The following is a 56,795-nucleotide window of genomic DNA, read 5'->3' as shown; positions in this document are numbered from 1 at the left end:
ATGCCAGCACCAGCCGCTGGCCGGGAAACGCGCCGCGCGCCGCAGCCAGCGTCGCCGCCATTTCGACCGGGTGGTGGCCGTAGTCGTCGATGACGCTGAAGCGGCCGCCGTCGCGGCTGGGCAGCTCGCCGTAGCGCTGGAAGCGCCGGCCCACGCCCTTGAAGTTGAGCAGCGCGCGCAGCAGCGCGGCGTCGTCGATCTCGAGCTCCATCGCCACGGCCACGGCCGCCAGCGCATTGAGCACGTTGTGCTCGCCCGGCAGGCTCAGCACCACGTCCAGGTCGGGGTAGGTGCCGTTGCCCGGCTGGCCTTCGCGGCGCACGGTGAAATGCATCTCGCCGCCGCGCGCCTGCACGTTGACGGCACGCACCTGGGCGTCTTCGCTGAAGCCGTAGGTGGTCATGGGGCGCGCGACGCTGGTCAGGATGTCGCGCACCGCGGGGCTGTCGACGCACAGCACGGCCCGGCCGTAGAACGGCATGCGGTGCAGGAAATCGACAAACGCGCTCTTGAGCTTGCCGAAGTCATGGCCGTAGGTTTCCATGTGGTCGGCATCGATGTTCGTGACCACGGCCATGACTGGCAGCAGGTTCAGGAACGAGGCGTCCGACTCGTCGGCTTCGACGACGATGTAGTCGCCCTGGCCCAGTTGGGCATTCGCGCCCGCGCTGTTGAGCTTGCCGCCGATGACGAAGGTCGGGTCCAGCCCGGCCTCGGCCAGCACGCAGGTCACCAGGCTGGTGGTCGTGGTCTTGCCGTGTGCGCCCGCGATCGCGATGCCCTGCTTGAAGCGCATCAGCTCGGCGAGCATCAGCGCGCGCGGCACGACGGGAATCTTCTTCGCGCGCGCGGCCAGCACTTCGGGGTTGTCGGCCTGGACGGCCGTGGACGTCACGACGACGTCCGCGCCCTCGATGTGCTTGGCAGCATGGCCTACGCAGGTGGTGATGCCCAGGCCCTTGAGGCGCTGCAGGCTGGGGCTGTCGACCAGGTCGGAGCCCGAAATACGGTAGCCGAGGTTGTTCAGCACTTCGGCGATACCGCTCATGCCCGAGCCGCCGAGACCAACGAAATGGATGTGGTGGATGGCGTGTTTCATGCGGCCAACTCCTCGCACGCGCGCACCACCGCGGTGGTCGCCTCAATCTTTTGCATGTTCTTCGCTTGTTCTGCGCGCTCCAAAAGCGTGGAGCGCTGCATATTTTGTAGCATATTGGACAACATTTCCGCGCCCAGTTCTCCCTGGGGCAGCAACCATCCACCGCCGGCGTCAACTATGAAGCGGGCATTGGTGGTCTGGTGGTCGTCCACGGCCGACGGAAACGGCACATAGACCGCGGCCGCGCCCACGGCGGCGATCTCGGTCACGGTGCTCGCGCCCGCGCGGCAGACGATCAGATCGGCGTCGGCAAAGGCCTGCGCGGTGTCGTCGATGAAGGGGGTGAGCGTGGCTTCGACGCCCGCGGCCGCGTAGTTCGCGCGCAGCGCCTCGATCTGCGTGGCGCCGCTCTGGTGCAGCACCTGCGGGCGCTGGTCGGCGGGAATCAGGGCCAGCGCCTGCGGCACGACCTCGTTGAGCACGCGCGCGCCCAGGCTGCCGCCGACAATCAGCAGGCGCAGCGGGCCGCTGCGGCCCGCGAAGCGCGCGGCCGGCAGCGGCTGCTGCGTGAACGCCGGGCGCAGCGGATTGCCGACCCACTGGCCCTTGGCGAAGACCTTGGGAAACGCCGTGAAGACGCGGTCGGCGACGCCGGCGAGCACGCGGTTGGCCATGCCCGCGACCGAATTCTGTTCATGCAGCACCAGCGGCTTGCCGGCCAGCACGGCCATCATTCCGCCGGGAAAGCTGATGTAGCCACCCAGGCCGACAACCACGTCGGGCTTGACGCGGCGCACCACGGCCAGCGCCTGCCAGAATGCCTTGAGCAGGCGCAAGGGCAGCAGCGCCAGCGTGACCAGCCCCTTGCCGCGCACGCCCGAGAAAGCGATGGTCTCCAGCGTGAAGCCCTGGGCCGGCACCAGGCGCGACTCCATGCTGTCCGGCGCGCCCAGCCAGTGCACCTGCCAGCCGCGCTCGCGCAGCGCCTGGGCCACGGCCAGGCCGGGGAAAATGTGGCCGCCGGTGCCGCCGGCCATGATCAATGCGGTCCTGCTCATGGATGTCCTCCGCGCATGAGTTCCTTGTTTTCGTAATCCACGCGCAACACCACGGCCAGCGCCACCAGATTCATCAGGATGGCCGAGCCGCCGAAACTCATGAACGGCAGCGTCAGCCCCTTGGTCGGCAGCGCCCCGAGGTTCACCCCCATGTTGATGAAGGCCTGAAAGCCTATCCAGACGGCCACGCCCTGCGCGACCAGGCCGGAAAACACCCGGTCCAGCGCCACCGCGCGCCGGCCGATGTGCATGATGCGGCGCGTGATCCAGAGGAACATGATGATCAGCGTGAGCACGCCGATCAGGCCGAACTCCTCGCCGATCACGGCCAGCAGAAAGTCGGTATGCGCTTCGGGCAGCCAGTGCAGCTTCTCCACGCTGCGCCCCAGGCCCACGCCGAAGATTTCGCCGCGGCCGATCGCGATCAGCGCGTGCGACAGCTGGTAGCCCTTGCCCAGCGCGTGTTTCTCGTCCCAGGGGTTGAGGTAGGCGAAGATGCGCTCGCGCCGCCATTCCGAGAAGCCGATCATGATGACGAAGGCCACCACCACCAGGAACGCGATCAGGAAGAACATGCGCGCGTTCACGCCGCCCAGGAACAGGATGCCCATCGCGATCACCACGATCACCATGAACGCGCCCATGTCGGGCTCGGCCAGCAGCAGCACGCCGACCACCACCACGGCCGCGCCCATGGGCAGCACCGCGCGGAAGAAGCGCTCCTTGACGGCCATCTTGCGCACCATGTAGTCGGCCGCATAGATCAGCACCGCGAACTTGGCGAGCTCGGACGGCTGGAAATTCATGATGCCCAGCGACAGCCAGCGGCGCGCGCCGTTGACCACCGTGCCCACATGCGGGATCAGCACCGCGACCAGCAGCACCAGCGAGACCAGGAACAGCTTGCGCGCCATGCGCTCCCAGGTCGCCATCGACACCTGGAAGGCGAGCAGCGCGCCCACAAACGCCATGGCGATCGACATGCTGTGGCGCAGCAGGAAATGGGTGGGAGCGATCTTGCCGAAGCGCGGGTTGTCGGGCATGGCGATCGACGCCGAGTACACCATCACGACGCTCCAGGCGAGCAGGCCGATCACCATCCAGATCAGCGCCTGGTCCAGGCCCAGCACGCTCGCCGGCGTGACCGTCGGGCGGCGGTACTGCGGCCCGCCCACGCGCACCGGCAGCACATCGACGGCCTTTTCCGACAGGCCGCCAAACCAGGCGCCCAGGCGTTGCGTGATCGAGGCGGCGCTCACACCCAGCCCTCCAGGTCATGGCCGGCGTCCTGCGCCAGCCCCTGGACCGCCAGCACGAACTGGCGTGCGCGGTCTTCGTAGTCCTTGAACATGTCGAAGCTCGCGCAGGCGGGCGACATCAGCACCGCTTCGCCGGGCCGCGCCTGGGCCTGGGCCAGCGCGACAGCCTGGGCCATCGAGTCGGCCGCCAGCAGCGGCACGCCGCTGGCCTCGAGCGCCGCGCGGATCAGCGGCGCGTCGCGCCCGATCAGCACCACGGCACGCGCATAGCGCGCCACGGGCGAGGCCAGCGGCGAGAAATCCTGGCCCTTGCCTTCGCCGCCCATGATCACCACCAGCCGGCGGTCGGCGCCCAGGCCGGTGAGCGCGGCCACGGTCGCGCCCACGTTCGTGCCCTTGCTGTCGTCAAAGAACTCGACTTCGCCGACCACGCCCACGGGCTCGACGCGGTGCGGCTCGCCGCGGTATTCACGAAGGCCGTACAGCATGGGGCCCAGCGCGCAGCCCGCGGCGCAGGCCAGCGCCAGCGCCGACAGCGCATTGATCGCGTTGTGGCGGCCGCGAATGCGCAGCGCATCGGCGGGCATCAGCCGCTGGAAATGCAGGTCGTCCTGGGGCGCCTTGGCACGCTTGCCGGTTTCGTCGGCTTCGAGGGCGCGCACCAGCCAGGCCATGCCGGCGACGACTTCGATGCCGAAGTCGCCCGGGCGGCGCGGCATGTCGCCGCCAAATGTGAGATGCACGCGCTCCTGCGGGCGCTGCAGCTTGACGCGCGTGGGCGCGGGCAGCATCTGCATCACGACCGGGTCTTCGCGGTTGAGCACCATCAGGCCGTCGCCGAAGATACGCGCCTTGGCAGCGGCGTAGGCTTCGACGCTGCCATGCCAGTCGAGGTGGTCCTGGCTGATGTTGAGCACGGCTGCGGCCGTGGGCGAGAAGCCCGTGGCCGCATCGAGCTGGAAGCTCGACAGCTCGAGCACCCAGGCCTGGGGCAGTGTGTCGGCGTCGATATGGCCGGCCAGCGTGTCGAGCAGCGTAGGGCCGATGTTGCCGGCCACGGCCACCGACTTGCCCGCATGCGCGAGCAGCTGGCCGGTGAGCGAGGTGACCGTGGTCTTGCCGTTGGTGCCGGTGATGGCCAGCACCGCGGGCTGGTAGCCATGGCACTGGGCCAGGGCCTGCAAGGCCAGTGCGAACAGATCGAGCTCGCCGCCCAGGCACAGGCCCTGGGCCTGGGCAGCTTCGAGCACGGGCGCGAGCTGCTGCGGGCTCAGGCCCGGAGAACGGTAGACGGCCGAAAAATTCTGGCCGTCGAGCAAGGACGCATCGAATGCGCCGGCGACGAAGCGCACCTGGGGCAGCTCCTGCGCGAGCAAGGCCAACTGCGGCGGCGCTTCGCGCGTATCGGCCACGGTCACCTGGGCGCCCAGGCGCGCGCACCAGCGCGCCATCGCCAGCCCCGAAGCGCCCAGGCCCAGCACCAGCAGTTGCTGGCCCGCGAACGGCAGTTCCTGCAAATCCGCCGCCTGCGGCCAGCCCGCGGGCACGGGCGGCAATTCGGGGGCGGCTTCGGGCTGGGCGGCCTGCGTCACCGTGTCGGCGTCGAACTCGGACTCGGAGGCCGGCGCGGCCACCTGGGCAAAGATCTGCGCGACGAAGGCCGCGGCATCTTCGGCCGCATGCAGGCTGGACAGCGGCGGCACGGGCGCTGCCGGGGCGTGCAGCTGCGCGGCCGCCGTTGCTTCGCGGGCCGCGGGCGCCGGCTCGATCACCGCTTCGGGCTCCACAGACGCGGCGTCCTGCACCGGCGGCAGCGCCGACCCATCAGCCACGGGCGCGTGCACGGGCTCGACCGGCGCCGCGGCGTCGGTGGGTACAGGTGTGAATTCAGGCGTATTCATCGCAGTTTCAGCGTCGACAGGCCGATCAGGCACAGCAGCATGGTGATGATCCAGAAACGCGTCACGACCTGCGTCTCCTTCCAGCCGCTCTTCTCGAAATGGTGGTGCAGCGGCGCCATCTTCAGCAGGCGCCGGCCTTCGCCGTAGCGCTTCTTGGTGTATTTGAACCAGACCACCTGCAGCATCACCGACACCGCCTCGGCCACGAAGATGCCGCCCATGATGGCCAGCACGATTTCCTGGCGCACGATCACCGCGATGGTGCCCAGCGCGCCGCCGAGCGCGAGCGCGCCGACGTCGCCCATGAACACCTGGGCCGGGTGGGCGTTGAACCACAGGAAGGCCAGGCCCGCGCCGGCCATGGCGGCGCAGAACACCAGCAGTTCGCCGGCACCGGAAATATGCGGAAACAGCAGGTAGCGGGAGAAGTTGACGCTGCCCGTGACATAAGCGAATACGCCCAGTGCCGAGCCGACCATGATCACCGGCATGATCGCCAGGCCGTCGAGGCCGTCGGTCAGGTTGACCGCATTGCTCGCGCCGACGATCACCAGATAGGTCATGATCACGAAGCCCAGCACGCCCAGCGGGTAGCTGACTTCCTTGAAGAACGGCACGAGCAGGCCGGCCTTGGGCGGCAGGTCCATCGAGAAGCCCGACTGCACCCAGCGGATGAACAGCTCGAACACCTGCACGTTGCTGTTTTCGGAGATGCTGAACACCAGGTAGAGCGCGGCCAGCAGGCCGATCACCGACTGCCAGAAATACTTCTCGCCCGAACGCATGCCTTCGGGGTCCTTGTTGACGACCTTGCGCCAGTCATCGACCCAGCCGATCGCGCCAAAGCCCAGCGTCACCAACAGCACGATCCAGACAAAGCGATTCGACAGCTCGAACCACAGCAGCGTGGAAATGGCGATCGACAGCAGGATCAGCACGCCACCCATGGTGGGCGTGCCGCTCTTGGCCAGATGGGTCTCCATGCCGTAACCACGGATGGGCTGGCCTATCTTCAGCGACGCCAGCAGGCGGATCACGCGCGGGCCGGCCGCCAGGCCGATCACCAGCGCGGTGAGCGCGGCCATCACGGCGCGCAGCGTCAGGTATTGGAAAACGCGCAGGAAACCGAATTCCGGCGAAAGACCTTGCAACCATTGAAAAAGCATCAGCAGCATGCGGCCTCCGATGCTGCGCTGTTCGTGTCCGCGCAGGCCTGGACGGCCTGCACCACCTGTTCCATCTTCATGAACCGAGATCCCTTGATCAATAGGCTGCCCACCGCGGGCAGCCCTTCGCGCACCGCTGCAAGCAGCGCTGCCATGTCTTCGAAATGTTGCGCCGCACTGCCGCAGGCCGCGGCCGCGTGCGTGCTTTGCGCGCCCAGCGCCAGCACGCGCTCTATACCCCGTTCCCGCGCATAGGCGCCGGCCTCGGCGTGGAACTGCGGGCCCTGGTCGCCGACTTCGCCCATGTCGCCCATCACCAGCCAGCGCGGTGCGGGCAGCTCGGCCAGCACGTCGATCGCGGCGCGCATCGAGTCGGGGTTGGCGTTGTAGCTGTCATCGACCACCGTGATGCCGCGGCCCGCGAGCTGCACGCTGAACGCGCGCGAGCGGCCGGTCACGGGAACGAAAGCGGCAAGGCCCGCGGCAATCGCCGCCAGCGGCACGCCCGCGGCCAGCGCGCAGGCCGTGGCCGCAAGCGCATTGCGCACGTTGTGCCGGCCCGCGATCTGCAGCCGCGCGTCGAACGCGCCCGCGGGCGTGGCGATGCGCACCTGCCAGGCGCCCTGCTCCCAGGCGGCCTCCAGCGCATGGACTTGGGCGCCATGCTCCTGGTCGCCAAACAGCAGGCATTGGCGCGGTTGCGCCAGGCCCTGCCACACAGGCGTGAATTCCTCACCGGCGGGGAACACCGCCACGCCATCGGCGGGCAGCGCCGCGAGCACGCTGCCGTTTTCCTCGGCCACGGCCTGCACGGTGTGCATGAATTCGAGGTGCTCGCGCTGGGCATTGTTGACCAGCGCTACCGTGGGCTGCGCCATCCTTGCCAGTTCGGCGATTTCCCCCGGATGGTTCATGCCCAGCTCGACCACGGCCAGGCGGTGCGCGCTCGTGAGGCGCAGCAGCGTCAAGGGCACGCCGATCGCGTTGTTGAAATTGCCGCGCGTGGCCAGCGCGGCTTCGCCCGCCTGGGCCGACAGGATCGCGGCGATCATCTGCGTGACCGTGGTCTTGCCATTGCTGCCCGTGACGGCAATCAAAGGCAGAGCGAACTGCGCGCGCCACTGGGCGGCGAGCACGCCCAGCGCGGCCAGGCTGTCATCGACTTCTATGCCGGTCAGGCCGGCTTCGGCCAGGCGGCCGGGGTGGGCAATGGCCGCGGCCGCGCCGCTGTCCCGGGCCTGGGCCAGAAAATCGTTGGCGTCGAAACGCTCGCCCTTGAGGGCCACGAACAGATCGCCGGGCTGCAGGCTGCGCGTATCGGTATGCACGCGCGCGAGCAGGGTTTCGCCGTCGCCTATCAGGCGGGCTTGGGGGATCCGGGACTGGATCAGGGCCAGCGCTTGGTTCAGGGTCATCATGACCGTTTCATTCCTTCTCGGGCCGCGAGCGCCGCACGCGCCTGGGCCATGTCGGAGAACGCGCGCTTGACGCCCGCGCTCTCCTGGTATTCCTCGTGTCCCTTGCCGGCGATCAGCACCACGTCCTTGGCGCCGGCTTGGGCCAGCACGTAGGCAATGGCCGCCGCGCGGTCGGATTCCGAATGCAGGTTTGCCGACGGCGACATGCCGCCCAGGATCTGGGCAATGATCGCGTCCGGGTCTTCGCCGCGCGGGTTGTCGCTGGTCACGACCACGCCGTCGGCATGGCGCTGGGCCATTTCACCCATCAGCGGGCGCTTGCTCGCATCGCGGTTGCCGCCGCAGCCGAACACGCACCACAGTCGCCCGCCGCGCTGGCGCGCCGCGGGCCGCAAGGCCTTGAGCGCCTGCTCGAGCGCATCGGGCGTATGTGCATAGTCGACGGCCACCAGTGGCTTGCCGGGTTCGGCGATCTGCTGCATGCGCCCGGGCACGGGTTCGAGCTGGTCGCAGGCGAGCACGGCCTGGTCCAGGCTCAGGCCCAGCGCGCGCAGCGCGGCCAGCACGCCCAGCAGGTTGGCGACGTTGTACTGTCCGACCAGGCGCGTCTTGAGCACATGGCTGTGCGCGTCCTCGATCACGGTGAACTGCAGGCCTTCGCGGCCCAGGCTGATGTCCTTGGCCTGCAGGCGCGCCGGGCCCTGGGTGGACACGCTCCACACATCGAGATCGCGCGCCTGCAGGCTGGCCCACAGACGCGCGCCATGCGCGTCGTCGACGTTGACCACCGCAGCCTGCAGACCCGGCCAGTCGAACAGCGCCTTCTTGGCCTGCCAGTAGGCATCCATGTTCAGGTGGTAGTCGAGGTGGTCCTGGGTGAAATTGGTGAAGATCGCCACGCGGATGCGCGTGCCCGCGAGCCGGTGCTCGGCCAGGCCTATCGACGAGGCTTCCATCGCGCAGGCGGCCACGCCCGCGTCCACGTAGTCGCGCAGCACGCGCTGCAGGCGCACCGGGTCGGGTGTGGTCAGGCCGGTGTCTTCGAGCCTGGGCGGCACGCCCACGCCCAGCGTGCCGACCATGGCGCAGCCGCGCCGGCCGTCGAACGCGCGCTGGGCCAGCGCATGCGCGAGCCACCAGGCCGTGGTGGTCTTGCCGTTGGTGCCCGTGACGGCCAGCACCTGCAACTGCTCGCTGGGTCGCTCGTACCAGAGCGCCGCGATCTCGCCGCTCGCGGCCTTCAGATCGGGCAGCGCGGCAATGCGTTCATCGGCGAAATCAAAGGCTTGTACGCCCTGGGCCTCGACCAGGCAGGCCGCGGCGCCGCGCGCCAGCGCCTGGGCCACATGCGCACGGCCGTCGGTGGCCGCGCCGGGCCAGGCGATGAAGGCGTCGCCCCTGGCGACCTGGCGGCTGTCGGTCTGCAGCCGGCCCGTGATCCGGCCGCGCAGCCATTGCACGGCCTCTGGCGAAGATGTCAGTTGAACAATACTCACAGCGACTCCTCCACCGGGTTGGCGACGATCTGGGGCACCACGGCCACATCGGGCTGCACGCCCATCAGCCGCAGCGTCTGCTGGACCACTTCACTGAACACCGGCGCGGCGACCGTGCCGCCGTAGATGCTGCCCGCGGTGGGCTCGTCGACCATCACCGAGACGATCACGCGCGGCTTGTCCACGGGCGCCAGGCCCGTGAACCAGGCGCGGTACTTGCCCGACGCATAGTTCTTGCCGACCTGCTTGCGCGCCGTGCCCGACTTGCCGCCCACGGAGTAACCCACGGTCTGGGCCTTCTGGCCCGTGCCGCCGGGGCCGGCCGCGAGCGCCAGCATCTGGCGCACCTGGTTGGCCGTGCGTTCGGAGAAGATGGGCACGCCCACGGGCGGTTCATTGCGCTTGAGCATGGTCGCGGGAATCACCCGGCCGTCGTTGGCGAACACCGTGTACGAACGCGTCATCTGCAGCAGGCTCGCCGACAGGCCGTAGCCGTACGACATCGTCGCCTGCTCCACGGGCCGCCAGGTCTTGTAGGGACGCAGGCGGCCGCTGGCCGCGCCGGGGAAGGCAATCTGCGGCTTCTGGCCAAAGCCGACGGCCGAGAAGCCTTCCCACATCTGCTGCGCCGTGAGCTGCTGGGAAATCTTGGTCGTGCCGACGTTGCTCGACTTCTGGATAACACCGGCCACCGTCAGCAGGCCGTAGTTGTGCGTGTCGGAAATCGTCGAGCCGGTCACATTGATGCGCCCGGGCGTGGTGTCGATCGGCGTGTCGGGCTTGAACTTGCCGGTCTCGAGCGCGATGCCTATGGTGATGGGCTTCATCGTCGAGCCGGGCTCGAACACGTCGGTGATCGCGCGGTTGCGCAGTTGCTCGCCCGTGAGGTTCTTGCGCTTGTCGGGCACATAGCTCGGGTAGTTGGCCAGCGCCAGCAGCTCGCCGGTGCGCGCGTCCATCACCACCACGCTGCCGGCCTTGGCCTTGAAGGCCAGCACCTGCTCGCGCAGCTTCTGGTAGGCGAAGTACTGCACCTTGCTGTCGATAGACAGCTGGATGTCCTGGCCATCCATGGGCGGCACTTCCTCGCCCACGCCTTCGACGACCCGGCCCATGCGGTCCTTGATCACGCGGCGCGAGCCGGCCTTGCCGCCGAGCTCCTTGTTGAACGCCAGCTCCATGCCTTCCTGGCCCTGGTCCTCGACATTGGTGAAGCCGACGACGTGGGCCGCGGGCTCGCCTTCGGGGTACTGGCGCTTGTATTCCTTGCGCTGGTAGATGCCCTTGATGGCCAGCGCCTTGATCTGCTCGCCGATGTCCCAATCGAGCTGGCGCTTGATCCAGACAAAGGTCTTGTCCTCGTCGGCGAGCCTGGCATCCAGGGCGGCCGGGGTCATTTCCAGCAGCTTGGCCAGTTGCAGCAGCTTGGCCCGGACTTCGGGGTCTTCCTTCTCTACGTCCTCGGGAATCGCCCAGATGCTGGCCGCGGGCACGCTGGACGCGAGGATCAGGCCGTTGCGGTCGAGGATGCGGCCGCGGTTGGCGGGCAGCTCCAGCGTGCGTGCAAAACGCACTTCACCCTGGCGCTGGAAGAAATCATTGCCGAACACCTGCACATAGGCCGCGCGTGCCCCAAGACCCACGAAGCCCAGCGCCAGCATGGCGACAATCATCTTGCTGCGCCACAGCGGCGTCTTGCTCGCGAGCAAGGGGCTGGAGGTGTAGAGCACGCTGCGCGTCATTGCGCGGCCTCCGAACGGGCGTTGTCCTGCACGTACTGCGTGATGGCCGGCGTGGCGGAATGCATCTTGAGCTGGTCGCGCGCCAGGCTTTCGACGCGCTGGGGCGTGGCCTGGGCGCGCTTTTCGACTTCCAGGCGCTGGTTTTCGGTCGCGAGTCGGCGCGACTCGTTGACCGAGCGGTCCAGCTCGGTGAACAGCCGGCGCGACTCATACTGCGTATGCACCAGGAAAATGGCGCTCGCCATGACGGCCAGCAGCAGCATCAGGTTCAGGCGCAGCATGGCCGGCCTTTCTGCACATCAGTTATCCATGCCGCCTCAACCACCCACAGCCCCTGAAACTGGCGTGCCCCAACACGGGGGCAGCGAGCAAGGGCCGCCCCGCAGCGAGGCTGCCGTGCCTGGGCGGCCCCCCCACCTCCACCGAAGGATGAGAGGGGGAAGCGGGCTCGGCGCCTGCCGCGTGAGCCGCTCAGGGGGTGGCGCATTTTCATGCAGCCACCTCGGTGCGTTGGGCCACGCGCATCACGGCCGAGCGCGAGCGCGGGTTGGCCGCGACTTCGGCCGCGCTGGGCTTGATGCGATCGAGCCCGACCAGACGCATCGGCGTCGGCGGCGCGAACGGCGCGCGGCGGTCGAACACTTCCTTGGAGTGCTTGGCGATGAACTGCTTGACGATGCGGTCCTCGAGCGAATGGAAGCTGATCACCACCAGCCGGCCACCGGGCGCGAGCACGCGCAGGCTGGCCTCTAGCGCCTGCTCAAGCTCCTGCAGTTCGGCATTGATGAAAATCCGAAGAGCCTGAAATGTGCGGGTGGCGGGGTTCTGGCCCGCCTCACGCGTGCGGACGGCGCCAGCCACGAGCTCGGTAAGCTCGCCGGTGGTTGCGAGAGGGCCTTTTTCCTGGCGCCGCGCAACAATCGCCTTTGCAATAGGCCCAGCAAACCGTTCTTCGCCATAGTCACGTATCACCTCCGCAATCTGCTGCATTTCCGCGTCCGCGAGCCATTCGGCCACGCTCAGTCCACGCGTGGTGTCCATGCGCATGTCGAGCGGCGCGTCGAAACGGAAGCTGAAGCCGCGCTCGGGCGTGTCGATCTGGGGCGAGCTCACGCCCAGGTCCATCAGCACGCCTTGCACGCTGGCGGTGGGCAGATCAGCCAGATGGCTAAAGCCCTCGTGCTGAATGGAAAAACGCGCATCGGTGATGCGCGCAGCTTCCTGGATGGCCTCGGGATCCTTGTCGAAGGCCCTGAGCCTGCCCTGCGGCCCGAGCCGTTCAAGAATGCGCCGGGAGTGACCCCCTCGGCCGAAGGTGCCGTCTACCCACTCGCCCGCGGGAGCCTCGCCTGCTGCGCCCAGCAGTGCATCCACCGCTTCGTCGAGCAGTACCGTAATGTGTTGGAGGGGCTGGTTCAATCGCACGCCCTTTTTTAGAAAGCAAAATCCTGGAAAACGTCGGGCATCTGGGCCTGCATGGCCTGTGCCTCCTGGGCGTCATAAGTGGCTTTGTCCCAAAGCTCGAAATGGTTGCCCATTCCGAGCAGCACGGCGTCCCGCGTCAGGCCTACGGCCTGGCGCAGTTCGGGCGAGATCAGCACGCGGCCGGTCCCGTCCATGTCGACGTCCATGGCATTGCCCAGGAAGATCCGCTTCCACCATTGCGCGGACATCGGCAGCTGGGCGATGCGGTCGCGAAACAGCAGCCACTGCGGCCGGGGGAACAGCATGAGACAACCATGGGGGTGTTTGGTGATCGTGACCTGTCCTTCGGCCATCTCGTTCAAGGCGTCACGATGCCGGGTCGGCACGGAAAGCCGACCCTTCGCGTCGAGACTGAGCGAAGAGGCCCCTTGAAACATGGAATTGCCCTTGGACTGGCTGCCTGCCGTTCACCGCCGAAAACCGCCGGGAATGGCAAGTTTCACCACTTAATTGCACTTTTTTCCACTGTAGCAGCAAATCGCGGCGAGGCCACAGGGGGTGTGACAATTATTTGCAATGAAATCAAGGACTTAGAACGCAATCCAAACCGGCCCTTGGGGAAAAACTCCTTGCCCCATAAGCACTTACTCAATTCACTGCATGTGAAACCTCAACCGCCCTCGGGCTGCAGATGCACACACGAAGTGCGGTCAGGCGTATACAAGCGTTAACACCAGCGCGTTTTTTGCGCGGCAAACGTCACAAAATGAAACGAGACAAATCCTCGTCCTGGCTCAGCGTCTGCAGGCGCGCATCGACATAGGCGGCGTCGATGGTGATGGTCTGGCCCGAGAGGCGGGCCGCATCGAAGCTGATCTCGTCGAGCAGCCGTTCCATGACCGTCGACAGCCGGCGTGCGCCGATGTTCTCGGTGCTTTCGTTGACGTGGAACGCGGTGTGCGCGAGCCGCGTGATGCCGTCGGGCGTGAACTGCAGCGTCACGCCTTCGGTGGCCAGCAGCGCCTGGTACTGCTTGACCAGCGACGCATGGGTCTGCGTCAGGATGGCCTCGAAATCCTGCACCGACAGCGACTCGAGCTCGACGCGGATGGGAAAACGCCCCTGCAGTTCGGGGATCAGGTCGCTGGGCTTGGACAGATGGAACGCGCCCGAAGCGATGAACAGGATGTGGTCGGTCTTGACCATGCCGTACTTGGTCGACACCGTCGTGCCTTCGACCAGCGGCAGCAGGTCGCGCTGCACGCCCTGGCGCGAAATGTCCGAACCACTGCTTTCCTGGCGCGTCGCGACCTTGTCGATCTCGTCGATGAAGACAATGCCGTTTTGCTCGGCGTTGGCGATCGCCCGGGCCTTGATGTCTTCCTCGTTGACCATCTTGCCGGCCTCTTCGTCGGTCAGCAGCTTGAGCGCCTCGCCGATCTTGAGCTTGCGCGTGCGGCGCCGCTCCTGGCCCATCTGGCTGAACATGCCGCGCAGTTGCTCGGCCATCTCCTCCATGCCCTGGGGGCCCATGATTTCAAGCTGCGGCCGCGCGTCGGCCAGGTCGATCTCGATTTCCTTGTCGTCGAGCTGCCCTTCGCGCAGCTTCTTGCGGAACACCTGGCGCGCCGTGCTGTCGATCGGCGCGTCGTTGGTGCGCGCCTGGGGCAGCAGCACATCGAGGATGCGGTCCTCGGCCGCGTCCTCGGCGCGCGCGCGCAGCTTGCGGATTTCCCATTCGCGCGTCTGCTTGACGGCGATCTCGGCGAGATCACGGATGATCGCGTCCACATCCTTGCCGACATAGCCGACTTCGGTGAACTTGGTCGCTTCGACCTTGATGAACGGCGCATCGGCCAGGCGTGCCAGGCGGCGCGCGATCTCGGTCTTGCCTACGCCGGTCGGGCCTATCATCAGAATGTTCTTGGGCGTGATTTCCTGGCGCAGGTCACCTTCGACCTGCTGGCGGCGCCAGCGGTTGCGCAGCGCGATCGCCACGGCGCGCTTGGCGCCCTGCTGGCCGACGATGTGGTTGTCGAGTTCGGAGACGATTTCCTGGGGAGTCATTGACATGGTGTTCTCGGTTCAATCGGCCTGCGGCGCGGCATTGCCGACGCGGCAGGCGGGCAACAGGGATGCGCTCAGAGAGTTTCGATGGTGTGGTGCATGTTGGTGTAGATGCACAGCTCGCCCGCGATTTCAAGCGACTTCTTGACGATCTCGGCCGCCCCCAGATCGGTGTTGGTCAGCAGCGCCTTGGCGGCCGAATGCGCGTAGGCGCCGCCCGATCCGATCGCGACGATGCCCTGCTCGGGCTCGAGCACGTCGCCATTGCCGGTGATGATCAGCGAGGCGTGCTTGTCGGCCACGGCCAGCATGGCTTCGAGGCGGCGCAGCACGCGGTCGGTACGCCAGTCCTTGGTGAGCTCGATGGCCGCGCGCGTCAGATTGCCCTGGTGTTTTTCCAGCTTGGCCTCGAAACGCTCGAACAGCGTGAAGGCATCGGCCGTGGCGCCGGCAAAGCCCGCGAGCACCGTGCCGTGGTAGAGGCGGCGCACTTTGCGCGCCGTGCCCTTGACCACGATATTGCCCAGGGTGACCTGGCCGTCGCCGCCGATGGCGACCTGAATGCCGTTCGCCGTCTGGCGGCGGACGCTGATGATGGTGGTGCCGTGATACTGTTCCATAGCGTTGCCATTTGGGGGTGGATGCGCGGATTGCAAGCCCCGGCGGGCCGCAATGTTCAGTCAGTGCGGGGCAGCAGTCGGGCGTGGTCGCTGACGCCTATCATGCCGAAGAACACCGCCACCAGCTGGTGCATGCGCTCGAAGCGCAGTTCCACCCCCTGGGCCTGCATGCGCGCCGACCAGTTGAGCACCGACCCCGCGGCCGCGAAGTCCAGGCGGATCAGCTCGGAGCAATCGACCACCAGCGGCAGATCGCGGCGCGCCTGGGCCTCGAGAGGCACGAGCCAGGGCATGGCATCGCCCTCGATGCAGCCGACCAGCCCGCCGCCGGCCGGCGCCTGGGCCATCGTCTCGGTGGCTTCGGGCATTTCCTCGAGCGCGTCGAGATAGCTGCTGCGCGGTGGCGTCCATGAGGGCGGCGACACTTCGTAGGTCACACAGTAGTCGAGCGCGACCAGCTCGAAGCTGTCGTGCTGCGCCATCAGCCGCAGCGCCGCCATGCGCAGCCGCCAGCCGTCCTCGGGCGCTTCGCGGTCGCCGGACACGGTCAGCGCCTGCAGGCGCTGGGCCAGCACCGGCGCGTCGAGGAAGATGATCTGCCCCGGCGTCTGCGCCCACTCGTTGACCAGGACCTCGAACGGCGCCAGCGCATCGGCGTCGATGTGCTCCAGCGCCGTCCAGATCAGGGTCCAGGGCGCGGGGGCCGCCGCCTTGGCGCGCTGCAGCGCGGCCACCGACTGGCGCGTGAGCTGCGCCGGCGCGTTCCAGCGCCAGGCGCGCGCCCCCGGCCCGGCCGCGTCCGCAGCGGCGCCGGGCTCGACCCAGCCGCGCTGCGCGGACAACGCAAACCACAGCGGCGCCGAACGCCCGAAGCGCGCGGCGAAATCGATGGCCAGCACGTCGAAGCGCTCGGCCATGCCCACGGCGCGGTACAGGTCGAACAAGGCCTGCCACACGGGCTGCTGCATGTCGGGCTGCGCCTCGCGCTGGGCGAGCAACGCCAGCAGCAATGCTTCTGCGCCCGCGGCATTGCCGTTGGCGAACGCAATCGCGGCCTGTTCGAAGTCCGGGTCGTGCACGAACACCGGCGCAGGCCCGCCGATCGATGGCAGCGGGCGCGCCTGTGCGCCCCAGTCGGGCGGATCATGCGGTTCGGTCACGGCAAAAGTCGTCGTCACCGCCGCGCGTTCGGGCTCGCCGGCCTGCGCAGCGGACAGCGGCGGTGCGGGCTCGAGCGCGTCACCGGCTTCGACATGCCAGTCCAGCGGCGCGGTCAACGCGAAGCCCGGCGGCGAATCCGCGCCGCCATGGGCCGCCTCGCCATCAGGCACGCCAGGCGCTGCGGCGACATGCACGGAATCGGCTTGGGGGAAAGTCGAGAGCAGGTACATGGGCAGCGTCGACGCATCGGCCGGCTGCTTGTTGCGCCACCATTGCTGGGACATCTGCTCTTCGATCGCATCGATCTTCTGCCGCGTGACCGCGCGCGCATCGGGTGGTATCAGGCTGCTCTGGAAGCTGGTCGGCGAGCTTGCGCTTTCGCTCAGGCTTTCGGCAACGCCCGCGGACTGCACCTCCTGCTGGCGCAGCTTGCGCAACTGATCGAACTCGCGCTGGCGCACGAAATCGTTGCGCCGCTTGCGCTCGAGCGCCTGGCGCAGCACCTGCTTGTCGGCCTGACCCAGCGGATCATCGGCTTGCACGTCGAGCTGCGACCAAGAGACCGTGGGGTGGCGTACAAAGCGCACCACCTTGGAGAAAAGGCCACCTCGCTTGCTGTCATCCGTGCTCATAGAGGATCAGCGTAGCGCAAGTGGCCTGGTGCATGGAGATGAATTCCCCTCAGTCTCCAAACATCTTCTGCTTGAGTTCGCGGCGCTGCTGCGCTTCGAGCGACAGCGTGGCCGTGGGACGGGCCAGCAGGCGGCCGACGCCGATGGGCTCGCCGGTCTCGTCGCAGTAGCCGTAATCGCCGGCGTCGATGCGCGCAATCGATTGCTCGATCTTCTTGAGCAGCTTGCGTTCGCGGTCGCGCGTGCGCAGTTCGAGCGCGTGCTCTTCCTCGATGGTCGCGCGGTCGGCGGGATCGGGAACGACGACGGTGTCCTCGCGCAGGTTTTCTGCCGTTTCACCGGCGTTGTTGTGCATGTCCTGCTTGAGCAACACCAGCTTGTGGCGGAAAAACGCCATCTGCTTGTCGTTCATGTACTCATCTTCGGGCATGGCCAGGACTTCAGCGTCGGTCAGCTCTTCCGCAGATTTGGTCTTCCAGTTGTTTGCCAATTGAGGATCTTTCTTTGCAGCAATCAATGAAGGCGCTTGCATGGTTGTGGGCATGGTGTTGATGTAGCTGGCTTTGGCGGCATCGAAGGCTGCAGCCGCGGCCATGGAGGGTACGGTCAGTTGGGCCAACCGAGCGGACGGACGGGTGCTGCGGGCGAGGCCGCCGGCAGCAACGGTCACAGGAGGCACAGAATGGGCCACGGCTTTGGGCTCGAGCACCTTTGCGGCCTGGGTAGCGGTCTTGGCAGATACTTTCGCTGCGGCTTTTTTGGCTGCAGCGGGTTTGGCAACTGCGTTCACTTTGCGGGTTTCGGCATTCACTTCCAGTCTCCTCTCGGTACGCCCAGCCCCTGGCAGGGGAACAAGTCCCAGGGGGGACTCGCCATCCGGGTTCTCTTTAGGGGCGCGATTGTATCGACCACAGGCGAGACCCAACGAAACGTTGCGTATATCCCACATACGGGTATTCCACAGAATGCAGGCATTTGCTCTCAAATCCCGTCAAAAAAAGGTATTTTTCCTACAAGATAATTCCGCCAGGGGCGCCGGAAATGGGCGTTCTGGACCTCAGACCAGGCACTGGTCCAGGCCGGAGCGCAGGATGTCCTGGGGCAGGTCTATGCCGATGAAAACCATCTTGCTCTGGCGCGTTTCGGCGCCGTCCCAGGCCGGACCGAGGTCGCTGCCCATCAACTGGTGCACGCCCTGGAAAATCACCTTGCGCTCCGTACCCTGCATGTTGAGCACGCCCTTGTAGCGCAGCATCTTGGGGCCGTAGATATTGACGATGGCGCCGAGGAAATCCTCGAGCTTGGCGGGATCGAACGCACGGTCGGCGCGGTAGACGAAGCTCTTGACATCGTCGTCATGGTGGTGGTGATGCGGGTGGTTGCAGGCCTCGCCGGGCGCGTGGTCGTGGCCGGCGTGGGCGTCGTGCTCGCAATGACCGTGGTCGTGATCGCAGTCGTCATGCCCGTGCTCGTGTCCATGGTCATGCCCATGATCGTGGCCATCGTCTTCCTTGAGGAAGTCCGGATCGATGTCGAGCTTGGCATTGAGGTTGAAGCCGCGCAGGTCCAGCACCTGGCTCAGCGGCACCGCGCCGAAATGCACGGCCTGGATGGGCGCGCGCGGGTTCATGTGCTTGAGCCGGTGGATCAGCGCCTGCTGCTCGTCGTCGCTGACCAGGTCGGTCTTGGACAGGAATATCTGGTCGGCAAAGCCCACCTGGCGGCGCGCTTCCTGGCGGGTGTCGAGCTGCTGGCCCGCATGCTTGGCGTCGACCAGCGTGATGATGGAATCGATCAGGTAGGACTCGGCGACCTCGTCGTCCATGAAGAAAGTCTGCGCCACGGGACCGGGGTCGGCCACGCCCGTGGTCTCGATGACGATGCGGTCGAACTCGACCAGGCCCTTGCGGCGCTTGGCGGCCAGCAGCTGCAGCGTCTCGCGCAGGTCTTCACGGATGGTGCAGCAGATGCAGCCGTTGCTCATCTGCACGATCTGCTCCTTGGACTCCGTCTTGAGGATGTCGGAATCGATGTTTTCTTCACCGAATTCGTTTTCGATCACGGCGATCTTCTGGCCATGGGCTTCGCTGAGCACGCGCTTGAGCAGCGTGGTCTTGCCCGAGCCCAGGAAGCCCGTGAGGATGGTGACAGGAATGAGAGACATGGAATCGCCTAGAAAGTAAATGCTCAACGCGCGCCGGACACAGGCACCTGCACGCCCCGCAAGACCGCAGGCCCTGCCTGAAACAGGGAATATGGGGAGTTTAGCGGTGGATTCAAGAGGTGTTGATGCCCCGCTGGACGCCAGCGCATGCCGGATGAGGGCGCAGGGCCGGCTCAGCGCTTTCGTCGGGCGCGCGGATGGGCGTTTTCGTAGGCCTGTGCCAGATGCTGGAAGTCGAGCCGGGTATAGATCTGCGTGGTCGCGATGCTCGCGTGGCCCAGCAGCTCCTGCACGGCGCGCAGGTTACCGCTCGACTGCAGCAGATGGCTGGCAAACGAATGGCGCAGCACATGCGGGTGCACCGATGTCGTCAAGCCCGCCTGGCGCGCGCGTGCGCGCAGGCGCACCCAGACCGACTGGGCCGTGAGCCGCGCGCCGCGCCGGCCGATAAACAGCGCAGGTTCCAGCGCCTGCGGCACAGCGAAGGGCCGGGCGCGCACTGCCAGCCAAGTTTGCAGCGCCTGCAGCGCCGCGCTGCCCACGGGAACGATGCGCCGCTTGCTGCCCTTGCCCAGCACATGCGCCTCGCCGGCCGCGCAGTCGATCCAGCCGCGCGCAAGGCGCTCGGTGTCCGGGCCGGGCGCGACGTCGAGCCCCACCAGCTCCGCGACGCGCAGGCCGCTGCTGTAGAGCAGCTCGGCAATCGCCGCATCGCGGGCCTCCAGCCAAGCATCACCCTCATCATTCACATGATTGACCAGTTGCAAGGCATCTTCGACGCCAAGCGCCTTGGGCAGCGGCTTGGGCGCGCGCGGCGCGCGCACGCCGTCCACGGGGTTCATGGGCACCAGGCCCTGGCGCGCGGCCCACAGGAAAAATCCGCGCCAGCCCGAGAGGATCAGCGCGATGCCGCGCGCACTGCGCCCGCCACTGTGCATCTGCGCCGCGAAACGCCGGATATGCGGCACCTGCAGCGCCAGCAGCTCGACCTGGGCCGCCTGCGCAAACGCGACCAGCTTGTGCAGATCGAGCGTGTAGAGCGCCAGCGTGCGTGCGGCCAGCCGCTTTTCTACGCGCACATGTTCGAGATAGGCCAGCGCGGGGGCTGGCAGCGCGACGCTAGGCTCAGGAGCCTCCACGGCGGCCCCGCCGATGGCGGTCACCGGCGCCGCGCGTCCCATGGTCAGACCGAAGCCAGCGTGCGCGTGACCGGGCGCATGCGCGCCAGCGCGGCACTGGCCTGCTCGGCGATGCGCATCAGGAACTCGGTGCCCATGGTGGCGTCGAAACGCAGCGGATCGGGCGAACCCAGCACCAGCATGCCGAACGCCGGCGAAGGCGCGCTCAGCGGGCCGGCGCGCAGCGGCAGCAGGGCCAGCGACTGCACGGAGTCGACGCGCGTGAGCCAGCCCGCGGGCTCGAAGCCCAGGTTGGGACCGCAAAACGGCAGGGTCAGCGACGATGCAAAGGCCTTCACATCGCTGCTCACGCCCATGGTGAACAGCGCGCCTGCGAACGGCGGCGCCACATCCCAGACCCGGATCGCGGCCTCGGGCACGTCGAACACCTGGCGCAGCCCTTCGGTGATCGCATGGGGCAGATCGCGGGTCTCTACGCAGGCGGCGAGATCGCAGCTCCAGCGGTGGATCTTCTGCGCGATCGCCGCGTTCTCGCTGCTGTTGCGCATCATTTCCATGATGCGCTGCTCCAGGCCCTTGATCTTGTCGCGCAGCATCTCGGCCTGGCGCTCCTGCAGGCTCACCGCGCGATGACCATGGACGCTGGTCAGGCGCACGCCCGTCAGCACTTCGGCATGGCGTTCAAAGAATTCCGGAACCTGGGCCAGGTAGGAGGCGATGCTGTCTTCGCTGGTGGACAAGGCGTGGTCGATGCTGGTGCTGTCGTTCATGGTGCTTCGGGAAGTTCGATCTGTCCGTCAAAAACAAAAGTCGCGGGGCCGGTCATGAAGACGCTGTCGTCGTCGCCTCCGGACCAGGCAATGCTCAGCAGGCCGCCGCGCGTATGCACCTGCACCTGCGTATCGAGCAGCCCCTGGCGTATGCCCGCGACGACGGCCGCGCAGGCGCCGGTGCCGCAGGCCAGCGTTTCGCCCGCGCCGCGCTCGTAGACGCGCAGCCGCACTTCACCGCGGCCCACGCGCTGCAGGAAGCCGGCGTTGACGCGCTGGGGAAAGCGCGGGTGCTGCTCGATCTGCGGGCCCAGCGTCGCGACGGGCGCGGTGGCTACATCGTCGACCCAGAGCACGGCGTGCGGATTGCCCATGGACACCGGCATGACCCACTGGGTCGAGGCACCGCCATCGAGCGCCAGCGGCCAAAGCTGGGCCTGGCCTTCGGAACGCGCCTTCAGGCCTGCGGTATCGAACGGCACGCGCTCGGGCCGCAGCTCGGGCCGGCCCATGTCCACGCGCACCCGGCCGTCGGCCGCGAGCTCGGGCGCGATCACGCCGGACAGGGTCTTGACGCGTATCACTTTCTTGTCGGTCAGGCCGCGGTCGTGCACGTAGCGCGCGAAGCAGCGCGCGCCATTGCCGCACTGCTCCACTTCGCCGCCATCGGCGTTGTGGATCACGTACTCGAAATCAATGCCTTCGGCCGGCGCGGGCCGCACGCTGAGGATCTGGTCGGCGCCGACGCCGAAGTGGCGGTCGGCCAGAAAGCGGTACTGGGCAGGCGACAGGCCCCACAGGCCCTGCGTTTCATCGAGCACGACAAAGTCATTGCCCGCGCCCTGCATCTTGGTGAAGCGGATTTGCATGGTCGCCGATTATCCGCGCAGTCGCGCCCCGCCGCCATCACAGGGGTCGTCCAAGGCCTGCACGCCCCCAACGCGGGCCGCCCCTAGCGGCGGCAGCACGCTCGGGGCGGGGGGCTTACATGTTGATTTTGGAGATCTTCGCGCCCTGCAGCGATACCCCGGCTTCAAGGCCGGCGTTGGTCATGACGAAGCTCGTCACCGGCGCCTGCGCGGTCTGGGTATCGATCATGCCGGTGGCGCCGACGCGGCCCACGGCCACCGTGGCATCGACGCCTGCCGACCAGCCTTCGCTGCGCAGGAACTTGTCGAGCGCATCCTGGGTGTTGAAGACATAGATCACGGCCTTGGACTGACCACCGGCCTGCCAGCCTATCGAGGCCGCAGTGGTGCTGTAGTAGCCCAGCGTGCGCTCACCCGAGCGCAACGCGCCGCGGCCATGCTCGGCACCGACCACGAAGCTGCCGCCGACCACGGTAGGGAACACCAGCACGCCCTTGGAGTTCGACACCAGCTCGCGCGAGCCGGGAACGGTGGCATAGAGCCGCGTCAGGGTGGCATCGACCTGGGCGTCGAGCGAGCCACGGGTGGCGCGCGGCGAAGCCTGCACGTCGGAGGGGCTGGTGGTGGTGCAGCCGAGCATGGCCACGCCGCCCACGGCGACGGTTGCAGCGATCAACAAAGAGCGAACGGACTGTGACATCATGGCAATTTCCTCTTGGTGGTGACGGTGCCTGCGGACAGCGCAAGGCGTCGCAAGCGCTGGTGATGGCCTGTTTCGCACCGGCCTGAAGCCATCCTAGATGCGTTCGCACCCTTTGTTTCACCGCTGCTGCAGCTCTGCCTTCCGACCTACAGATACAGCAGAAATAATCCTGTGCCGGCGCGGGCCGCGCGCCTGCATGCAGCGCAGGCGCGCCGTGCAGGTCAGAATTGGCGCGCATGCAACAGTCGCGCAGACCTTCTTGTGGCACAAAGCGAAGATCGCTTCTTTGTGCAATGGCCGGTCAGCGGCCTGCCATCCGATCCATTTTTCTCCCGAGGAAACCCATGAACTTCTGGTCCCACCTGCACCATCCCCGCGCCGCCATGGTGCTGCTGCGCATCACGCTCGCGCTGCTGCTGCTGTTCCACGGCTGGGCGAAGATCACGCATGGCATAGGCGGCATCGAGAAAATGGTCACGGGCCATGGCCTGCCCTCGTGGCTGGCCTATGGGGTCTACCTGGGCGAAGTGGTCGCGCCGCTGCTGTTGCTGATCGGCGTGTGGGTCGTGCCCGCGGCACTGATCGTCGTCGGCAACATGCTGGTGGCGCTGCTGCTGGTGCACACCGGGCATTTCCTGTCGATTGGCAATTCGGGCGGCTGGGCCCTCGAATTGCAAGCCTTCTTCATCGTCACGGCCCTGGTGGTCGCGCTCGGCTACTCCAAAGGCAAATAGCCTCCCGACCGACGCCGCGCCCAGCCCTTCTTCCTGAATCCCACGCCCCATGACCCGTCCCAGCCAGCTCCTGCGCGACCAGCGCGCCCCCGCAGATCCCCGGCCCGCAGCCACCGCGCTGCTGTTGCGCGACCGAAGTGAAGGCGGGGGCTTTGAAGTGCTCATGACGCGCCGCTCGCCCACGGCCAGCTTTCTGCCCGGCGCCTATGTGTTCCCGGGCGGCGGCATCGACGCGCTCGACGCGCGCTCGCATGCGGCCGCCGCGCGCCGCGCCGGGCAAAGCGATGCCCACCTGACCCAGGCGATCGCCGCGATCCGCGAGAGCTTCGAGGAACTCGGCGTGCTGCTTGCGCGCCATGCCGACGGCCGCATGGCCGATGCCAGCGACATCGCGACGTTCGACCGCGCAGCGCCGTTTGTCGCGCAATGCACGGCGCGCGGGCTCACGCTCGCCGCCGACGCATTGCATGCACTCGCGCACTGGACCGCCGACCGCACCCAGCCCAAGCGCTTTGCCACGCAGTTCCTCGTCGCGCGCATGCCCGAAGGCCAGACACCCGTGGCCGATGAAAGCGAGCAGTTCGAGCCGCAGTGGATCACGCCGGGCGAAGCGCTGCAGCGCTTCGCCGATGGCGTGTTTCCCATCATCTTCCCGACCATCAAGACGCTCGAGAAGCTGGCCCGTTTCGGCTCGACCGACGCGGTGTTCGCGGCGCTCGCGCACGAAGAGGTGCTCTGGGACTGCTGCCCGCGCACCGGCCTGATCGGCGGCGCGGAACGACGCCACATGGAAGACGAGTCGGCCTATGGCGAGCTCGCGATGGTCAGCCCCGACGGGCAGGTCTTCCACCCGCTCGACTGGCAGACCACGCAGCCCGTGGCACTGCGGCGCAATGTGCTGCGCCTGACGGCACCCAACGCCGGCGTGATGACCGGACCGGGCACGAACAGCTATCTCGTCGGCGAGGCGCTGACCGGCTTCATCGCCATAGACCCCGGTCCGAGCGACCCTGGACATGTGCGCCGGCTGTTCGATGCCGCGGGCGGCGACATCCGGCATATCGTCTGCACCCACTCCCACGCCGACCATTCGCCCGGCGCCGCGCTGCTGCAGGCGCTGCTGGCCGCCGCCGGCCGGCCCGCGGCAGCGATCCGCGGCCTGCCCTCGGCGCCGACGGCACGCGCCGCAAGCCGCTTCACGCCCGACCAGGCGCTGGTCGACGGCGAGCGCCTGGTACTCGGCGGCACCGGCCCCGGCGGCCCGGTCAGCCACACCCTGCGGGCGATCTTCACGCCCGGCCATGCGGCCAACCATGTCTGCTTCCTGCTCGAAGAAGATGCGCTGCTGTTCAGCGGCGACCATATCCTCAACGGCAGCACCACGGTGATCGACCCACCCGACGGCAACATGGCCGACTACCTCGACTCGCTGGCACGCCTGGACACGCTGTGCGCGCTGCAGGGCGTCGAATTCATCCTGCCCGCGCATGGCTACGTGCTCGGCGACGCGCGCCGCGTGATCGCCCGGCTGCAGTCCCACCGGCTCGCGCGCGAAGCCAAGGTGCTGCGCGCCATGCAGGCCACGCCCGACGGCTCGCCAAAGGATTGGGTGCGCCTGGCCTATGACGATGCGCCCCAGGCGCTCTGGCCGATTGCAGAAAGATCCCTTTTGGCCCATGTGGAACGCATTCGTGCCTTAGGCTTGCGGCATGTCTCAAACTGAAACCGTTCGCCTGTCCAAGCGCCTGGCGGAACAACAAAGCTGCTCGCGCCGCGAAGCCGAGCTGTATATCGAAGCCGGCCATGTGCAGGTCGACGGCCAGGTCGTGCTCGTGCCCGGCACCCACATCGGAGCGGACCAGCAGGTCCGGCTCGCGCCCGGTGCCAAGGCCGAGGCCATACCGCCCGTGACCCTGCTGCTGCACAAGCCCGCGGGCTACACCCAGGGCGAAGCCTATGGCCGCGTGCCCAGCGCACGCAGCCTGCTGACCGAGAAGAACCTCGCCGAATACGACGCCCCCGCGCCGGTGCGCGTGCTCAAGCGCCACTTCGCCGACCAGCTCGCCTTCCTGCCCATCCCGGTTCCGGGCAGCGGCCTGGTGATCTACACCCAGGACCCGCGCATCGCGCGCAAGCTGCAGGAAGACGCGTACGCGCTCGAGCAGGAACTCGTGGTCGGGGTCAAGGGCCAGATCGCCGAAGGCGGCCTGCAGCGCCTGTGCCACGGCCTGATCGCCGACCGCCAGCCCCTGCCGCCGGCCAAGGTCAGCTGGCAGAACGAAACCCATCTGCGCTTTGCGATCAAGGGCTTCTGGCCCGACAAGATCGACGAGATGTGCGCGACCGTGAACCTGCAGGTCGTGAGCATGCGCCGCCTGCGCGTGGGCCGGGTGTCGATGGCCAAGCTGCCCGAGGGCCAGTGGCGCTATCTGCTGCCTTGGGAGAAATTTTAGCCCCCACGCTTGCTCGCTTCGCGTAGCTGCGCGCTGGGGGGCGCTGCCCCCCAGGGCGGCGGCTCGATTCGCCCCAAACATTCGCCTCAAACCGCTCGTGGTCAGCCGCCCTGCCCTGGCCGGGCGCGTCGAACCATGAACGTCCCGCCCTAGAAAAAGAAAAAGCGCCTGACCGAAAGCCAGGCGCTTTTTGCATGAAAAGTGTGAAGTCCACCGATAAGCCGGATTCTGTGCACCGCCGGCTCTCTTGCGAAAACCGGCCGCGTGACCGCCATTACTCTTGGCTGGTGGTCGCCCAACCAGCTCGATGCTACCTACCCGCACACTCCGGGGGCCCCGTCAACGTGTGCCTACTTGGTATTGCTGCGCGTAGAGATTGCCCGTTTCACCCGCACTAAAGCGGCTCGTCTCTGTTGCTCTGATCCTCACCTCACGGTGGACAGCCGTTAGCTGCTACGCTGCCCTATGCAGTCCGGACGTTCCTCCAGTGCGGCCTTTCGGCACTAGCACCAGCGGCGGTCTGGTGAACTTCACGCCGCGATTATCGCCCAGTCGCAATGCCCTGCCTTCAGCGCATAAGAATATGCCCAGAACGCAGATCAACTGCGCCAGAATGTGCGATCTACACAAGCCATCGCCAAGGAGATGCCATGAAAGTCGACAGCATTCTGCAAACCATCGGAAACACCCCCCATGTGCGCGTGAACCGCCTGTTCGGCGCGGCCGCCCAGGTGTGGATCAAGTCCGAGCGCAGCAATCCCGGTGGCTCGATCAAGGACCGGATCGCGCTGGCAATGATCGAGGACGCGGAGAAAACCGGCCGCCTGCAGCCCGGCGGCACCATCATTGAACCGACAAGCGGCAACACCGGCGTGGGCCTGGCCCTGGTCGCGGCCGTCAAGGGCTACAAGCTGGTGCTGGTCATGCCCGACAGCATGTCGATAGAGCGCCGCCGCCTGATGCTCGCCTATGGCGCGACCTTTGATCTCACGCCCAAGGAAAAAGGCATGAAGGGCGCGATCGCCCGCGCCGAGGAACTGGCCGCGCAGACGCCCGGCGCCTGGATTCCCCAGCAGTTCGAGAACCCCGCCAACGTCGAAGTGCACGAACGCACGACCGCGCAGGAAATCATCGCCGACTTCCCCGACGGCCTCGACGTGCTGATCACCGGTGTCGGCACCGGCGGCCACCTCACGGGCGTGGCGCGCCAGCTCAAGGCCAAGTTCCCCAACCTCAAGGTCTATGCGGTCGAGCCCGCGGCTTCGCCCGTGATTTCGGGCGGCGCCCCCGCTCCCCACCCCATCCAGGGCATTGGCGCGGGCTTCATTCCCAAGAACCTCGACACCAGCTTGCTCGACGGCGTGATCCAGGTCGAAGCCGAACCCGCGCGTGAATACGCACGCCGCGCCGCGCGCGAGGAAGGCACGCTGGTCGGCATCTCGTCGGGCGCGACGCTTGCAGCCATTGCCCAGAAGCTGCCCGAGCTGCCAGCGGGCAGCCGCGTGCTGGGCTTCTCCTACGATACCGGCGAACGCTATCTGTCGGTCGACGGCTTCTTGCCCACGTAACCTCCGGCGCGCGCGCCGCAGCAAGGACACCGCCAGCGCGGTGTCCTATTTTTTTGTTTTTTGCCGCTGGGCCGCCCCAAGGCAAAAAGCGGCCCCATGGGGGCAGCGGCCACACGCAGTGGGCAAGCGTGGGGGCTTTTTCTGTGCACGGCCCCAGCCAACACCTGCACTGCGCAGGGAATAACCGACCAGAGCGCCACGAACCAGTCCCACGGCCTAACATCAGAGGTCAATAAAGGGACTGAACTTGTACGGATTCTTCGAAAAACGCATTCCACCCTATCCCGCAACCGAACCCGCGGCCCTGCCGCGGGGTTTTCTGGCGTTTGTCTGGGCCTGCACCCAGGGCCTGCGCGGCTATGTGCTGGGCATGGCGCTGCTCGCGGCCGTGACGGCCGCCTACGAAGCCTGGCTGTTTGCCGTCATGGGCCGTGTGGTCGACTGGCTCACGCGCGTCGAGCCCGCGCAGTTGCTCGCCGAGCAAGGCGGCGCGCTCTGGGGCCTGGTGGCGATCATGGTGCTGAGCATTGGCCTGGTCGCGCTGCAGACGGTGGTCAAGCACCAGGTGCTGGCGATCAACTTCCCGCTGCGCCTGCGCTGGAACTTCCACCGGCTGATGCTGGGCCAGAGCATGGCGTTCTACGCCGACGAATTCGCGGGCCGCATCACCACCAAGATCATGCAGACCGCGCTGGCCGTGCGCGACATGATCTTCACCACCACCGACATCGTTGTCGGCATGACGGTCTATCTCGTGACCATGATGGTGCTGGCCGCGGGCTTCGACACCTGGCTGCTGGTGCCGCTGCTGCTGTGGACCGCGGCGTATATCGGCGCCTGCTGCTACTTCGTGCCGCGGCTGGGCGCCGTGGGCAAGGCCCAGGCCGACGCGCGCTCGCAGATGACCGGGCGCATCACCGACGCCTATACCAACATCGCCACCGTCAAGCTGTTCGCGCACACGCGCCGCGAAGCCGAATTCGCGCGCTCGGCGATGGAGGCTTTCCGCCTCACGGGCAACGCGCAGATGCGCCTGGTGAGCCAGTTTGAAATCGCCAACCATGTGCTGATCGTGCTGCTGATTCTCGGCAGCAGCGGCCTGGCGCTGTGGCTGTGGATGCAGGGCCAGGTGGGCGCGGGCGCGGTGGCCGCCGTCACGGCGATGGCGCTGCGCATCTCGGGCCATGCGCGCTGGGTGATGTGGGAAATGACCAGCCTGTTCGAAAGCGTGGGCACGATACAGGACGGCATCAACACGCTGACCCATCCGCCGACCGTGCGCGACGCGGCCGATGCCCGGCCGCTGCAGGTCACGCGCGGCGAAGTCGTGTTCGACAACGTGTCGTTCGGCTACCGCGACGGCAAGGCCGTGATGGAGCAGCTCAACCTCACGATACGCCCCGGCGAGCGCATAGGCCTGATCGGCCGCTCGGGCGCGGGCAAGTCGACGCTGGTCAACCTGCTGCTGCGCTTTCACGACCTGCGCGCGGGCCGCATCCTGATCGACGGCCAGGACATCTCCCAGGTCACGCAGGACAGCCTGCGCCAGGCGATAGGCATGGTGACGCAGGACACCTCGCTGCTGCACCGCTCCATGCGCGACAACATCCTCTACGGCCGACCCGACGCCAGCGAAGCCGATCTGCAGGCCGCGATCGCGCGCGCCGAGGCCGCCGACTTCATCGCCCAGCTCAATGACCGCCACGGCCACCAGGGCCTGGACGCCCAGGTCGGCGAACGCGGCGTCAAGCTCTCGGGGGGCCAGCGCCAGCGCGTGGCCATCGCGCGCGTGATGCTCAAGAACGCACCTATTCTGCTGCTCGACGAAGCAACCAGCGCGCTCGACTCCGAAGTCGAGGCCGCGATCCAGGAAAGCCTCTACAAGGTCATGGAAGGCAAGACCGTGATCGCCATCGCCCACCGGCTGTCGACGATTGCCGCGATGGACCGACTGATCGTCATGGACAAGGGCCGCATCGTCGAGGAAGGCACGCACCAGCAGCTGCTGCAGCTCGGCGGCGTCTACGCGCGGCTGTGGGCCCACCAGAGCGGCGGCTTCCTGGGCGAGCCCATGGACGGGCCTTTGTGAACGCACACCCTGGCGGGCCTAATCCGATCGCCAGCCAGGGTCGCCGCCCACGCGGGTTCAGCCATTCGCGCATTTGCCTTACCATCGCCGGCTTGCTTGATAGATCCGAGCCATGATACGTATCGCAGAACTCAAACTCCCCCTGTCGGCGATCACTTTCGATCCCGAGAACCACACTGAATTCCACCCCGAGGCCAGGCTGCGCACGCTCGCGGCGCAGCTGCTCGGGATAGCGCCGGCCGAACTCGGCGCGCTGCAGGTGTTCAAGCGCAGCTTCGATGCGCGCAAGGCCGACCTGCAGGCGGTCTACATCGTCGACCTCGAACTCGCCGATCCCGCTCAGGAAGCCGCGCTGCTCGCGCAGTTCGAGTCACACCCGCATGTGAACCCCACGCCCGACATGGCCTGGAAGCCCGTGGGCCAGGCCCCGGCCGATCTCGCCCAGCGCCCGGTCGTGGTGGGCTTTGGCCCCTGCGGCATCTTCGCGGCGCTGGCGCTGGCGCAAATGGGCTTCAAGCCCATCGTGCTCGAACGCGGCAAGGAAGTGCGCGAACGCACACAGGACACCTGGGGCCTGTGGCGCAAGCGCGCGCTCACCCCCGAGTCGAACGTGCAGTTCGGCGAAGGCGGCGCGGGCACGTTCTCGGACGGCAAGCTCTACAGCCAGATCAAGGATCCGCGCCACCTGGGCCGCAAGGTCATGCAGGAGTTCGTGGACGCGGGCGCGCCGCCCGAAATCCTCTACGCGGCCCACCCGCACATCGGCACGTTCAAGCTGGTCAAGGTGGTGGAAAACATCCGCGCGCAGATCATCGCGCTGGGCGGTGAGGTGCGCTTCAGCCAGCGCGTCGAAGACGTGCTGTTCGACAGCGAAGACAGCCACGACGACGCAGACATGCGCCGCCAGCGCCGCATCCGCGGCCTGGTGGTGCGCGACCTGGCCACCGACAGCTGCAGCGAACTCGCGGCCTCGCAGGTCGTGATTGCGCTGGGCCACAGCGCGCGCGACACCTTTGCCCGGCTCTACGAGCGCGGCGTGAGCATGGAAGCCAAGCCCTTCTCCATCGGCTTTCGCATCGAGCACCCGCAAAGCGTGATCGACCGCGCGCGCTGGGGCCGCCACGCAGGCCACCCGCTGCTGGGCGCGGCCGACTACAAGCTGGTGCACCACGCCGCCAACGGCCGCGCGGTCTACAGCTTTTGCATGTGCCCGGGCGGCACCGTCGTCGCCGCGACCAGCGAGCCCGAACGCGTGGTGACCAACGGCATGAGCCAGTACTCGCGCAACGAGCGCAATGCCAACGCCGGCATGGTCGTGGCCATAGACCCGCCAGACTTCCCGCACACGGCGCAGGCCTTTGCCGCGGCCTTCGACGGCCGGACCTATGGCGTGGAAAACCTCGCCGACGGCGAATTCCACCCGCTGTCGGGCATCGTGCTGCAGCGCCAGCTCGAGTCGCGCGCCTATGTGCTCGGCGGCAGCAACTACAACGCCCCGGCCCAGCGCGTGGAAGACTTTCTCGCCGGCCAGCCGTCGACGGCGCTGGGCGAGGTCGAGCCCTCGTACAAGCCCGGCGTGAACCTGATCGACCTGCAGGCGGCGCTGCCCGCCTATGCGATCGAAGCCATGCGCGAAGCCCTGCCCGCGTTCGGCAAGAAGATACGCGGCTACGACATGCCCGATGCGCTGCTCACGGGCGTGGAAACACGCACCTCGTCGCCGCTCAAGATGGGCCGCGACGACAGCTACCAAAGCCTCAACACGCGCGGCCTCTACCCGGCCGGAGAAGGCGCGAGCTATGCGGGCGGCATTCTGTCGGCCGGCGTCGACGGCATACGCGTGGCCGAGGCCGTGGCACGGCAGATACTGGGCCTGCCCGTACCCGCCAGCCGCCGCTGAAACAAAGCACCCCCTGAGCCGCTGCGCCCTAGGCGGGCCCCGGCTTCCCCCTCTCATCCTTCGGTGGAGGGGGGCGCCCGGCCAGGGACGGCAGCCTCGGTGCGGGGCGGCCCTTCCTCGCTGCCCCCCGCCTGCGACGCGCCGGTTCTATAGACCACGGATTCACACCAAGCGCCGTAGATAACTGAGATGACTTACGCCCATACTTTCACCGCGCCCACGCGGCGCGCGCTGGCCCAGGGCGCACTGGCCATGGCGGCGGTGGTGCTGGCCTCCAACATCCTGGTGCAGCACGCGATCAACGACTGGCTGACCTGGGGAGCGATCACCTACCCGTTCGCCTTTCTTGTCAGCGAACTCGCCAACCGCGCCCATGGCCCGGCGCATGCGCGGCGCATTGCCTATGTGGGCTTTGCCGTCGCGGTCGCCGCCTCGCTGCTGCTCGCGCCGGCGCGCATTGCGCTGGCCTCGGGCCTGGCCTTTGCCTGCTCGCAGTTGCTGGACATCCATGTCTTTCACCGGCTGCGCCGCGGCCTCTGGTGGCGTGCGCCCCTGGTCGCGACGCTGCTGGCCGCCGTGCTCGACACGGCCGTTTTCTGGAGCATCGCCTTTGCCGGCGAAGACCGGCCCTGGGTCACCTGGGCGATCGGCGATCTGGGCGTGAAGCTGGCGATGGGCGTTTTGCTGTTGCTGCCGTTTCGCCTGTGGATAGGCCGGCATTCCGCCGTTTGAACTCTTTCGCGTGCAATGCCGCTGCACCGCCCTTGGGAAGAACGTTGACCAATTCGGTGCAGTCCTACACTGAATGGCGCCGATTCGCACTCAAACAGCGTTCATCTGAGGTTTTCTGTTGGCACGGGCCTTGCTCTAATTCAAGCATTCCAACCAACGCCCATCGGCGGGCTTGCCTACCCGGTGGAGCACGAGACCACGATGCCTGCCTTGCCCATGACATTCAGCTCCGGCGCGCGGCTGGACCTGGCGCCGCTGTACCGCAGTTGCCTGTTCAGCTCCCGGGAGCCCCAGGAATCCCACATGCGCGTGGCGCAGGAGTTCTCGGAGCACAACCTGCGCTGGAAACGCGGCACGGTCGACACCGTGATGTACCGGGCGCGCGCCAGCGAACTCAGCGTGGTGATGCTGCGCTATGGCGCCGAGATCGAAATCACGCCCCGGCCATTCGATGACTTTGCACTTTTGCACCTCACGCTCAAAGGCATGGCGGAGATTGAATCCGATGGCAAGCGCGTCGCGCTCGCGCCCGGCCGCTCGGCGCTGCTGGCACCGCGCAAGGACCTGCGCATGCACTGGCAGGAGGACTCGGAGCAGTTGATCGTCAAGATTCCGGGCAGCATGCTGCGCGCCTGCAGCCCGGGCAACGATCCCATGGCCCAATTGCCTTCGGTCGCGCTGTCATCGCCCACCGCCGAGCACCAGTGGGCCACGCTGATCCAGTTGCTGCTGCTGGCCACGCACGGCCCAGGCGGTATCGGAGGCATCGGAGGCATCAGTGGCGACAGCGCGCTTGCAGGCAACTGGATCCATCACTTCGAGCATGCGGTGGCCTCCTACCTGCTGGTGCAGCACGGCGAAGCCCATGCCCCCGCACCGGCACCACAGCCGCCCGACCGCCAGCAGCAGGTTCAGGACCTGGAGCAGCAGCGCCTCGAGGCCATGGACGCCTATATGCGCACGCGGCTGGGCGCGCCCATCGGCCTCATCGACTTGGCCAAGGCGGCCGGTGTGAGCGTCCGTTCCCTGCATACGCTGAGCCTCAAGCACCACGGTGTCTCGCCCATGGAGCAGTTGCGCCTGCTGCGGCTGGACGCGGCACGCAGCTTTCTGCTGGCCCAGCAGCAGGCCAGCGTGACCGACGCGGCGCTGCTCCACGGCTTTGGCCACCTGGGGCGGTTTTCTGCCTATTACCGCGAACGCTTTGGCGAGCTGCCCAGCCAGACCGCACGCCCTATGCACTGAGCGGCACGCCCGCCAGCGCCATTCCAACGCCGGACCGGGCCTTGCGCCCGGCCCGGCGTTGTCGCTTGCGGGAGCACCAGCACCCGCGCGCGGCTACAAGAAACGGACAAGACGCGCAGCGTGATCTGCCGGGCGCGGATAGTCAGCGTCGCGGCCGAATTCTAGACTGAAGCATCTTCATTCCCACAGGAGCCTGCCATGCTAGAGCAAGCCATGAGCGCCCCCACACCCCTGGGCCGGGCGGTGCATTTCCCCCAGGCCAATGGCTCCGAAGTTCCATACCGCGTGTTCAGTTCACAGGAAGTCTACGAACGCGAGCAGGAGCGAATCTTCCGCGGCCCGATCTGGAACTTCCTCGGCCTGGAAGCCGAAATTCCCGAAGTCGGCGACTTCAAGTCGACTTTTGTCGGCGACACCCCGGTGGTGGTCACGCGCACCGCCGAAGGCCTGGCCTGCTGGGTCAACCGCTGCGCCCACCGCGGGGCCATGGTCTGCCGTGAAAAGCGCGGCAATGCGGCCTCGCACACCTGCGTCTACCACCAATGGAGCTTTGCGGCCAACGGCGACCTGCAGGGCGTGCCGTTTCGCCGCGGGCAAAAAGGCATGGTCGGCATGCCCAAGGACTTCAAGCCCGAGGAGCACAGCCTGCAGAAGCTGCGCGTGGACAGCTACAAGGGCCTGCTGTTTGCGACCTTCCGCGACGACACGCCGGCGCTGCCCGACTACCTCGGCGCCGAGATGCGCCCCTGGATAGACCGCATCTTCCACAAGCCCATCGTCTTCCTGGGCTGCACGCGCCAGTACTCCAAGTCGAACTGGAAGCTGTACCTGGAGAACGTCAAAGACCCCTACCACGCCAGCCTGCTGCACCTGTTCCACACCACGTTCAACATCTTCCGCGTGGGCATGAAGGCGCGCTCGATTCCCGATGCCAGCCACGGCCTGCACAGCATCATCACCGTGACCAAGCCCGAGCAGGATGCCGATACCGCCGCGGCCTACGCGGCGCAGAACATCCGCTCCATGGATTCGGGCTTTGCGCTAGAAGACCCCGAACTGCTGGGCCAGATCCAGGAGTTCGAGGAAATGACCACCAACCATATCCAGCCCATCTTCCCGCAACTGGTGATCCAGCAGATCCACAACACGCTGGTCGCACGCCAACTGCTGCCCAAAGGACCGAACAACTTCGAGCTGATCTTCCATTTCTTCGGCTATGCCGACGACACCCCGGAGATGCGCGAGATGCGCCTGCTGCAGGCCAATCTGGTCGGCCCCGCGGGCTATATCTCGATGGAAGACACGGAAGCCACAGAGCTGGTGCAGCGCGGCACGGCGCGCGACGGCGACAAGCATTCCTATATCGCCATGGGCGCATCCGACCAGACCGACACCGTGATCACCGAAAACCTGATCCGCAGGTTCTGGGTGGGCTACCAGCAACTGATGGGGTATTGAGCCATGAGCAACACTTTCCTGACCGATGGCACCTGGCTCGCGCTGCTGGAACTGCAGCAGCGCTACATCAGCGCCCTGGACAACGATCGCCTCGAGGAGTGGCCGGACTTCTTCACGGCCGACTGCCGCTACGAAATCATTCCCAAGGAAAACGTCGATGCCGGCCTGCCGGCACCGGTCATCTACTGCCGCAACCAGAAGATGCTGCGCGACCGCGTGCTGTCGCTGCGCCACGCCAACATCTTCGAAGGCCATACCTACCGCCACATGACCTCGGGCCTGGTGATCACCGGCCAGCAGGACGGCGTGGTGTTCGCGCAGTCGAGCTATGTGGTGGTCATCACCGGCCTGAGCGGCGAATCCTCGGTCTACCAGGCCGGCTGCTACCACGACGAAGTCGTGCTGCAGGACGGTGTCTGGCGCTATCGCGCCAAGCGCGTGATCTATGACACGTCGCGCGTGCAGACCCTGCTCGCGACACCGATCTGAGGAGCAGACCATGACACAAGTGATGCAAGACCTGAACTGGTGCGATGTCGGCGAACCCGAGGACTTCCCGGACGGCGCAGTCTGGCCGGTCGTGGCCCAGGGCCTGCCGGTGGCGGTGTTCCGCCAGGGCGAAGACCTGTTCGGTCTCTACGACCTGTGCACGCATGGCGCCGCCAAGCTGTCCGACGGCTGGGTCGAGGACGGCTGCGTCGAGTGCCCGCTGCACCAGGGCACGTTCGACATCCAGACGGGCGCCCCCTGCAAGGCCCCGGTCACCGAAGCGGTGCGCACGTTTCCCGTGCGCGTGGTGGCCGGGCGTGTCGAAGTCGGCGTGGCCGCGCACTGAGGCCGCCAGATCGCCGGACCTCCGGACCGGCATGCCATGTGCTCATGCAAAAGCAAGCACATTGCGCAGGCGCAGCCGCGCTGCATCCATTTCTCTCATCCTAGGGGTTTCCATGTTCGCTTCCTCCTCCCGTTCCCTGGTCGCTGCCGTCGTTCTGGGCAGCCTCGCCACGCTGACCCAGGCGCAGACTACGCCCATCAAGGTCGGCGTGGCCCTGGACATTTCGGGGCCGTTCGCGGCCCCGGGTGCCGATGTGCGCGACGGCATCAACCTCGCGGTCAAGCTGCTCGATGGCAAGCTCGGCGGCGTGCCCGCCCAGTTCATTCAGGCGGACATGGCCGGCAACCCAGAGCAGGCGCGCCAGCTCGTGGACCGCATGGTGCAGCGCGACAAGATCGACCTGTTCACCGGCCCTGTCGCCTCGAACGTGGCGCTGGCCGTGGGCCCAGCGCTGTTCGCCGCCAAGGTGCCCTACCTTTCGCCCAACGCCGGCCCCAGCCAGTTCGCGGGCGCGCAATGCAACCCCTACTTCTTCGGCACCAGCTACCAGAACGACGCCATGCACGAAGCCGCGGGCCAGTATGCTGCCAGCAAGGGCTACCGCAAAGTCGTGGCCCTGGCCCCGAACTACCCCGCAGGCAAGGATGCCATCCATGGCTTCAAGCGCCTGTACAAGCAGCCCGTGGCCGACGAGATCTACACCAAGGTGGGTCAGCTGGATTTCGCCGCCGAACTCGCGCAACTGCGCGCGCTCAAGCCCGATGCCATCTATATCTTCCAGCCGGGCGGCATGGGCATCAACTTCATCAAGCAGTTCATGGCCGCAGGCCTGAGCAAGGACATCGCGCTGATTTCCTCGCCCTTCACGGCCGACGAGGACATCATTGCGGCCGTGGGCGCGCCCATGCTCGGATTGTTCAACCCCTCCTCGTATGCGCACGATCTGGACAACCCGGCCAACAAGCGCTTCGTCACCGAGTACCGCAAGGCCTATGACGGCCGCTATCCCTCGCTGTATGCGGCCTTTGCCTACGACGTGGTGATGAACATGGACGCGGCCGTGAAGACGCTGGGCGGCAAGCTCGGCGACCGCGCGGCCGTGGTCAAGGCGATCAAGACCGCGTCCTTCGACTCGGTGCGCGGCCCCGTCAAGTACGGCAGCAACCAGTTCCTGGTGCAGGACTACTACCTGCGCCAAGTCGGCAAGGACGCGAGCGGCCGCATCACCAATCTGCTGCAGCCCGGCAAGCTGCTGACCGCGCACCAGGATTCGTTCGTCGCGCAATGCGCGATGAAATGAGCCCCCGCCACTGAAAGGGAGCACCGATGGATGCGACTTTTTTCCTGGAGCAAGTCTTCAACGGGCTGGGCTACGGCTTCATGCTGTTCCTGTTGGCCGCGGGGCTGACCCTGGTGTTCGGCATCATGGACACGCTGAACCTGGCCCATGGCTCGCTGTTCATGGCCGGCGGCTATGTCTCGGCCACGGTGCATGCGCAGTCGGGCTCCTTCGTCGGCGCCGTGCTGATCGCCGTGGCCGCGACTTTCGTGCTGGCCATCGTGCTCGAGGCCTGCCTGGTGCGCCGGCTCTACCAGCGTGACCACCTGTCCCAGGTGCTGGCCACGTTCGGCGTGGTACTGATCGCCGACGACGTGGTCAAGTTCCTCTGGGGGCCTTCGCCCATCATGGCGCCCACGCCCGCAGCCCTGTCCGGCCCCGTGAACCTGCTGGGCTTCGTGCCCTATCCGTCCTACCGCCTGCTGATCCTGGGCGCAGGGCTGCTGATCGCGGCCGGGCTGTACTGGCTCGTCAACCACACGCGGCTGGGCATGCTGGTGCGCGCCGGCGCCTCCAACCGCGCCATGGCCGAGTTCATGGGCGTGCAGGTGTCCAAGATCTTCACGCTGGTGTTCGGCCTGGGTGCGGCGCTGGCGGCGATCGCCGGTGCGCTCATGGCGCCGATCAGCGCCGTGGCCGTGGGCATGGGCGAAGCGATCCTGATTCCGGCGCTGGTGGTCATCGTCATCGGCGGCATAGGCTCGGTGCGCGGGGCGTTCGTGGCCAGCATGCTGGTCGGGATGGTCGACACCGCGGGCCGCGCCTTCCTGCCCCCGCTGCTGCGCGAAACCCTGTCGCCCACGCTGGCCGCCGACATCGGCCCCGCCGTCTCCAGCATCGCCATGTACATGCTGATGGCCGGCGTGCTGGTCTTCAAGCCTTCCGGCCTTTTCCCTGCACGCGTATGAGTGAGAACCTGATGCATCCTCCCCCTTCCGCTCTTTCTTCCACCCCGGCGTGGCTGCCCGTAGCCGCAGCGGCCGCCCTGGTGCTCACGCTGGCCGCGTTTCCGCTGCTGGCCCCGCAATGGGACCTGGGCTATTACGTGGGCTTTCTGGGGCGGCTGATGATCGTCTCGCTGGCCGCGCTGAGCCTGAATTTCCTGATCGGCCGCGTAGGCCTGGTTGCGCTCGGCCACGCGGGTTTTGTCGGCGTGGGCGCCTATGTGGTGGCCATGGCCGCCGATGCGGGCTGGACGCTCGCGCTGCCCATCTGGGGGCTGGCCATGCTCGCCGGCGTGCTGATGGCCACCGTCATCGGCGCGGTCGCGCTGCGCACCCGGGGCGTGTACTTCATCATGATCACGCTGGCGTTCGCGCAGATGCTGTACTACCTGGCCGTGTCCCTGCGCCAATACGGCGGCGACGACGGCTATACGCTGTATGCGCCGCTGCTGCTGATGGCGAACGATGCGGGCGGCCTGGCCGCGAGCGGGGCGGCGCTGTACTGGGTCGCGCTCGCGGCGCTGGTGCTGGTGTTCGTGCTGCTCGCACGCCTGGAGGTGTCGCATTTCGGCCGTGCGCTCGAAGGCATACGCGACAACGAAACGCGCATGCAGGCCCTGGGCTACCCCAGCTACCTGCTCAAGCTCTGCGCGTTTGCCGTGGCCGGGGGTGTGGCCAGCCTGTCGGGCGCGCTGATGGCCACGCAGAACGCGTTTGTGAGCCCCTCGCTGATGCACTGGAGCCAGTCGGCACTGCTCATCGTGATGGTCGTCATCGGCGGCGTGGGGCGGCGCTTTGGCGCGCCGCTGGGCGTCGCAATCTGGTTGATCTCCGAGGAAATCTTGCGCCAGTACACCGACTATCGGCATGCCCCGCTGGGGCTGCTGCTGATTGCCGTGGTGTTTCTGGCGCCCAAAGGTGTGGCGGCACTGCTGTCCAGAAAGGCCAAGGCATGAGCCTGCTTGTTGCCAACCAATTGGTCAAACGCTTCGGTGCCTTGCTGGCCACCGACCATGTGAGCTTTGCCGTCGACCGCGGCGAAGTGCATGCGCTGATCGGGCCTAACGGCGCGGGCAAGTCCACGCTGGTCAACCTGATCTCCGGTCTGCTGAGCGCAGACGCAGGCACGCTGGTGCTCGACGGTGTGGAGCTGACCGGCCTGCCGCCGCACCGGCGCGTGGCCTGCGGGCTGTCGCGCTGCTTCCAGGTGACCAGCATCTTCCCGCAGCAAAGCGTGGGCGAGAACCTGCTGCTGGCAGTGCAGGCGCATGCGGGCTCGAGCTTTCGCATGCTGCGCAGCCGCGACCGCGATGCCGCGCTGCACGCACAGGCGCGCGACCTGGCGCGGCGCGTGCATCTCGAAAGCGAATGGCTGCGCACGGCCGGCACCTTGCCGCATGGCGCGCAGCGCAAGCTCGATGTGGCATTGGCGATCGCCGCGCGCCCCAAGCTGCTGCTGCTCGACGAACCCATGGCTGGCATGGGGCCGGTCGAGTCGGCGGAGATGGTGCGGCTGATCCGCAGCCTGCGCCAGGATATGGCCATCCTGCTGATAGAACACGACATGGACGCCGTGTTCCAGTTGGCTGACCGCATCTCGGTGCTGGTCTACGGCAAGGTGCTGACCTGTGGCACGGCCCAGGAAATCAAGGCCAACCCCCAGGTCCAGGAAGTCTATCTGGGCAGCGAAGCAGACGCCATGGAGGCCGCGGCATGAGCAACACCAATCCCCCCCTGCTCGAATGCAGCGGACTGCAGGCCGGCTACGGCGCGAGCCAGGTGCTGTTCGGCATCGATTTCCAGATCCGGCCGCAGGAGGTCGTGACGCTGCTCGGGCGCAATGGCATGGGCAAGAGCACCACCATCAAGACCCTGATAGGCGCGCTGCCGCTGCGCCAGGGCGAGATTCGGTTCGACGGCCAGTCGACGCACGGCATGCGCCCGGATGCAATCGCGCGCCTGGGCATCGCCATCGTGCCCGAAGGGCGCCAGTGCTTTCCCAATCTGACCGTGCAGGAGCACCTGCTGGCTTTTGCCGCCAACCGCAACGGCCAGAAGGACGAATGGGACCTGGAGCGCATCTACCAGGTATTTCCGCGGCTCAAGGAACGCGCGGGCAACATGGGCAACCAGTTGTCGGGCGGCGAGCAGCAGATGCTGGCCATAGGCCGTGCGCTGTCCACCAACCCGCGCCTGCTGATACTGGACGAGGCCACGGAAGGCCTGGCACCCGTGATCCGCGAGGAGATCTGGCGCTGCCTGGCAACGCTCAAGGCCGCGGGCCAGACCATTCTGGTGGTGGACAAATACGTGCACCGGCTGGTCGGCCTGGCCGACCGCCATGTGATCCTGGAGCGCGGCCATGCGGTCTGGCAGGGCAACTCCGATGAGCTCAATGCCAACCGCCAGCTCTGGCATGACTACCTCGGCGTCTGAGGCCGCCTGCGCGGCGCAGCCGGACCTCGGCCGCTGACGGGCGGTCCCCTCACCCAACTTCCCCCACAGGGCATCCGCGCCCTGTGCGCAGGCGCGCGCCTGAAAGGAGCCCCGCCCCCTCGCACCTGCCCCCTGTTCGACACCGAAACAACCCTCAATGCATTCTGGAGAGAAACCTATGTTCAAGCAAATCGCCGGGGCCGCCGCCCTTTGTGGACTCAGCGCCGCAGCCATCGCGCAATCCTCGGTCACGGTCTATGGCTCCATCGACACCGCCGTGGAATACCTCACGCATGTCGGCGCCACGCGCGCCAACGTCAGCCGCATGGGAGCGCTCACGGGCGCAGGTGCATCGCGCCTGGGCTTTCGCGGCCGTGAAGACCTGGGCCATGGCCTCAAGGCCGACTTCGTGTTGGAAATGGGCTTCAGCCCCGATAGCGGCACCCTGGGCCAGGGCGGCCGCGGCTTCGGGCGCCAGGCATTTGTCGGGCTCAGCGGCCCCTGGGGCTCGGCCAGCCTGGGGCGCCAATACAACATGATTTTCTGGAGCAATCTGGACGCCGACATCATGGGCCCCAACCTGCACGGCAACTCGAGCCTGGACAGCTACTTTCCCAATGCGCGCGCCGACAACGCCCTGGCCTACAAAGGCACGTTTGCCGGCCTGACGCTGGGCGCGACCTACAGCTTCGGGCGCGACAGCGTGAATGCCGGCCCCAGCATTGCCGGAGCCAACTGCGCGGGCGAAAACGCTGCCGACAGCCAGGCCTGCCGCGCCTGGTCGTTGATGGCCAAGTACGACACGCCCACCTGGGGTGCGGCGCTGGCGCATGACAACCAGGCCGGCGGCACGGGGGCCTTTGCGGGACTGGTGCGCGCCGACCAACATGACCGGCGCAGCCTGGCCAATGCCTACCTGAAGCTGGACCACCTCAAGCTCGGCGCGGGCTATATGCAGCGCAAGAACGACGGCAGCGCCAGCATGCCACAAAGCGGCCTGTGGTGGCTGGGCGCGAGCTACCCGGTCGGCGCCTGGCGCTTCGATGCCCAGTACTCGCAGCTCAAGTTCAAGAACGCCGACAACAAGGCCCAGTTGCTCGCGGTCAAGAGCACCTATGCGCTGTCAAAGCGCACCGCCGTCTATGCGTCGCTAGGCCATGTAAAGAACAGCGGTCTGTCGGCCGTCAGCGTGAGTTCGGCCCAGGGCGGCGGCGCGCCGCTGGCTGGAGTCAACCAGACGGGCCTGGCCCTGGGACTGAGCCACGCGTTCTGAGCCGCTGCGGCCCCGGGCTTACTGGGGCCTAGCCCGCGTCCAGCCCCAGCAGCTCCAACGCCGTGCGGTGCACGGCCGAGCCCGCCTGGCCTAGCTCCAGCGGCAGGTCGAAATGGTTGGTTCCCGGCGCTTGCACCCACTGCCCGGGCAGACAGCGCGCTTTCCAGGCCGCAAGGTATTCGGTCGACTGGCGCTTGAATTCCAGGCTCTCGAACTCGCCGCAGGCCACGCGCAACGCGCAATGCGCATGGCTCAGGTGGCTGGGCAGCTGAAAGCGCGGACTGTTGCGCTGGGCCGCGGCATCGTCCAGGCCCATCCAGCCATTGATCTCGGTGTGCAGCAAAGGCTGAAGATCGAACAGACCGCTCAAAGGAAAAGCCGCCGCGGCCACGGCCGTGTCGCGCAGTCCATAGGCCGCTTGCCAGCCACCCGCGACCAGCATGCCCGTCAGATGGCCGCCGGCCGAGCTGCCGCTCACGCAGATGCGCTCGGGGTCGCCTCCCCAGCGCGCGATATGCGCGAAGGTCCAGGCCAGCGCGCGGCGCATCTGATCGACGATATGGTCCAGCGAGGCCGCGGGTGCGAGGTCGTAGTCGGGCACGACCACAGTCGCACCCGCCGCATTCAGCGCCGGAGCCATGAACGCCGATTCATTCTTGCTCAGCGCGCGCCAGTAGCCGCCATGGATGAAGAACAGCACCGGTGCGCCGGGCTGCGCCGCGGGGTAGATGTCCAGCAGGTCGGACGCACCCGGGCCATAGGCCTGGTCACGCACGGCACCGGGCAGCGCGTGCGCGGCCTGGCTTTCCCCGGCGTAGCGGGCAATCAGTGCGGGGACGTCCTGCACGCTGGCGCGCGCGTTGTACTGGCGATCGTAATAGGCCTGGGCGGCGGCGAAGCTATAGGGTGCGGACATGGGCTTGGGACACGAAAAAAGGGATAGGCCATCTTAAACAGCCGCCTGCAAACCGGCTATCCGGCACCGGCAAGCGCGCCCCTGCGAGAAACGGACAAGCCGCGGCGCCCGCCTTGCGCTGCGCGGCTATCCCCCGCAGCGGCCGCTTTCTAGACTGGCGGCATCAACGCACAGCCCTGACCCGCGACACCATGTCCTCCATCCCGACACCTCCGCCCGCCTTTCGCATCCAGCTCCAGCCTTCGGGGCGCAGCTTTGCCTGTGCCCCCGGGCAGACCGTGCTGGACGCGGCGTTGGCGGCCGGCATTGTGCTACCCCACCAGTGCAAGACCGGCTCCTGCCTGTCCTGTCAGGCCCAGGTGCTGAACGGCCAGACCGATTGCGAGCAGCCCGACACCGACGCGGCCTTGCCCGGCACCCAGGCCCTGCTTTGCTGCACCCGGCCGCTCAGCGACCTGTCCCTGCAGTGCCGCGAGCTCGACGGCCAGTGGCCCGTGGCGCGCGCCAACGTGCGCGTGCTTGCCATGGACCGCCTGGCCGCCGATGTGATGCGCCTGCAACTGGGTCTGCCGCCAGGCCAGCACCTGGGCTTTGGCGCAGGCCAGTATCTCGACATCCACCTGGGCCGGGGCCTCAAGCGCAGCTATTCGCTGGCCGCCGCGCCGCGCGATGACGGCACGCTGGAGCTGCATGTGCGCCTGCGCCCCGGCGGCGTGTTCACTGGCCAGATCCTCGAAAAGCTCAAGCCCCGCGATGTACTGCGCATCGAAGGCCCCTTTGGCATGGCCGCGGTAGCAACGGACGGCGGCGCCACACCCGCCCCGCTGCTGTTGCTGGCCACAGGCACGGGCATGGCACCGGTCAAGGCCTTGCTGGAATCGGCCATGGTCCAGGCGCAGCCGCGCAGCATGGTGTTGTATTGGGGCGGACGCAGCCTGGACGACCTCTATCTGCATGCGCAATGCCTGCAGTGGCAACAGGAGCATGCGTGGTTCCGCTACATACCGGTGCTGTCGCGCGCCCCACTCGCATGGGAGGGACGGCGCGGCCATGTGCAGGAAATGGCCGTGCAGGACTGGCCGCAACTGCAAGGCTGCGAAGTGTTTGCCTGCGGCTCGCCGGAGATGGTGACTGCGGCCCGCGCGCGCCTGCTGCTGCAGGGTCTGCCGGCCATGGCCTTCCATGCGGATGCATTCACCAGCGCCACGGTCTAGGCATCAACGCTCGCGCGCAGAAAAAAGCCCGCGTCGTTCAACGCGGGCTTGTGCTCATTCAGCCGGGGCTAGCCGCCCCCTGCATCAGGACTTTTGCAGCGCGGCAATGCGCTCTTCCATCGGCGGATGGGTGGAGAACAGCTTGCCGATATTGCCGGTGATGCCCATCGCGGCCACGCTCTTGGGCAGTTCGCCCGGGTGCATGCCGCCCAGGCGGGCCAGGGCGTTGATCATGGGCTGCTTGCGGCCCATGAGCTGGGCGGCGCCGGCGTCGGCGCGGAATTCGCGCTGGCGGCTGAACCAGGCGACGATCATTGCCGCGACAAAGCCCAGCAGGATGTCCATCACGATGGTGGTCACGTAGTAGCCAATGCCCGGCCCCGAGCTTTCGGTGTCGTTCTTGCGCAGAAAGCTGTCGACCGCATAGCCGACCACGCGCGACAGGAACACCACGAAAGTGTTCATCACGCCCTGGATCAGCGTCATGGTGACCATGTCGCCGTTGGCGATGTGCGCGACTTCGTGGCCGATCACGGCCTCGACTTCCTCGCGCGTCATGCCCGACAGCAGGCCCGTGGACACCGCCACCAGCGCCGAATTCTTGAACGCGCCGGTCGCGAACGCGTTGGGCTCGCCTTCGTAGATGCCCACCTCGGGCATGCCTATGCCGGCCTTGTCGGCAAAGCCGCGCACGGTGTTGACGATCCAGGCTTCATCGGCGTTGCGCGGCTCGTTGATCACGTGCACGCGCGATGCCCACTTGGCCATGGGCTTGCTGATCAGCAGCGAAATGATCGCGCCGCCGAAGCCCATGATGAAGGCAAAGCCCAGCAGTGCGGTGAGGTTCAGTCCATTGGACGTGAGAAAGCGGTTGACGCCCAGCAGGCTGGCGACGATGCCCAACACCGCCACGACGGCAATATTGGTCAATAGAAAAAGGGCAATTCGTTTCATCGGGATTAATTCTCCACAAGGAGGGAAAGCGGCGCATTCGCCACACCACCCCATCTGGGGGCATGGGACGCAGGGTTCAAGTCACGCAGCGCGCCGTCTTTCTGTTGTATGGGCTTGTGAGGCCGGGCGCTGCGAAACACAAAAGGATCATCATAAAAGCAAACCTGCTCATTGCCCTGCCACCAGCCGGGCACGCCCAGCACCGGCAAAGGACTAAACGGCTTTTGCGCCAGCCATTGCGCGCTGCACTGGCGCGCCAGCACCGCATCGACATCGGGCGTGGCGATCCCGGGCGCGAGGCACAGCACATGGGCGGTGATCGACTTGCGCGGCTGCACCAGCTTTTCAAGCAGCGCATGCCCCAGCGGCAGCAGCCGGGCGTGTTGCCACAGTTCGCGCCCATGCACGCCCAGTTGCAGCCAGTCGCGCGCGCGCAAGGCGGCCTGCAGCGCCGCCGGCGCGAGCAGCAGCGCGCCGTTCTCGTCGAGCAGCGTGGCGGCGTCGCGCACCGGCCCGCGCACGGCGCCGACCCCGGCCTGGGCGATCTGCTGGGCCTGCACCACATTGAGCTGGCGCTTGAGCTGCGGGTAATGCAGCCAGACCATGGCGTTGAAGAAATCGTGCAGATTGCAGCGCGTGGGCACGGCGTGCTCGCGGTGAATGAAGGCTTCATAGGCCATTCCCGGCGGCAGCTGCGCCTGCGGCACGAAGCGCCAGCCCGCGAGCTGCGCGAGCCGGCCTTGGGCCTGCAGCGCGGCCAGGCCGGCATTCACCGCGTCGGGCACGGTCGCGCCGTCTGCGATGCGCAGCCAGATGGGCTCGGCGACGGTGCGCAGGCTTTGCAGCCAGGGCGCGGACCAGTCAACCAGGGACCAGTCGGTATCGGCGGCCGCAGGATTCACAGCGCTCGCACCTGTCGCTTGTCGCGCACCGCGACGCGCGACGTGCCTTCGTCGCGCATCTCGAATGCCTGGGTCGCGGCCAGCAGCTTGGTCAGCGAGGCATAGCCGTAGTTGCGCGCATCGAACGAGGCCTTGTTGCCGATCTGCGTTCCCACGGCGCCGACACGCGCCCAGCCCTGCTCGTCCTGCGTGGCGTTGACGGCGTCGCGCAGCAGGCCCAGCAACTGGCTGTCCTGGCGCAACTGCTGCGTGGGCACGCGCAGGCTGGCCGCACGCGCGACCGGCGCGCCCTCGCGCTCCGCAGGCACGATCAGGGGAGGAGCCTCGGGCACCGCCGCCGCCGCGGCCTCGGCGGGCTCTTCGGCCGGCCCGTTTTCGACCGGGCCCTGGCCCAGGGCTTCGAGATAGAGAAAGCGCGAACAGGCGTTGACGAACGGCAGCGGCGTCTGCTGCGCGCCAAAGCCATAGACCGCCGCGCCCTTGGCGCGCAGGTGCATGACCAGCGGCGTGAAATCGGCATCCGACGACACGATGCCGAACGCGTCGGGCCGCTCGGTGTAGAGCAGCTCCATCGCATCGACGGTCATCGCCATGTCGGTCGCGTTCTTGCGCCTGGAATAGTCGAACTGCTGCATGGGCCGCAGCGCAAACTCGAGCAGCCGCGCCTGCCAGCCCTGCAGGCCGGCCTTGGTCCAGTTGCCATAGGCGCGGCGGATGTTGATCACGCCCAGCGTCGACAGCTCGGTCAGGATTTCATCGAGCTTTTCGGCCGGCGCGTTGTCGGCATCGATCAGCAGCGCAATGCGTAGGGGGGACTCGGCGAGCATGGGCACTCCTTGGTGGGCATACACAGGATGCAGCCTACACCATCACTCGCGGCGTGCCCTATTTGGCAATTTCTCTCCAGTGGATGCGGCTGCTGCGACTTTGTTTTCCGAGGCCGGGTCTCGGCCCGGCAGCCGACTTCATTTTCTTGTACGCACAAGAAAACGAAGCAAAAGAAGGCGCCCCTGCTGTCTGCGACCCTGCGCTGCGAGTGCCGGCGCAGAAGAGGGAGGTGTCCATACCATCTCGCTACGCGGCTACGCCGCTGCGCTCGAACAACTGCGGTGAGTCAGTTGACGAAGCGGGTGTGTCCTTCGGCACACCGACCAGCCCGGCCCCTGCGCGCGCCAGGCGCAGCCAGAAGGGGGAACACCTTGGTAGCTTTGTGACGAAACGGGAGTCCGTCAGTTGGTTTAAGTACTTAAACCATCTTCCACGGCAGCGCCTCGCCCGAACGCAGCGGCTTGAGCTGGGCTTCGCCGAACGCAAAGCTTTCGGGCGGGGTCCAGGATTCGCGGCGCAGCGTGATGGTGCCGGTGTTGCGCGGCAAGTCGTAGAAGTCGGGGCCGTTGAAGCTGGCGAAGGCTTCGAGCTTGTCGAGCGCCCCTGCGTTGTCGAAGGCCTCGGCATACATCTCGATCGCCGCGTGCGCGCTGTAGCAGCCCGCGCAGCCGGTCGCATGTTCCTTGAGGTGGGCCGCATGCGGCGCGCTGTCGGTGCCCAGGAAGAACCTGGCGTTGCCGCTGGTTGCCGCCTCGACCAGCGCCAGGCGGTGGGTCTCGCGCTTGAGCACGGGCAGGCAGTAGTAGTGGGGGCGGATGCCGCCGGTGAAGATCGCGTTGCGGTTGAACAGCAGGTGCTGGGGCGTGATGGTCGCGCCCACGAAACGGTCGGCCTCGGTCACGTACTGCGCGGCTTCGCGCGTCGTGATGTGCTCGAAGACGATCTTCAGTTCGGGGAAATCGCGGCGCAGCGGAATCAGCTGCTGGTCGATGAACGCCGCTTCGCGGTCGAACAGGTCGACCTCGCTGCCCGTGACTTCACCGTGCACCAGCAGCAGCAGGCCTGCGCGCTGCATGGCCTCGAGCGTCGCATAGGTCTTGCGCATGTCGGTCACGCCGGCATCGCTGTTGGTCGTCGCACCGGCCGGGTAGAGCTTGAGCGCGACCACGCCCGCGGCCTTGGCGCGCACGATCTCCTCGGCCGGGATGTTGTCGGTCAGGTACAGCGTCATCAGCGGCTCGAAGGACTGGCCTTCGGGCACGGCCGCGAGAATGCGCTCACGGTAGGCCAGGGCCTGCTCGGCCGTCGTGACCGGCGGCTTGAGGTTGGGCATGATGATCGCCCGGCCGAACTGGGCGGCGGTGTGCGGCACGACGGTGCGCAGCGCTTCGCCGTCGCGCACATGCAGGTGCCAGTCGTCGGGACGGGTGATGGTGAGGGTGTCGAGTGGGGCGGTCATGGGCCGCTATTGTCCACGCCCACCCCCCGGTCCACAACATCCAACCGCGGGCTGCGGGTTATTCATCGCAGTTCGCAGCGCTCGAAACCGGCGCGGCCCAGGCCAGCGACACCGAGCAAGGGCCGCCCCGCAGCGACGGTGTCGTCCCCCCTTGGGGGGAAGGCGCGAAGCGCCTCAGGGGGGCTAGTGTTGCAGGATCTTGTTCAGGAATTCCTTGGTCCGCGGCTGGCGGGCTTCCGGATGCGTGAAGAAATCCTCGCTCGAGCAGTCCTCGAGAATCTTGCCGCCCACGTCCATGAAGATCACGCGGCTGGCGACCTTGCGCGCAAAGCCCATTTCGTGCGTCACGCACATCATGGTCATGCCTTCGTTCGCCAGGCCGACCATCACGTCGAGCACTTCGCCGACCATTTCGGGGTCCAGCGCCGACGTCGGTTCGTCGAACAGCATCACGATGGGGTCCATCGACAGCGCGCGCGCAATCGCCACGCGCTGCTGCTGGCCGCCCGAGAGCTGGCCCGGGAACTTGTCCTTGTGCGCCGTCAGGCCCACGCGGTCAAGCATCTTCAGGCCGCGCTGGCGCGCTTCGTCGGCGCTGCGGCCCAGGACCTTGATCTGGGCGATGGTCAGGTTTTCCGTGACCGACAGGTGGGGAAACAGCTCGAAGTGCTGGAACACCATGCCGACGCGGCTGCGCAGCTTGGGCAGGTTGGTCTTGGCGTCGTGCACGGCCGTGCCATCGACAAAGATCTCGCCCTTCTGGAAAGGCTCGAGCGCGTTGATGGTCTTGATCAGCGTCGACTTGCCCGAACCCGAAGGCCCGCAGACCACCACCACCTCGCCCTTGTTGATATTGGTCGAGCAGTCGGTCAGCACCTGAAAGCTGCCATACCACTTGGAGACGTTCTTCATTTCAATCATTGGGTGCTCTCCGTATCCGTATTCAGTTATCCATCCCGGCCTAGCTACTGGCGCTCTCCAGCCCAGGGGCACCGAGCAAGGGCCGCCCCGCAGCGATGGTGCCGTCCCCCTTGGGGGAAGGCGGGGCGGCCCATGCCGCGCAGCGCCTCAGGGGGGGTTATCTAATAATCGCGATTTTCTTGTGCAACTGCTTGACCAGCCAGGACAGCGCATAGCACAGCACAAAATAGGCGACGGCCGCAGCCAGGTAGGCTTCGATCGGCCGGCCATAGTTCTTGCCCGCGACTTCAAAGCCCTTGAGCATGTCGTAGGCGCCAATCGCATAGACCAGCGACGTATCCTGGAACAGGATGATGGTCTGCGTCAGCAGCACCGGCAGCATGTTGCGAAACGCCTGCGGCAGCACCACCAGACGCATGTTCTGGCCATAGGTCATGCCCAGCGCCTGGCCCGCATTCACCTGGCCACGCGCGATCGACTGGATGCCGGCGCGCATGATCTCGCTGAAATAGGCGGCCTCGAAGGCAATGAAGGTGATGATGGCCGACAGCTCCGCGCCGATCGGGCGGCCAATGATGGCCGGCATCAGCAGGAAGAACCAGAGGATCACCATCACCAGCGGAATGGAGCGCATGCCGTTGACGTAGATCGTCGCCGGCACCACCAGCCACTTCTTGCCCGACAGTCGCATCAGCGCCAGCACCGTGCCGAACAGCACGCCGCCCACAGTGGCGATGGCCGTCAGCATCAGGCTGAAATACAGACCCTTGAGCACGAAGTTGCTCACCAGGTCCCAGTTGTAGAAACCGAAGTCGATTTGCAGGTCCATGATCAATGCCCTCCTGCATTCGAAGCGGCAACCATGCCGGGCACCTGGGCGCGCTTTTCAATCCAGGCCATGATCCGGTTGATCGCAAACGCCGAGACGACATACAGGCCGGTCACGGCCAGATAGACTTCGACTCCGCGGCCAGTCTCTTCCTGGGCCTGCATGGCAAACATGGTCAACTCCGTCACCGACACGGCAAAGGCCACCGACGAGTTCTTGAAGATGTTCATCGTCTCACTGGTCAGCGGCGGAATGATGATGCGCAGCGCCATCGGCAGCAGCACGTAGCGGTAGGTCTGCCAGGTCGTGAAACCGACGGCCATGCCCGCATAGCGCTGGCCACGGGGCAGCGACTGCAGTCCCGAGCGCACCTGCTCGGCGATACGCGACGAGGTAAAGATACCCAGGGCCAGCACCACCAGCACAAAGCCCGGCACGGACTTCATCGCCGGCACGAAGGCGGGCACCACGTGGTACCAGAGAAAAATCTGCACCAGCAGTGGAATATTGCGAAACAGTTCCACCCAGGCGTTGCCAAAGCGCACCAGCCACGGGCTGTTGGGCAGCGTGCGAATCACGCCTATCACGCCACCGACCACCAACGCGATCAACAGCGCCAGCAGCGACACCGACACCGTCCACCCCCAGGCGGACAGCATCCAGTCCATGTAGGTGATGTCGCCGCCCTTGCCGAAGCACCCCTGCACCGCAACGCGGTCCAGCGTGTCCTCGCAGAACACCTGCCAATCCCAAGCCATAGGATTTCCTTTATTGCCTCAAGCCTCTGGCGGAAAAGACGCGCAACGCGTCTTTTGCACCACACAAAAAACCCCCTCCGAGACCAGCCAGAAGGGGGTTTTCATCCCAAACACCAATCAGAGTTTACTTGTTGAAAGCTTCCTTGGGCTGGTTGTTGGGGTTCTTCCAGGCGTTCTTGGTAGCGTCGGACAGGGGCAGGCCGACCTTCTGGTTTGCCGGCGGGATGGGCTGCATGAACCACTTGTCATAGAGCTTTTCCAGGCTGCCATCGGCGACCTGGCGCTGGATGCTGGTGTCGACGGCCTTCACGAAAGCCGGGTCGTTCTTGCGCAGCATGCAGGCGATAGGCTCGACCGACAGCACTTCGCCGACGATCTTGAAATCGTTGGGGTTCTTGGACTTGGAGATGTTGCCGGCGAGGATGGAGCCGTCCATCACGAACGCGTCGGCACGGCCCGTTTCGAGCAGCAGGAAGCTGTCGGCGTGGTCCTTGCCCATGACTTCCTTGAAGTCGATGCCTTGGGCGCGCTCGTTCTTGCGCAGGATCTGCACCGAAGTGGTGCCCGTGGTCGTGGCCACCGACTTGCCGTTCAGGTCCCTGATGCCGGTGATGCCCGAATTGGCCTTCACGGCAATGCGCACTTCTTCCATGTACGTGGTCATGGCGAAGTCGACGTCCTTCTGGCGGTTGGTGTCATTGGTCGTCGAGCCGCATTCCAGATCGACGGTGCCGTTGGTCACCAGCGGAATGCGGTTTTGCGAAGTCACGGGCTGGTACTTGATGTCCAGCTTGGCCAGGCCCAGCTGCTTTTGCAGATCGCTTACGACGCGCTCGGCCATTTCGGTATGAAAGCCGACATATTTGCCGTCGCCCAGCGTATAGGCCAGTGCGCCGGAGGATTCGCGCACGCCCAGCGTGATCGCACCCGAGGATTTGATCTTCGCCAAGGTGTCATTGGTTTGAGCCATGACCGTGCCCGCGAGCATGCCCATGACGGCAACTGCCAACAAATGTTTCTTCATACCTTCTCCTCTGATGACTTCGGATTAAAAAAGCAACGCGGAACGCGCGTGGACTTGTTTCAATAATTCACTGTAGAGGCATTTTGCTACCGTCAAATCAAACCAATAGCGATAACCACATGGAACTATGTCAAACAAGGCATAAACGCTTTCCATCCAGGGTAAACACCTAGCAAAAAACGGGCCCACACGCCATGCTAACGGCCATGTGCGCAGGCCACGACCCGGCTTACCCTAGTTCCAGCGTATTGCCATGCTCGAGCAAAAATGCCCAGAGGTTCTGCGCCACCCCTTTGGGTGCATCCTTGGCCGTGGGCTTTTCGCGGTAGGCGCGCACGTCCATGGGCATGCGGAACGACTCCACGCCCAGCGGTTCGGCGCTGACCAGCCGTCCGGCCTGCAGTTCGTTGCGCACCGCGCTGTAAGGCAGGAACGCCACGCCATGGCCTTCGAGCGCCATGGCCTTGAGGCCTTCGGCCATGTCGGTTTCGTAGACCCGCTCCAGATGGATGGCTTCGCCGGCCTGCTTGAGGATCAGCTCGGTCACCTGGCCCAGATAGGCGCCCGAGGCATAGCCCAGGTAAGGCAAGGGCTGGGACTGGGTTCCGGGCAGCTGGTGCAGCGGTCGGCCCTGGGCATCGGGCTTGACATAGGGCGCGAGGATCTCACGCCCCAGGCTGACCATTTCGTAGCGATCGGGGTCGAGCTGGAAAGGCTGCGAAGGGTGGTGGTAGGCGATCAGCAGATCGCAGCCGCCTTCGACCAGCCGCATCACCGCGTCATGCACGTTGAGCGCGAACAGCCGGCTGCGAAACGGCCCGAACAGTCCATGCAGGTTCGACACCCAGGCCGGAAAAAACGTGAAGGCCAGCGTGTGCGGCACCGCAAAACCTATCATGCCCTTGCCCGCACTGACGTGCGCGCGCAACATGCTGCGCGTGCTTTGCAGCGACTGCAGCATCTCGAGCGCCTGCTCGTACATGGTCTTGCCCGCGGGTGTGAGCCGCGTCGGGTAGGAGCTGCGATCGACCAGGTCGGTCCCGGCCCAGGCTTCCAGCGCCTGGATGCGGCGGGAAAACGCGGGCTGGGTCACGTGCCGCAATTGCGCGGAGCGGCTGAAACTGCGGGTTTCAGCCAGACTCACAAAATCTTCTAGCCATTTGGTTTCCATCCCGCCATTATCCGCGCGTCAGGGGGTCATGCCTCGGGCCAACCCGCATGGTCAGCGCCGGAGGTGGGCCAGATAATGGTTTGCCCACCCCACCCGGCGGGCGCGCGTCAGGCCCCCTGGTACACGACACCCTCGGGCAAGGCGAACGTCTTTTCCCGTTGTCACGCGTTTTCCCGACTGCCTGCGCTCATGCCCTCTGACCAATTGCCTCCCGACCACAACGCGTCGGCCCCTCCCCGCTCCCTGCGCATCGAAGACTGGCTCACCGTGATCATCATGGCCGCGCTGGCACTGATCACCTTTGCCAACGTGCTGGTGCGCTACCTCACCAACTCCTCCTTCGCCTGGACCGAGGAAATCTCTATCTTCCTGATGATCGTGCTGGCCCTGGTCGCCGGCTCGGCGGCCGTGGCCCGCGACCAGCACATCCGCATCGAATACTTTGCCCACAGCGGCTCGGCGCTGCGCCGCCGGCGCCTGGCGCGCCTGGGTTCGCTGCTGATCGCGCTGCTGTTCGCGCTGATCGCCGTGCTGAGCCTGCGCGTGGTCTGGGACGATTTCCGCTACGAGGAAACCTCGCCCGGCATTGGCGTGCCGCAATGGTGGTACTCGGCCTGGCTGCCGCTGTGCTCGACGGTGATCGTGCTGCGCGCGCTGCAGCTGTTTGCGCGCCAGGGCCTGCCCGGCGCGTTCACCGAGGACGACGGCCAGACTTCTGAATCCAGCACGGGACCGCAAGCATGATCGCCACGCTGCTGTTCGTGGCCTTTGTGCTGCTGATGTCCGCGGGCGTGCCTATCGGCGCCGCGCTGGGCCTGGCGGGCGCGGCCTGCATTGCGCTGGCCAACGCCGACGCCCAGTGGTTCGGCCTGCTGGCCGTGCCGCAGAACTTCTATGCGGGCCTGGGCAAGTACCCGCTGCTGGCGATTCCGATGTTCGTGCTGGTCGGCGCGATCTTCGACCGCTCGGGCGTGGCGCTGCGGCTCGTGAACTTCGCCATCGCCATCGTCGGCCGCGGCCCGGGCATGCTGCCGCTGGTGGCGATTGTCGTGGCCATGTTCCTGGGCGGCATTTCGGGCTCGGGCCCGGCCAATGCCGCGGCCGTGGGCGGCGTGATGATCCTCGCCATGAGCCGCGCCGGTTATCCCGGCTCGTTCTCGGCCAGCGTGGTCGGCGCCGCCGCCGCCACCGACATCCTGATTCCGCCGTCGGTCGCGTTCATCATCTATTCGGTGCTGGTGCCCGGCGCTTCGGTGCCGGCGCTGTTCGCGGCCGGCATGATTCCCGGCGTGCTGGCCGGCATCGCGCTGATCGTTCCGGCCGTGTGGCTGTCGCGCCGCCACAAGATGGGCATGCTCGAAGCCACGCTGCCGCGCCCGGCCTTCTGGAAAAGCCTGCGCGAAGCCGCCTGGGGACTGGCCGCGCCGGTGCTGATCCTGGGCGGCATGCGCGCGGGCTGGTTCACCCCCACCGAAGCCGCCGTGGTCGCAGTGTTCTACGGATTGTTCGTGGGCATGGTGGTGTACCGCACCATCTCGGTGCGCGACCTGTTCCCCATCCTGCGCGAAGCCGGCGAACTCTCGGCCGTGATCCTGCTCGTGGTCTCGCTGGCCGGCATTTTCGCGTTCTCGCTGTCGACGCTGGGCGTGATCGATCCGGTCGCCGATGCCATCGTCAACTCGGGCCTGGGCGAATACGGCGTGCTCGCGCTGCTGATCCTGCTCCTGATCACCGTGGGCATGTTCCTCGACGGCATCTCGGTGTTCCTGATCTTCGTGCCGCTGCTGCTGCCCATCATGATGCACTACCAGTGGGACCCGGTCTGGTTCGGCGTGATCCTGACGCTCAAGGTCGCGCTGGGCCAGTTCACGCCGCCGCTGGCCGTGAACCTGATGGTCTCGTGCCGCATCGCCGGCGTGCGCATGGAGTCGACCGTGCGCTGGGTCGGCCCCATGCTGCTCGCGATGTTTGTCGTGATGCTGCTGGTGATCGCCTTCCCGCAGCTTGCGCTGTGGCTGCCGCACAAGCTTGGTTACTGAAATGGAAACACCCCTGAGCGGCTCACGCCGCTTCCCCCTCTCATCCTGCGGTGGAGGGGGGCGGCCGGCTAGGCACGGCAGCCTCGGTGCGGGGGGGCCCTTCCTCACTGCCCCCTTGCTGGAGCACGCCAGTTGCAGAGGCCATATCCTGAATAAGCAACAGAATCAAACCACCCTAGGAGACACAACATGAAACTGCGCAGCTTTCTGACCACCGCGGTTGCCGCGGCCGCGGCCCTGGCCTTCACCGCTCCGGCGGCGCTGGCACAGAACTACAAGAGCGAGTACCGCATGTCGCTGGTGCTGGGCCCGCCATCGCCCTGGGGCCAGGCCGGTGAAATCTGGTCCAAGCTCGTCAAGGAGCGCACCCAGGGGCGCATCAACATCAAGCTCTATCCCGGCGTTTCGCTGATCCAGGGCGACCAGACGCGCGAATTCAGCGCGCTGCGCCAGGGCGTGATCGACATGGCCGTGGGCTCGACCATCAACTGGTCGCCCCAGGTCAGGTCGCTGAACCTGTTCTCGCTGCCGTTCCTGATGCCCGACTACGCGGCCGTCGACGCGCTGACGCAAGGCGAAGTCGGCCAGGAAATCTTCAGGAACCTCGAGAAGGCCGGCGTGGTGCCGCTGGCCTGGGGCGAGAACGGCTACCGCGAGATCAGCAACTCCAAGCGCGCGATCCGCAAGCCCGACGACCTCAAGGGCCTGAAGATCCGCGTCGTCGGCTCGCCGATTTTCTCCGACATGTTCAGCGCACTGGGCGCGAACCCCACGCAGATGAGCTGGGCCGACGCCCAGCCCGCGCTGGCGAGCGGCGCCGTCGACGGCCAGGAAAATCCGCTGTTCATGTTCACCGTGCTGAAGATGCACACCGTGGGCCAGAAATACGTGACCACCTGGGGCTACATGGCCGACCCGCTGGTGTTCGTGGTCAACAAGGACATCTGGGCTTCGTGGACGCCGGCCGACCAGGCCATCGTGCGCCAGGCCGCGCTCGACGCGGGCAAGCAGGAAATCGCGATCGCGCGCAAGGGCCTGATCGAAGCCGACAAGCCCGTGCTCAAGGAAATCTCCGGCATGGGCGTGACCGTGACCCAGCTGACCCCCGCCGAGCGCGAGGCTTTCGTCAAGACCACGCGCCCGGTCTATGACAAGTGGAAAGGCCAGATCGGCAACGACCTGGTGACCAAGGCTGAAAAGGCGATTGCTGCACGCAAGCAGTAAGAGCGCTCTGAGCGACTGCGGGCGGCGCGTGTCGCCGCCCTCGTCTCAAACCGGCGACACCAGCGGCCTTCCCTCCAGATGGCAACGCAGATTGGCCACAAAACGGTCCACCGACGCCTGCACGGCTTCGGGCGACCAGCCGCCCACATGGGGCGTGAGCACCACGGCGTCTAGATCGAGCAGTTCGGCCGGCGGCAGCGGCTCGCTTTCGTAGACATCGAGGCCTGCACCGGCAATGCGGCCCGCACGGATCGCGGCGGCCAGCGCGGCCGTGTCGACTACGCTGCCGCGCGCGATGTTGACCAGATGGCCGTTCGGGCCGAGCGCGTCGAGCACCTGGGCATTCACCAGGTGGCGCGTCTCGGCCCCCCCGGGAATGGCCACCAGCAGCACATCGGCCCAGGTCGCCAGCGCCAGCAGATCGTCGAAGTAGCGGTAGGCCACGCCTTCGCGCGCGCGGCGGTTGTGGTAGCCGACTTCCATCTCGAAGCCCAGCGCGCGCTGGGCGATGCGCGCGCCTATCGTGCCCAGGCCGACAATGCCCAGGCGTTTGTGCGAGACATGGGGCGGAATAGGCAAGGCCGTGCGCCAGACACCGGCGCGCGTGAGGCCGTCCAGGCGCACGATGCCGCGCATCGACGCCAGCATCAGCCCCATCGCATGGTCGGCAACGCACTCGTCGTTGGTGCCTGCGCCATTGCCGACGGCAATGCCCTGCGCGTGGGCATGCGCGACGTCGATGTTTTCATAGCCCACGCCCAGCGCGCAGACCAGCGTCAATGCGGGCATGGCCTGCATATGGGCCGCGCTCAAGCCTGACGAGCCCAGCGTCAGCACCGCCTGCACGCGCTCGCCGACCGC

General features: G+C 66.7%; 52 protein-coding genes and 1 other RNA gene (2 of these 53 running past the window's edge). 21 read left to right on the top strand and 32 right to left on the bottom strand.

What is annotated here, in order from left to right:
• The 20 genes from murC to GVL12_RS09585 form a co-directional block, all read right to left on the bottom strand.
• A protein-coding gene (gene murC / locus GVL12_RS09680; protein ID WP_159913281.1) for a UDP-N-acetylmuramate--L-alanine ligase crosses the window boundary here: on the bottom strand, positions 1-1,099 show its 5' portion. The gene continues 344 nt to the left of window position 1, outside the view; the window shows 1,099 of its 1,443 coding nt (coding positions 1-1,099); it begins with the start codon at positions 1,097-1,099; the stop codon falls past the left edge of the window.
• The gene (gene murG / locus GVL12_RS09675; protein ID WP_159913279.1) at positions 1,096-2,157 is read right to left on the bottom strand and encodes an undecaprenyldiphospho-muramoylpentapeptide beta-N-acetylglucosaminyltransferase; all 1,062 of its coding nucleotides are present in this window, start codon (positions 2,155-2,157) and stop codon (positions 1,096-1,098) included. Before murG ends, murC begins: the two co-directional genes overlap by 4 nt.
• On the bottom strand, positions 2,154-3,416 hold the full coding sequence (gene ftsW / locus GVL12_RS09670) for a putative lipid II flippase FtsW (protein ID WP_159913277.1): 1,263 nt from the start codon (positions 3,414-3,416) through the stop codon (positions 2,154-2,156). Before ftsW ends, murG begins: the two co-directional genes overlap by 4 nt.
• Positions 3,413-5,317, bottom strand: coding sequence for a UDP-N-acetylmuramoyl-L-alanine--D-glutamate ligase (gene murD / locus GVL12_RS09665; protein ID WP_159913275.1), 1,905 nt, complete (start codon positions 5,315-5,317; stop codon positions 3,413-3,415). Before murD ends, ftsW begins: the two co-directional genes overlap by 4 nt.
• A complete protein-coding gene (gene mraY, locus GVL12_RS09660) occupies positions 5,314-6,492 on the bottom strand; it encodes a phospho-N-acetylmuramoyl-pentapeptide-transferase (RefSeq protein WP_159913273.1) in 1,179 nt (392 codons plus the stop codon). Before mraY ends, murD begins: the two co-directional genes overlap by 4 nt.
• On the bottom strand, positions 6,483-7,898 hold the full coding sequence (gene murF / locus GVL12_RS09655) for a UDP-N-acetylmuramoyl-tripeptide--D-alanyl-D-alanine ligase (RefSeq protein ID WP_200843631.1): 1,416 nt from the start codon (positions 7,896-7,898) through the stop codon (positions 6,483-6,485). Before murF ends, mraY begins: the two co-directional genes overlap by 10 nt.
• Complete coding sequence (locus tag GVL12_RS09650; RefSeq protein ID WP_159913269.1) at positions 7,898-9,397, bottom strand: UDP-N-acetylmuramoyl-L-alanyl-D-glutamate--2,6-diaminopimelate ligase; 1,500 nt, start codon at positions 9,395-9,397, stop codon at positions 7,898-7,900. Before GVL12_RS09650 ends, murF begins: the two co-directional genes overlap by 1 nt.
• Positions 9,394-11,139 (bottom strand): penicillin-binding protein 2, encoded by a 1,746-nt coding sequence (locus GVL12_RS09645; protein WP_159913267.1) that lies wholly within the window; start codon positions 11,137-11,139, stop codon positions 9,394-9,396. Before GVL12_RS09645 ends, GVL12_RS09650 begins: the two co-directional genes overlap by 4 nt.
• Entirely contained in the window at positions 11,136-11,420 is a 285-nt protein-coding gene (gene ftsL / locus GVL12_RS09640) for a cell division protein FtsL (protein WP_159913265.1), read from the bottom strand. The genes GVL12_RS09645 and ftsL overlap by 4 nt, the downstream gene beginning before the upstream one ends.
• A gap of 208 nt (positions 11,421-11,628) precedes the next feature.
• Positions 11,629-12,558: a 16S rRNA (cytosine(1402)-N(4))-methyltransferase RsmH gene (rsmH, locus tag GVL12_RS09635; protein WP_159913263.1), complete on the bottom strand. Its 930-nt coding sequence runs from the start codon at positions 12,556-12,558 to the stop codon at positions 11,629-11,631.
• Between the two features lie 14 nt (positions 12,559-12,572).
• Positions 12,573-13,001: a division/cell wall cluster transcriptional repressor MraZ gene (gene mraZ / locus GVL12_RS09630; RefSeq protein WP_119558796.1), complete on the bottom strand. Its 429-nt coding sequence runs from the start codon at positions 12,999-13,001 to the stop codon at positions 12,573-12,575.
• 322 nt (positions 13,002-13,323) lie between these two features.
• Complete coding sequence (gene hslU / locus GVL12_RS09625; protein ID WP_235033840.1) at positions 13,324-14,637, bottom strand: ATP-dependent protease ATPase subunit HslU; 1,314 nt, start codon at positions 14,635-14,637, stop codon at positions 13,324-13,326.
• Positions 14,638-14,705: 68 nt separating this feature from the next.
• Positions 14,706-15,251, bottom strand: coding sequence for an ATP-dependent protease subunit HslV (gene hslV, locus GVL12_RS09620; protein WP_159913261.1), 546 nt, complete (start codon positions 15,249-15,251; stop codon positions 14,706-14,708).
• A 56-nt stretch (positions 15,252-15,307) separates the two neighbouring features.
• Positions 15,308-17,044 carry an STAS domain-containing protein gene (locus tag GVL12_RS09615; RefSeq protein ID WP_159913259.1) on the bottom strand — a complete coding sequence of 579 codons (1,737 nt, stop codon included), beginning with the start codon at positions 17,042-17,044 and terminating at the stop codon, positions 15,308-15,310.
• A gap of 49 nt (positions 17,045-17,093) precedes the next feature.
• A complete protein-coding gene (gene dksA / locus GVL12_RS26270) occupies positions 17,094-17,474 on the bottom strand; it encodes an RNA polymerase-binding protein DksA (RefSeq protein ID WP_200843645.1) in 381 nt (126 codons plus the stop codon).
• A gap of 627 nt (positions 17,475-18,101) precedes the next feature.
• Positions 18,102-19,208 carry a GTP-binding protein gene (locus tag GVL12_RS09605; protein WP_159913255.1) on the bottom strand — a complete coding sequence of 369 codons (1,107 nt, stop codon included), beginning with the start codon at positions 19,206-19,208 and terminating at the stop codon, positions 18,102-18,104.
• Between the two features lie 173 nt (positions 19,209-19,381).
• Entirely contained in the window at positions 19,382-20,389 is a 1,008-nt protein-coding gene (locus GVL12_RS09600; protein WP_159913253.1) for a tyrosine recombinase XerC, read from the bottom strand.
• Positions 20,390-20,391: 2 nt separating this feature from the next.
• Complete coding sequence (locus GVL12_RS09595) at positions 20,392-21,117, bottom strand: DUF484 family protein (protein WP_159913251.1); 726 nt, start codon at positions 21,115-21,117, stop codon at positions 20,392-20,394.
• Complete coding sequence (gene dapF, locus GVL12_RS09590) at positions 21,114-21,980, bottom strand: diaminopimelate epimerase (RefSeq protein ID WP_200843644.1); 867 nt, start codon at positions 21,978-21,980, stop codon at positions 21,114-21,116. Before dapF ends, GVL12_RS09595 begins: the two co-directional genes overlap by 4 nt.
• A gap of 121 nt (positions 21,981-22,101) precedes the next feature.
• The gene (locus GVL12_RS09585) at positions 22,102-22,689 is read right to left on the bottom strand and encodes a YSC84-related protein (protein ID WP_159913247.1); all 588 of its coding nucleotides are present in this window, start codon (positions 22,687-22,689) and stop codon (positions 22,102-22,104) included.
• A gap of 344 nt (positions 22,690-23,033) precedes the next feature.
• On the opposite strand from GVL12_RS09585, the gene GVL12_RS09580 reads away from it, so the two are divergent.
• Genes GVL12_RS09580 through GVL12_RS09570 form a run of 3 tightly spaced genes read left to right on the top strand, consistent with a single transcriptional unit; the run spans position 23,034 to position 25,876 of the window.
• A complete protein-coding gene (locus tag GVL12_RS09580) occupies positions 23,034-23,423 on the top strand; it encodes a DoxX family protein (RefSeq protein ID WP_159913245.1) in 390 nt (129 codons plus the stop codon).
• A 49-nt stretch (positions 23,424-23,472) separates the two neighbouring features.
• On the top strand, positions 23,473-25,146 hold the full coding sequence (locus GVL12_RS09575; protein WP_159913243.1) for an MBL fold metallo-hydrolase: 1,674 nt from the start codon (positions 23,473-23,475) through the stop codon (positions 25,144-25,146).
• Complete coding sequence (locus GVL12_RS09570; protein ID WP_159913241.1) at positions 25,133-25,876, top strand: RNA pseudouridine synthase; 744 nt, start codon at positions 25,133-25,135, stop codon at positions 25,874-25,876. The genes GVL12_RS09575 and GVL12_RS09570 overlap by 14 nt, the downstream gene beginning before the upstream one ends.
• A gap of 201 nt (positions 25,877-26,077) precedes the next feature.
• On the opposite strand, the gene rnpB is transcribed toward GVL12_RS09570, so the two are convergent.
• Positions 26,078-26,408: RNase P RNA component class A (rnpB, locus tag GVL12_RS09565), an RNA gene on the bottom strand.
• Between the two features lie 118 nt (positions 26,409-26,526).
• On the opposite strand from rnpB, the gene cysK reads away from it, so the two are divergent.
• The 14 genes from cysK to GVL12_RS09495 all read left to right on the top strand — a co-directional run bounded on the left by cysK (position 26,527) and on the right by GVL12_RS09495 (position 41,695).
• On the top strand, positions 26,527-27,444 hold the full coding sequence (gene cysK / locus GVL12_RS09560) for a cysteine synthase A (protein WP_159913239.1): 918 nt from the start codon (positions 26,527-26,529) through the stop codon (positions 27,442-27,444).
• A gap of 247 nt (positions 27,445-27,691) precedes the next feature.
• Complete coding sequence (locus GVL12_RS09555) at positions 27,692-29,533, top strand: ABC transporter ATP-binding protein (RefSeq protein ID WP_159913237.1); 1,842 nt, start codon at positions 27,692-27,694, stop codon at positions 29,531-29,533.
• A gap of 112 nt (positions 29,534-29,645) precedes the next feature.
• Positions 29,646-31,433, top strand: coding sequence for an NAD(P)/FAD-dependent oxidoreductase (locus GVL12_RS09550; protein WP_159913235.1), 1,788 nt, complete (start codon positions 29,646-29,648; stop codon positions 31,431-31,433).
• Between the two features lie 189 nt (positions 31,434-31,622).
• The gene (locus GVL12_RS09545) at positions 31,623-32,165 is read left to right on the top strand and encodes a VUT family protein (RefSeq protein ID WP_159913233.1); all 543 of its coding nucleotides are present in this window, start codon (positions 31,623-31,625) and stop codon (positions 32,163-32,165) included.
• 216 nt (positions 32,166-32,381) lie between these two features.
• Entirely contained in the window at positions 32,382-33,410 is a 1,029-nt protein-coding gene (locus GVL12_RS09540; protein ID WP_159913231.1) for an AraC family transcriptional regulator, read from the top strand.
• A gap of 213 nt (positions 33,411-33,623) precedes the next feature.
• Positions 33,624-34,868: an anthranilate 1,2-dioxygenase large subunit AndAc gene (gene andAc / locus GVL12_RS09535; protein ID WP_235033839.1), complete on the top strand. Its 1,245-nt coding sequence runs from the start codon at positions 33,624-33,626 to the stop codon at positions 34,866-34,868.
• 3 nt (positions 34,869-34,871) lie between these two features.
• Complete coding sequence (gene andAd / locus GVL12_RS09530) at positions 34,872-35,357, top strand: anthranilate 1,2-dioxygenase small subunit AndAd (RefSeq protein ID WP_159913227.1); 486 nt, start codon at positions 34,872-34,874, stop codon at positions 35,355-35,357.
• 10 nt (positions 35,358-35,367) lie between these two features.
• Positions 35,368-35,703, top strand: coding sequence for an anthranilate 1,2-dioxygenase ferredoxin subunit AndAb (andAb, locus tag GVL12_RS09525; RefSeq protein WP_159913225.1), 336 nt, complete (start codon positions 35,368-35,370; stop codon positions 35,701-35,703).
• A 112-nt stretch (positions 35,704-35,815) separates the two neighbouring features.
• Positions 35,816-37,003, top strand: a complete 1,188-nt coding sequence (locus tag GVL12_RS09520; RefSeq protein WP_159913223.1) for an ABC transporter substrate-binding protein — start codon at positions 35,816-35,818, stop codon at positions 37,001-37,003.
• A 26-nt stretch (positions 37,004-37,029) separates the two neighbouring features.
• Complete coding sequence (locus tag GVL12_RS09515; RefSeq protein ID WP_159913221.1) at positions 37,030-37,950, top strand: branched-chain amino acid ABC transporter permease; 921 nt, start codon at positions 37,030-37,032, stop codon at positions 37,948-37,950.
• Positions 37,951-37,961: 11 nt separating this feature from the next.
• Positions 37,962-38,942, top strand: a complete 981-nt coding sequence (locus GVL12_RS09510) for a branched-chain amino acid ABC transporter permease (RefSeq protein ID WP_200843629.1) — start codon at positions 37,962-37,964, stop codon at positions 38,940-38,942.
• Positions 38,939-39,703, top strand: coding sequence for an ABC transporter ATP-binding protein (locus tag GVL12_RS09505; protein WP_159913216.1), 765 nt, complete (start codon positions 38,939-38,941; stop codon positions 39,701-39,703). The genes GVL12_RS09510 and GVL12_RS09505 overlap by 4 nt, the downstream gene beginning before the upstream one ends.
• Entirely contained in the window at positions 39,700-40,422 is a 723-nt protein-coding gene (locus GVL12_RS09500; RefSeq protein ID WP_159913214.1) for an ABC transporter ATP-binding protein, read from the top strand. The genes GVL12_RS09505 and GVL12_RS09500 overlap by 4 nt, the downstream gene beginning before the upstream one ends.
• A 178-nt stretch (positions 40,423-40,600) precedes the next feature.
• Entirely contained in the window at positions 40,601-41,695 is a 1,095-nt protein-coding gene (locus GVL12_RS09495; RefSeq protein ID WP_159913212.1) for a porin, read from the top strand.
• Positions 41,696-41,723: 28 nt separating this feature from the next.
• On the opposite strand, the gene GVL12_RS09490 is transcribed toward GVL12_RS09495, so the two are convergent.
• Positions 41,724-42,611, bottom strand: coding sequence for an alpha/beta hydrolase (locus tag GVL12_RS09490; RefSeq protein WP_159913210.1), 888 nt, complete (start codon positions 42,609-42,611; stop codon positions 41,724-41,726).
• Positions 42,612-42,802: 191 nt separating this feature from the next.
• Between GVL12_RS09490 and GVL12_RS09485 the strand changes: the two genes are divergently transcribed.
• A complete protein-coding gene (locus GVL12_RS09485; protein ID WP_159913208.1) occupies positions 42,803-43,825 on the top strand; it encodes an FAD-binding oxidoreductase in 1,023 nt (340 codons plus the stop codon).
• A gap of 84 nt (positions 43,826-43,909) precedes the next feature.
• Here GVL12_RS09485 and htpX read toward each other — a convergent pair whose 3' ends face one another.
• The 9 genes from htpX to GVL12_RS09440 form a co-directional block, all read right to left on the bottom strand.
• Entirely contained in the window at positions 43,910-44,779 is an 870-nt protein-coding gene (gene htpX / locus GVL12_RS09480; protein WP_159913206.1) for a protease HtpX, read from the bottom strand.
• A gap of 5 nt (positions 44,780-44,784) precedes the next feature.
• Positions 44,785-45,681, bottom strand: coding sequence for a DUF3025 domain-containing protein (locus tag GVL12_RS09475; RefSeq protein ID WP_159913204.1), 897 nt, complete (start codon positions 45,679-45,681; stop codon positions 44,785-44,787).
• On the bottom strand, positions 45,678-46,508 hold the full coding sequence (locus tag GVL12_RS09470; RefSeq protein ID WP_159913202.1) for an NYN domain-containing protein: 831 nt from the start codon (positions 46,506-46,508) through the stop codon (positions 45,678-45,680). The genes GVL12_RS09475 and GVL12_RS09470 overlap by 4 nt, the downstream gene beginning before the upstream one ends.
• 419 nt (positions 46,509-46,927) lie before the next feature.
• Positions 46,928-47,968, bottom strand: a complete 1,041-nt coding sequence (pyrC, locus tag GVL12_RS09465) for a dihydroorotase (protein WP_159913200.1) — start codon at positions 47,966-47,968, stop codon at positions 46,928-46,930.
• A gap of 183 nt (positions 47,969-48,151) precedes the next feature.
• Positions 48,152-48,889, bottom strand: a complete 738-nt coding sequence (locus GVL12_RS09460; RefSeq protein WP_159913198.1) for an amino acid ABC transporter ATP-binding protein — start codon at positions 48,887-48,889, stop codon at positions 48,152-48,154.
• Positions 48,890-49,046: 157 nt separating this feature from the next.
• The gene (locus GVL12_RS09455) at positions 49,047-49,718 is read right to left on the bottom strand and encodes an amino acid ABC transporter permease (protein ID WP_159913196.1); all 672 of its coding nucleotides are present in this window, start codon (positions 49,716-49,718) and stop codon (positions 49,047-49,049) included.
• 2 nt (positions 49,719-49,720) lie between these two features.
• Positions 49,721-50,476 carry an amino acid ABC transporter permease gene (locus GVL12_RS09450; RefSeq protein WP_159913194.1) on the bottom strand — a complete coding sequence of 252 codons (756 nt, stop codon included), beginning with the start codon at positions 50,474-50,476 and terminating at the stop codon, positions 49,721-49,723.
• A 124-nt stretch (positions 50,477-50,600) separates the two neighbouring features.
• On the bottom strand, positions 50,601-51,500 hold the full coding sequence (locus tag GVL12_RS09445; protein ID WP_159913192.1) for an amino acid ABC transporter substrate-binding protein: 900 nt from the start codon (positions 51,498-51,500) through the stop codon (positions 50,601-50,603).
• A 229-nt stretch (positions 51,501-51,729) separates the two neighbouring features.
• The gene (locus GVL12_RS09440) at positions 51,730-52,671 is read right to left on the bottom strand and encodes a LysR substrate-binding domain-containing protein (RefSeq protein WP_159913190.1); all 942 of its coding nucleotides are present in this window, start codon (positions 52,669-52,671) and stop codon (positions 51,730-51,732) included.
• 189 nt (positions 52,672-52,860) lie between these two features.
• Between GVL12_RS09440 and GVL12_RS09435 the strand changes: the two genes are divergently transcribed.
• From GVL12_RS09435 to GVL12_RS09425, 3 genes are all read left to right on the top strand, one after another.
• Positions 52,861-53,415 (top strand): TRAP transporter small permease, encoded by a 555-nt coding sequence (locus tag GVL12_RS09435; protein WP_159913188.1) that lies wholly within the window; start codon positions 52,861-52,863, stop codon positions 53,413-53,415.
• Positions 53,412-54,710 carry a TRAP transporter large permease gene (locus tag GVL12_RS09430; protein WP_159913186.1) on the top strand — a complete coding sequence of 433 codons (1,299 nt, stop codon included), beginning with the start codon at positions 53,412-53,414 and terminating at the stop codon, positions 54,708-54,710. Before GVL12_RS09435 ends, GVL12_RS09430 begins: the two co-directional genes overlap by 4 nt.
• Before the next feature lie 189 nt (positions 54,711-54,899).
• The gene (locus GVL12_RS09425; protein WP_159913184.1) at positions 54,900-55,934 is read left to right on the top strand and encodes a DctP family TRAP transporter solute-binding subunit; all 1,035 of its coding nucleotides are present in this window, start codon (positions 54,900-54,902) and stop codon (positions 55,932-55,934) included.
• Between the two features lie 45 nt (positions 55,935-55,979).
• On the opposite strand, the gene GVL12_RS09420 is transcribed toward GVL12_RS09425, so the two are convergent.
• Positions 55,980-56,795, bottom strand: partial view of a 2-hydroxyacid dehydrogenase gene (locus tag GVL12_RS09420; RefSeq protein ID WP_159913182.1) — the 3' portion only. The gene runs 126 nt beyond the window's last position; only the last 816 of its 942 coding nucleotides appear in the window; the start codon falls outside the window, past its right edge; the stop codon is at positions 55,980-55,982.

Origin of the sequence: Pantoea sp. 18069 (assembly GCF_902706035.1) — a bacterium.
Lineage (GTDB): Bacteria > Pseudomonadota > Gammaproteobacteria > Burkholderiales > Burkholderiaceae_C > Comamonas.
Note: the sequence above shows the minus strand (reverse complement) of the source record. Positions and strands in the feature narration are given on the sequence as shown.

Bases quoted from the DNA above. Each gene is read 5' to 3' on its own strand.
- murG (WP_159913279.1), bottom strand. From the start codon at position 2,157: ATGAGCAGGACCGCATTGATCATGGCCGGCGGCACCGGCGGCCACATT.
- murD (WP_159913275.1), bottom strand. From the start codon at position 5,317: ATGAATACGCCTGAATTCACACCTGTACCCACCGACGCCGCGGCGCCG.
- mraY (WP_159913273.1), bottom strand. From the start codon at position 6,492: ATGCTGCTGATGCTTTTTCAATGGTTGCAAGGTCTTTCGCCGGAATTC.
- murF (WP_200843631.1), bottom strand. From the start codon at position 7,898: ATGACCCTGAACCAAGCGCTGGCCCTGATCCAGTCCCGGATCCCCCAA.
- GVL12_RS09645 (WP_159913267.1), bottom strand. From the start codon at position 11,139: ATGACGCGCAGCGTGCTCTACACCTCCAGCCCCTTGCTCGCGAGCAAG.
- ftsL (WP_159913265.1), bottom strand. From the start codon at position 11,420: ATGCTGCGCCTGAACCTGATGCTGCTGCTGGCCGTCATGGCGAGCGCC.
- mraZ (WP_119558796.1), bottom strand. From the start codon at position 13,001: ATGTTTCAAGGGGCCTCTTCGCTCAGTCTCGACGCGAAGGGTCGGCTT.
- hslU (WP_235033840.1), bottom strand. From the start codon at position 14,637: ATGTCAATGACTCCCCAGGAAATCGTCTCCGAACTCGACAACCACATC.
- hslV (WP_159913261.1), bottom strand. From the start codon at position 15,251: ATGGAACAGTATCACGGCACCACCATCATCAGCGTCCGCCGCCAGACG.
- GVL12_RS09615 (WP_159913259.1), bottom strand. From the start codon at position 17,044: ATGAGCACGGATGACAGCAAGCGAGGTGGCCTTTTCTCCAAGGTGGTG.
- dksA (WP_200843645.1), bottom strand. From the start codon at position 17,474: ATGCCCGAAGATGAGTACATGAACGACAAGCAGATGGCGTTTTTCCGC.
- GVL12_RS09605 (WP_159913255.1), bottom strand. From the start codon at position 19,208: ATGTCTCTCATTCCTGTCACCATCCTCACGGGCTTCCTGGGCTCGGGC.
- GVL12_RS09600 (WP_159913253.1), bottom strand. From the start codon at position 20,389: ATGGGACGCGCGGCGCCGGTGACCGCCATCGGCGGGGCCGCCGTGGAG.
- GVL12_RS09595 (WP_159913251.1), bottom strand. From the start codon at position 21,117: ATGAACGACAGCACCAGCATCGACCACGCCTTGTCCACCAGCGAAGAC.
- GVL12_RS09585 (WP_159913247.1), bottom strand. From the start codon at position 22,689: ATGATGTCACAGTCCGTTCGCTCTTTGTTGATCGCTGCAACCGTCGCC.
- GVL12_RS09580 (WP_159913245.1), top strand. From the start codon at position 23,034: ATGAACTTCTGGTCCCACCTGCACCATCCCCGCGCCGCCATGGTGCTG.
- GVL12_RS09575 (WP_159913243.1), top strand. From the start codon at position 23,473: ATGACCCGTCCCAGCCAGCTCCTGCGCGACCAGCGCGCCCCCGCAGAT.
- GVL12_RS09570 (WP_159913241.1), top strand. From the start codon at position 25,133: ATGTCTCAAACTGAAACCGTTCGCCTGTCCAAGCGCCTGGCGGAACAA.
- cysK (WP_159913239.1), top strand. From the start codon at position 26,527: ATGAAAGTCGACAGCATTCTGCAAACCATCGGAAACACCCCCCATGTG.
- GVL12_RS09550 (WP_159913235.1), top strand. From the start codon at position 29,646: ATGATACGTATCGCAGAACTCAAACTCCCCCTGTCGGCGATCACTTTC.
- GVL12_RS09545 (WP_159913233.1), top strand. From the start codon at position 31,623: ATGACTTACGCCCATACTTTCACCGCGCCCACGCGGCGCGCGCTGGCC.
- GVL12_RS09540 (WP_159913231.1), top strand. From the start codon at position 32,382: ATGACATTCAGCTCCGGCGCGCGGCTGGACCTGGCGCCGCTGTACCGC.
- andAc (WP_235033839.1), top strand. From the start codon at position 33,624: ATGAGCGCCCCCACACCCCTGGGCCGGGCGGTGCATTTCCCCCAGGCC.
- andAd (WP_159913227.1), top strand. From the start codon at position 34,872: ATGAGCAACACTTTCCTGACCGATGGCACCTGGCTCGCGCTGCTGGAA.
- andAb (WP_159913225.1), top strand. From the start codon at position 35,368: ATGACACAAGTGATGCAAGACCTGAACTGGTGCGATGTCGGCGAACCC.
- GVL12_RS09520 (WP_159913223.1), top strand. From the start codon at position 35,816: ATGTTCGCTTCCTCCTCCCGTTCCCTGGTCGCTGCCGTCGTTCTGGGC.
- GVL12_RS09515 (WP_159913221.1), top strand. From the start codon at position 37,030: ATGGATGCGACTTTTTTCCTGGAGCAAGTCTTCAACGGGCTGGGCTAC.
- GVL12_RS09510 (WP_200843629.1), top strand. From the start codon at position 37,962: ATGCATCCTCCCCCTTCCGCTCTTTCTTCCACCCCGGCGTGGCTGCCC.
- GVL12_RS09505 (WP_159913216.1), top strand. From the start codon at position 38,939: ATGAGCCTGCTTGTTGCCAACCAATTGGTCAAACGCTTCGGTGCCTTG.
- GVL12_RS09500 (WP_159913214.1), top strand. From the start codon at position 39,700: ATGAGCAACACCAATCCCCCCCTGCTCGAATGCAGCGGACTGCAGGCC.
- GVL12_RS09495 (WP_159913212.1), top strand. From the start codon at position 40,601: ATGTTCAAGCAAATCGCCGGGGCCGCCGCCCTTTGTGGACTCAGCGCC.
- GVL12_RS09490 (WP_159913210.1), bottom strand. From the start codon at position 42,611: ATGTCCGCACCCTATAGCTTCGCCGCCGCCCAGGCCTATTACGATCGC.
- GVL12_RS09485 (WP_159913208.1), top strand. From the start codon at position 42,803: ATGTCCTCCATCCCGACACCTCCGCCCGCCTTTCGCATCCAGCTCCAG.
- htpX (WP_159913206.1), bottom strand. From the start codon at position 44,779: ATGAAACGAATTGCCCTTTTTCTATTGACCAATATTGCCGTCGTGGCG.
- GVL12_RS09470 (WP_159913202.1), bottom strand. From the start codon at position 46,508: ATGCTCGCCGAGTCCCCCCTACGCATTGCGCTGCTGATCGATGCCGAC.
- pyrC (WP_159913200.1), bottom strand. From the start codon at position 47,968: ATGACCGCCCCACTCGACACCCTCACCATCACCCGTCCCGACGACTGG.
- GVL12_RS09460 (WP_159913198.1), bottom strand. From the start codon at position 48,889: ATGATTGAAATGAAGAACGTCTCCAAGTGGTATGGCAGCTTTCAGGTG.
- GVL12_RS09455 (WP_159913196.1), bottom strand. From the start codon at position 49,718: ATGGACCTGCAAATCGACTTCGGTTTCTACAACTGGGACCTGGTGAGC.
- GVL12_RS09450 (WP_159913194.1), bottom strand. From the start codon at position 50,476: ATGGCTTGGGATTGGCAGGTGTTCTGCGAGGACACGCTGGACCGCGTT.
- GVL12_RS09445 (WP_159913192.1), bottom strand. From the start codon at position 51,500: ATGAAGAAACATTTGTTGGCAGTTGCCGTCATGGGCATGCTCGCGGGC.
- GVL12_RS09440 (WP_159913190.1), bottom strand. From the start codon at position 52,671: ATGGAAACCAAATGGCTAGAAGATTTTGTGAGTCTGGCTGAAACCCGC.
- GVL12_RS09435 (WP_159913188.1), top strand. From the start codon at position 52,861: ATGCCCTCTGACCAATTGCCTCCCGACCACAACGCGTCGGCCCCTCCC.
- GVL12_RS09430 (WP_159913186.1), top strand. From the start codon at position 53,412: ATGATCGCCACGCTGCTGTTCGTGGCCTTTGTGCTGCTGATGTCCGCG.
- GVL12_RS09425 (WP_159913184.1), top strand. From the start codon at position 54,900: ATGAAACTGCGCAGCTTTCTGACCACCGCGGTTGCCGCGGCCGCGGCC.